The sequence below is a fragment of the Bradyrhizobium erythrophlei genome, assembly GCF_900129425.1.
In the GTDB taxonomy this organism is placed as follows: domain Bacteria; phylum Pseudomonadota; class Alphaproteobacteria; order Rhizobiales; family Xanthobacteraceae; genus Bradyrhizobium; species Bradyrhizobium erythrophlei_C.
The window spans coordinates 2,349,412-2,407,082 of record NZ_LT670817.1; the positions used below are offsets into that span (position 1 = coordinate 2,349,412).

47 protein-coding genes and 2 pseudogenes (1 of these 49 running past the window's edge) are annotated in these 57,671 nt (G+C 61.8%); 22 read left to right on the forward strand and 27 right to left on the reverse strand.

All coding sequences use genetic code 11. From position 1 onward, the window contains the following. Positions 1 to 182: 182 nt before the first annotated feature. The 6 genes from B5527_RS11045 to B5527_RS11070 form a co-directional block, all read right to left on the reverse strand. On the reverse strand, positions 183 to 887 hold the full coding sequence (locus B5527_RS11045; protein ID WP_079601316.1) for an ABC transporter ATP-binding protein: 705 nt from the start codon (positions 885 to 887) through the stop codon (positions 183 to 185). Next, a complete protein-coding gene (locus tag B5527_RS11050) occupies positions 887 to 1,630 on the reverse strand; it encodes an ABC transporter ATP-binding protein (RefSeq protein WP_079601317.1) in 744 nt (247 codons plus the stop codon). The genes B5527_RS11045 and B5527_RS11050 overlap by 1 nt, the downstream gene beginning before the upstream one ends. Positions 1,631 to 1,639: 9 nt before the next feature. Beyond that, a complete protein-coding gene (locus B5527_RS11055) occupies positions 1,640 to 2,629 on the reverse strand; it encodes a branched-chain amino acid ABC transporter permease (protein WP_079601318.1) in 990 nt (329 codons plus the stop codon). Further along, on the reverse strand, positions 2,626 to 3,495 hold the full coding sequence (locus B5527_RS11060) for a branched-chain amino acid ABC transporter permease (protein ID WP_079601319.1): 870 nt from the start codon (positions 3,493 to 3,495) through the stop codon (positions 2,626 to 2,628). Before B5527_RS11060 ends, B5527_RS11055 begins: the two co-directional genes overlap by 4 nt. Before the next feature lie 16 nt (positions 3,496 to 3,511). Continuing rightward, positions 3,512 to 4,750: an ABC transporter substrate-binding protein gene (locus B5527_RS11065; protein WP_079601320.1), complete on the reverse strand. Its 1,239-nt coding sequence runs from the start codon at positions 4,748 to 4,750 to the stop codon at positions 3,512 to 3,514. Positions 4,751 to 5,052: 302 nt separating this feature from the next. Next, a complete protein-coding gene (locus B5527_RS11070; RefSeq protein ID WP_079601321.1) occupies positions 5,053 to 6,120 on the reverse strand; it encodes a glycosyltransferase family 4 protein in 1,068 nt (355 codons plus the stop codon). 314 nt (positions 6,121 to 6,434) lie between these two features. On the opposite strand from B5527_RS11070, the gene B5527_RS11075 reads away from it, so the two are divergent. The 4 genes from B5527_RS11075 (at position 6,435) to B5527_RS11090 (ending at position 12,512) form a co-directional block, all read left to right on the forward strand. Further along, positions 6,435 to 8,198 (forward strand): ABC transporter ATP-binding protein, encoded by a 1,764-nt coding sequence (locus tag B5527_RS11075; protein WP_079601322.1) that lies wholly within the window; start codon positions 6,435 to 6,437, stop codon positions 8,196 to 8,198. Positions 8,199 to 8,275: 77 nt separating this feature from the next. After that, positions 8,276 to 10,477: an amylo-alpha-1,6-glucosidase gene (locus B5527_RS11080; RefSeq protein WP_079601323.1), complete on the forward strand. Its 2,202-nt coding sequence runs from the start codon at positions 8,276 to 8,278 to the stop codon at positions 10,475 to 10,477. Positions 10,478 to 10,648: 171 nt separating this feature from the next. Beyond that, entirely contained in the window at positions 10,649 to 11,146 is a 498-nt protein-coding gene (locus tag B5527_RS11085) for a PRC-barrel domain-containing protein (protein WP_079601324.1), read from the forward strand. A 22-nt stretch (positions 11,147 to 11,168) separates the two neighbouring features. After that, complete coding sequence (locus B5527_RS11090; RefSeq protein WP_425305068.1) at positions 11,169 to 12,512, forward strand: MFS transporter; 1,344 nt, start codon at positions 11,169 to 11,171, stop codon at positions 12,510 to 12,512. Between the two features lie 18 nt (positions 12,513 to 12,530). Here the strand turns inward: B5527_RS11090 and glgA are convergent, their stop codons facing one another. Beyond that, a complete protein-coding gene (glgA, locus tag B5527_RS11095; RefSeq protein WP_079601325.1) occupies positions 12,531 to 13,946 on the reverse strand; it encodes a glycogen synthase GlgA in 1,416 nt (471 codons plus the stop codon). A gap of 189 nt (positions 13,947 to 14,135) precedes the next feature. Between glgA and B5527_RS11100 the strand changes: the two genes are divergently transcribed. The 3 genes from B5527_RS11100 to B5527_RS11110 all read left to right on the forward strand — a co-directional run bounded on the left by B5527_RS11100 (position 14,136) and on the right by B5527_RS11110 (position 17,824). Further along, on the forward strand, positions 14,136 to 15,341 hold the full coding sequence (locus B5527_RS11100; RefSeq protein WP_079601326.1) for a CaiB/BaiF CoA transferase family protein: 1,206 nt from the start codon (positions 14,136 to 14,138) through the stop codon (positions 15,339 to 15,341). A gap of 108 nt (positions 15,342 to 15,449) precedes the next feature. Beyond that, entirely contained in the window at positions 15,450 to 16,514 is a 1,065-nt protein-coding gene (locus tag B5527_RS11105) for an alcohol dehydrogenase (protein ID WP_079601327.1), read from the forward strand. 230 nt (positions 16,515 to 16,744) lie between these two features. Then, entirely contained in the window at positions 16,745 to 17,824 is a 1,080-nt protein-coding gene (locus tag B5527_RS11110) for an isocitrate/isopropylmalate dehydrogenase family protein (protein WP_079601328.1), read from the forward strand. Positions 17,825 to 18,612: 788 nt separating this feature from the next. On the opposite strand, the gene B5527_RS11115 is transcribed toward B5527_RS11110, so the two are convergent. The 4 genes from B5527_RS11115 to B5527_RS43695 form a co-directional block, all read right to left on the reverse strand. Next, a complete protein-coding gene (locus B5527_RS11115) occupies positions 18,613 to 19,737 on the reverse strand; it encodes an IS110 family transposase (RefSeq protein ID WP_079601220.1) in 1,125 nt (374 codons plus the stop codon). 249 nt (positions 19,738 to 19,986) lie between these two features. Next, the gene (locus B5527_RS11120; protein ID WP_079601329.1) at positions 19,987 to 20,823 is read right to left on the reverse strand and encodes an enoyl-CoA hydratase; all 837 of its coding nucleotides are present in this window, start codon (positions 20,821 to 20,823) and stop codon (positions 19,987 to 19,989) included. Positions 20,824 to 21,111: 288 nt separating this feature from the next. After that, positions 21,112 to 21,840, reverse strand: a complete 729-nt coding sequence (locus B5527_RS11125) for a glutathione S-transferase family protein (protein ID WP_197689298.1) — start codon at positions 21,838 to 21,840, stop codon at positions 21,112 to 21,114. Positions 21,841 to 21,870: 30 nt separating this feature from the next. After that, positions 21,871 to 22,020: a hypothetical protein gene (locus B5527_RS43695; protein WP_154072158.1), complete on the reverse strand. Its 150-nt coding sequence runs from the start codon at positions 22,018 to 22,020 to the stop codon at positions 21,871 to 21,873. Between the two features lie 164 nt (positions 22,021 to 22,184). Between B5527_RS43695 and B5527_RS11130 the strand changes: the two genes are divergently transcribed. Then, on the forward strand, positions 22,185 to 23,951 hold the full coding sequence (locus B5527_RS11130) for a glycosyltransferase family 39 protein (protein ID WP_154072159.1): 1,767 nt from the start codon (positions 22,185 to 22,187) through the stop codon (positions 23,949 to 23,951). On the opposite strand, the gene B5527_RS11135 is transcribed toward B5527_RS11130, so the two are convergent. From B5527_RS11135 to B5527_RS11150, 4 genes are all read right to left on the reverse strand, one after another. Further along, positions 23,910 to 24,748 (reverse strand): IS5 family transposase gene (locus B5527_RS11135; RefSeq protein WP_154072160.1). Its coding sequence is split into 2 segments (ribosomal slippage): positions 23,910 to 24,361 and positions 24,361 to 24,748, totalling 840 coding nucleotides; the frame shifts between segments, so codons are not numbered across the junction. The two genes, B5527_RS11130 and B5527_RS11135, sit on opposite strands and share 42 nt — an antisense overlap. Positions 24,749 to 24,915: 167 nt before the next feature. Further along, positions 24,916 to 25,416 carry a DUF2059 domain-containing protein gene (locus B5527_RS11140; protein ID WP_154072161.1) on the reverse strand — a complete coding sequence of 167 codons (501 nt, stop codon included), beginning with the start codon at positions 25,414 to 25,416 and terminating at the stop codon, positions 24,916 to 24,918. A 176-nt stretch (positions 25,417 to 25,592) separates the two neighbouring features. Beyond that, entirely contained in the window at positions 25,593 to 26,792 is a 1,200-nt protein-coding gene (locus B5527_RS11145; RefSeq protein WP_079601330.1) for an OpgC domain-containing protein, read from the reverse strand. 467 nt (positions 26,793 to 27,259) lie between these two features. After that, positions 27,260 to 28,513: an OpgC domain-containing protein gene (locus tag B5527_RS11150; RefSeq protein WP_079601331.1), complete on the reverse strand. Its 1,254-nt coding sequence runs from the start codon at positions 28,511 to 28,513 to the stop codon at positions 27,260 to 27,262. Between the two features lie 146 nt (positions 28,514 to 28,659). Between B5527_RS11150 and B5527_RS43700 the strand changes: the two are divergent. Both B5527_RS43700 and B5527_RS11155 read left to right on the forward strand, forming a co-directional pair. After that, a pseudogene (locus tag B5527_RS43700) lies at positions 28,660 to 28,860 on the forward strand (IS110 family transposase); the annotation flags it as partial. A 425-nt stretch (positions 28,861 to 29,285) separates the two neighbouring features. Then, positions 29,286 to 30,050 (forward strand): class I SAM-dependent methyltransferase, encoded by a 765-nt coding sequence (locus tag B5527_RS11155; RefSeq protein ID WP_154072162.1) that lies wholly within the window; start codon positions 29,286 to 29,288, stop codon positions 30,048 to 30,050. A gap of 253 nt (positions 30,051 to 30,303) precedes the next feature. Here B5527_RS11155 and B5527_RS11160 read toward each other — a convergent pair whose 3' ends face one another. The 3 genes from B5527_RS11160 to B5527_RS11175 all read right to left on the reverse strand — a co-directional run bounded on the left by B5527_RS11160 (position 30,304) and on the right by B5527_RS11175 (position 34,845). Next, positions 30,304 to 32,370, reverse strand: coding sequence for an acyltransferase family protein (locus tag B5527_RS11160; RefSeq protein ID WP_079601333.1), 2,067 nt, complete (start codon positions 32,368 to 32,370; stop codon positions 30,304 to 30,306). Positions 32,371 to 33,428: 1,058 nt separating this feature from the next. Further along, positions 33,429 to 33,848, reverse strand: coding sequence for a RidA family protein (locus B5527_RS11170; protein ID WP_154072163.1), 420 nt, complete (start codon positions 33,846 to 33,848; stop codon positions 33,429 to 33,431). Between the two features lie 346 nt (positions 33,849 to 34,194). Next, positions 34,195 to 34,845 (reverse strand): glutathione S-transferase family protein, encoded by a 651-nt coding sequence (locus B5527_RS11175; protein ID WP_079601336.1) that lies wholly within the window; start codon positions 34,843 to 34,845, stop codon positions 34,195 to 34,197. Between the two features lie 44 nt (positions 34,846 to 34,889). On the opposite strand from B5527_RS11175, the gene B5527_RS43705 reads away from it, so the two are divergent. Beyond that, positions 34,890 to 35,042, forward strand: coding sequence for a hypothetical protein (locus B5527_RS43705; protein ID WP_154072164.1), 153 nt, complete (start codon positions 34,890 to 34,892; stop codon positions 35,040 to 35,042). Here the strand turns inward: B5527_RS43705 and B5527_RS11180 are convergent. After that, complete coding sequence (locus B5527_RS11180) at positions 35,029 to 36,315, reverse strand: MFS transporter (protein ID WP_079601337.1); 1,287 nt, start codon at positions 36,313 to 36,315, stop codon at positions 35,029 to 35,031. The two genes, B5527_RS43705 and B5527_RS11180, sit on opposite strands and share 14 nt — an antisense overlap. A 200-nt stretch (positions 36,316 to 36,515) precedes the next feature. On the opposite strand from B5527_RS11180, the gene B5527_RS11185 reads away from it, so the two are divergent. Both B5527_RS11185 and B5527_RS11190 read left to right on the forward strand, forming a co-directional pair. Continuing rightward, entirely contained in the window at positions 36,516 to 37,469 is a 954-nt protein-coding gene (locus B5527_RS11185) for a LysR family transcriptional regulator (RefSeq protein ID WP_079601338.1), read from the forward strand. A 233-nt stretch (positions 37,470 to 37,702) separates the two neighbouring features. Then, positions 37,703 to 38,137: a hypothetical protein gene (locus B5527_RS11190; protein WP_079601339.1), complete on the forward strand. Its 435-nt coding sequence runs from the start codon at positions 37,703 to 37,705 to the stop codon at positions 38,135 to 38,137. Between the two features lie 136 nt (positions 38,138 to 38,273). On the opposite strand, the gene B5527_RS47075 is transcribed toward B5527_RS11190, so the two are convergent. From B5527_RS47075 to B5527_RS11215, 5 genes are all read right to left on the reverse strand, one after another. Continuing rightward, positions 38,274 to 38,363: a K(+)-transporting ATPase subunit F gene (locus tag B5527_RS47075; RefSeq protein ID WP_079601340.1), complete on the reverse strand. Its 90-nt coding sequence runs from the start codon at positions 38,361 to 38,363 to the stop codon at positions 38,274 to 38,276. Positions 38,364 to 38,717: 354 nt separating this feature from the next. Then, positions 38,718 to 40,184, reverse strand: coding sequence for a GntP family permease (locus B5527_RS11200; protein ID WP_245332582.1), 1,467 nt, complete (start codon positions 40,182 to 40,184; stop codon positions 38,718 to 38,720). 1 nt (position 40,185) lies between these two features. After that, the gene (locus B5527_RS11205; RefSeq protein ID WP_079607218.1) at positions 40,186 to 41,214 is read right to left on the reverse strand and encodes a patatin-like phospholipase family protein; all 1,029 of its coding nucleotides are present in this window, start codon (positions 41,212 to 41,214) and stop codon (positions 40,186 to 40,188) included. A gap of 39 nt (positions 41,215 to 41,253) precedes the next feature. Continuing rightward, positions 41,254 to 41,487 carry a hypothetical protein gene (locus B5527_RS11210; RefSeq protein ID WP_079601341.1) on the reverse strand — a complete coding sequence of 78 codons (234 nt, stop codon included), beginning with the start codon at positions 41,485 to 41,487 and terminating at the stop codon, positions 41,254 to 41,256. 58 nt (positions 41,488 to 41,545) lie between these two features. Further along, positions 41,546 to 42,121: an HdeD family acid-resistance protein gene (locus B5527_RS11215; RefSeq protein ID WP_079601342.1), complete on the reverse strand. Its 576-nt coding sequence runs from the start codon at positions 42,119 to 42,121 to the stop codon at positions 41,546 to 41,548. 402 nt (positions 42,122 to 42,523) lie between these two features. Here B5527_RS11215 and B5527_RS11220 point away from each other — a divergent pair. The 3 genes and pseudogenes from B5527_RS11220 (at position 42,524) to B5527_RS11230 (ending at position 46,548) form a co-directional block, all read left to right on the forward strand. After that, positions 42,524 to 43,893 (forward strand): annotated as a pseudogene (locus B5527_RS11220) (amidohydrolase family protein). Between the two features lie 31 nt (positions 43,894 to 43,924). After that, the gene (locus tag B5527_RS11225) at positions 43,925 to 44,962 is read left to right on the forward strand and encodes a DUF4105 domain-containing protein (protein ID WP_079601343.1); all 1,038 of its coding nucleotides are present in this window, start codon (positions 43,925 to 43,927) and stop codon (positions 44,960 to 44,962) included. A gap of 89 nt (positions 44,963 to 45,051) precedes the next feature. Then, positions 45,052 to 46,548: an amidase gene (locus B5527_RS11230; protein WP_079601344.1), complete on the forward strand. Its 1,497-nt coding sequence runs from the start codon at positions 45,052 to 45,054 to the stop codon at positions 46,546 to 46,548. A 134-nt stretch (positions 46,549 to 46,682) separates the two neighbouring features. Here B5527_RS11230 and B5527_RS11235 read toward each other — a convergent pair whose 3' ends face one another. Further along, positions 46,683 to 47,018: a hypothetical protein gene (locus B5527_RS11235; RefSeq protein ID WP_154072165.1), complete on the reverse strand. Its 336-nt coding sequence runs from the start codon at positions 47,016 to 47,018 to the stop codon at positions 46,683 to 46,685. A 243-nt stretch (positions 47,019 to 47,261) separates the two neighbouring features. Between B5527_RS11235 and B5527_RS43710 the strand changes: the two genes are divergently transcribed. From B5527_RS43710 to B5527_RS11275, 5 genes are all read left to right on the forward strand, one after another. After that, positions 47,262 to 49,277, forward strand: coding sequence for a YadA family autotransporter adhesin (locus B5527_RS43710; protein ID WP_154072166.1), 2,016 nt, complete (start codon positions 47,262 to 47,264; stop codon positions 49,275 to 49,277). 163 nt (positions 49,278 to 49,440) lie between these two features. Beyond that, positions 49,441 to 50,025, forward strand: coding sequence for a hypothetical protein (locus B5527_RS11260; protein WP_079601347.1), 585 nt, complete (start codon positions 49,441 to 49,443; stop codon positions 50,023 to 50,025). A gap of 26 nt (positions 50,026 to 50,051) precedes the next feature. Continuing rightward, the gene (locus B5527_RS11265) at positions 50,052 to 50,831 is read left to right on the forward strand and encodes a glycosyltransferase family 2 protein (protein WP_079601348.1); all 780 of its coding nucleotides are present in this window, start codon (positions 50,052 to 50,054) and stop codon (positions 50,829 to 50,831) included. 365 nt (positions 50,832 to 51,196) lie between these two features. Beyond that, the gene (locus B5527_RS11270) at positions 51,197 to 52,174 is read left to right on the forward strand and encodes a phosphatase PAP2 family protein (RefSeq protein ID WP_079601349.1); all 978 of its coding nucleotides are present in this window, start codon (positions 51,197 to 51,199) and stop codon (positions 52,172 to 52,174) included. A 408-nt stretch (positions 52,175 to 52,582) separates the two neighbouring features. Continuing rightward, positions 52,583 to 54,871, forward strand: a complete 2,289-nt coding sequence (locus tag B5527_RS11275) for a tetratricopeptide repeat protein (RefSeq protein ID WP_079601350.1) — start codon at positions 52,583 to 52,585, stop codon at positions 54,869 to 54,871. A gap of 105 nt (positions 54,872 to 54,976) precedes the next feature. On the opposite strand, the gene B5527_RS11280 is transcribed toward B5527_RS11275, so the two are convergent. Both B5527_RS11280 and B5527_RS11285 read right to left on the reverse strand, forming a co-directional pair. Further along, the gene (locus tag B5527_RS11280) at positions 54,977 to 55,963 is read right to left on the reverse strand and encodes an ABC transporter substrate-binding protein (protein ID WP_172842544.1); all 987 of its coding nucleotides are present in this window, start codon (positions 55,961 to 55,963) and stop codon (positions 54,977 to 54,979) included. 79 nt (positions 55,964 to 56,042) lie between these two features. Next, positions 56,043 to 57,395: a L,D-transpeptidase family protein gene (locus B5527_RS11285; RefSeq protein WP_079601352.1), complete on the reverse strand. Its 1,353-nt coding sequence runs from the start codon at positions 57,393 to 57,395 to the stop codon at positions 56,043 to 56,045. A gap of 272 nt (positions 57,396 to 57,667) precedes the next feature. Here B5527_RS11285 and B5527_RS43715 point away from each other — a divergent pair, with 272 nt between their 5' ends. After that, positions 57,668 to 57,671, forward strand: the 5' end (the start) of a protein-coding gene (locus B5527_RS43715) for a hypothetical protein (protein WP_154072167.1). The gene runs 170 nt beyond the window's last position; the window shows 4 of its 174 coding nt (coding positions 1-4); it begins with the start codon at positions 57,668 to 57,670; the stop codon falls past the right edge of the window.

Sequence of the window (57,671 nt, forward strand, 5' to 3'; positions counted from 1 at the left end):
AATTGCCAATCGGTTTTCACCTCTCCCCTTGTGGGAGAGGTCGGATCGCATCGACAGATGCGATCCGGGTGAGGGGTTAAGGTCTGTCGATGGACCGAAACCCCTCACCCCAACCCTCTCCCACAAGGGGAGAGGGAGCTCACCGCCATCGTTGAGGCATTGGTGATTCATTTCAATGCGTCCTATATCCCGAGATACGCCGCCTGCACCTGCTTGTTGTTAGCGAGCTCCGCGCTTGACCCGTGCATGATCACGTTGCCGCTTTCCAGCACATAGGCGCGCTGCACCAGCGACAGCGCGCGGCTGACGTTCTGCTCGACGAGCAAAATCGCGGTGCCCATCTTGTGGATCTCGCCGATCTTCTCGAAGGTGACGTCGGTCATGACGGGCGCCAGCCCCAGCGAGGGCTCGTCGAGCATCAAGAGGCGCGGTTTGAGCATCAAGCCGCGGCCCACCGCGAGCATTTGCTGTTCGCCGCCGCTCATGGTGCCGGCGAGCTGCTTCTTGCGGTCGGCGAGTCTCGGAAAGATGCTGTAAACCAGATCGAGCGTACGGCTGCGTTCGGCCTTGGCCTTCGGCACGTAGGCGCCGATCTCGAGGTTTTCCTGCACGGTCATTTCAGGAAATACCTGGCGACCCTCCGGCACGTGGGCAATGCCCAGTTCCGGAATCCGGTGCGGCGGAAGCGAGGCAAGATTGGTGCCGGCGAAGGTGATGGTGCCCGAGGTCAGCTTCACGAGGCCTGAGATCACGCGCAAGGTCGTGCTCTTGCCGGCGCCGTTGGCGCCGAGCAGGCCGACGGCTTCGCCTTCGCCGATCTCGATGCTGACATCGGTGATGGCAGGCACCGAGCCGTAACTGGCGCTCGCTCCGTCTAATTTGAGCACTAGCTTTCTCCCGGTGTCGGCGGGTGCATGTAGGAGCCGAGATAGGCGCGGACCACTTCGGGGTTTTCCACGATCTCCTTCGGGGAGCCCTCGGCGATCTTCTGGCCGTGATCGAGCACCACGATGTGACGCGCCACCGCCATGATGGCGCGCATCACGTGTTCGACGATGACGATGGTTAAGCCCCGCGCCGACAGCTTGCCGACCAGAGCAACCGCCTGATCGATCTCGGAGGGATTAAGCCCGGCCATCACCTCGTCGAGCAGCAGAATACGAGGTTGCGTCGCCAGCGCGCGCGCCATCTCCAGCCGGCGCTGATCGATGGTGGTCAGGTCCTTCGCCGCCGTCAGCGCTTTGGCGGTGAGGCCGACGAACTCGATCGCCTCGCGGGCTTTTTCGCGCGCCGCGGCGGTATTCCTGTCGCGCAGGAAGGCACCGGTCATGACATTATCGAGAACGGTCATGGCTCCAAACGGTTTTGCAACCTGGAAGGTGCGCGCCAGACCGTGGGCGCAGATGTCGTGGGGCTTCAACCCGACGATCTCGCGGCCGAAGGCCAGCACCGAACCCTGGTCGGGCCGATGAAATCCGGTGATGAGGTGAAAGCTCGTGGTCTTGCCGGCGCCGTTCGGTCCGATCAGCGCCACGGTTTCGTTTTCCTTGACCGTGAAGCTGACGTCCTGCACGGCGCGCAAGCCCCCGAACCGCTTGCTGAGGCCACGTATTTCGAGCGCGTCTGCCATGGCGGGTCTCTACGCCCGCGCCGGTTTGCGGCTGACATGGCGCCGCCATACTTCGGTCATCACGCCCATCAGCCCGGTCGGCCGCCACAGAATGACCGCCATCAGGATCAGGCTGTAGACGGTGAGCTGCACGCCGCCGATCGAGCCGCCGAGCCAGCTTTGCAGCAGCGTCGACGTCGTTTCCAATAAAATGGTCCCGATCACGGGGCCCCATAACGTCCCGATGCCGCCGACGATCGACACCAGCGCCGCCTCGATCGAGATGTTGAAGGAAAACGCCGTCGCCGGATCGATGAAGTAGATGTACTGGGTATAAAACGTACCGGCGAGCGCGGTGAGAAACGCGCTGATCAGATAGATGTCGCGCTTGATTTTCGGGGCGTTGACGCCGATCGCCTCAGCGGCGTCTTCATCCTCGCCGATGGCGACGAGGTAATACCCCATCCAGGATCGCTCGATCAAATAGGTGATCGCAAGCCCAAGCGCGAGCAGGCCGAGTGCGACATAGTAGTATGCCGCCTTGGCATCGAACTGCATCATCAGCGGCGCGTTGCCGAGGTTCGGAATCGTGGTGCCCTCGGCGCCCCAGGCCAGATCGCGAAATTTCAGGAAGATCAGCATCAGGGCCTGCGCGGTGGCGATCGTGGCGATGGTGAAATAGGGGCCGCGCAGCCGGAAACAGAGCCAGCCGATCGGCAGGCTTGCCCCCATCGCCACCACGCCGCCGGCGATCATCCCGATCCAAGGCGAGATGCCGAAATCGATCTGCAGGATGGTCGAGGTGTAGGCGCCGAGCCCGAAATAGGCGGCATGCCCCAGCGACAATTGCTTGGCGTATCCGCCCATCAGGTTCCAGGCCACGCCGATGAAGGAGAACAGCAGGATCCGGATGAAGATATTGATGGCGAATGAACTCTTCACGACCAGCGGCAAGGCGATGAGAACCGCGATGCCGACGGCAAGCCAAAACAGGCGTATCGGTATCCTGCGCGCCGTCATCGCACGCGCCCCCCGCCAAGACCGTTCGGCTTGAACGCCAGCGTCAGCAGCAGCATGGCGAACACGACGATCAATCCGGAGTCGGCGCCGACATATTGAATCCCCAGCGATTCCGCGATCCCCATCATCAGGCTGGCGACAAGCGCCCCGATCACGTTGCCGAGCGTCCCCAGCACCACGGCGACGAACGCCATCAGCACGAAGACCTGCCCGACAAACGGATAGGCCGAATAGAACGGCATCAGCAGCGATCCGGCAGCGCCCGCCAGCGCCAGCGCGATTCCGAGGGCTACGCAAAACACCCGATTGGGGTTGATGCCCATCAGCGTCGCGACGTCGCGGTTCTGCGCGGCGGCGCGCATCGCCTTGCCGAGGTCGGTGGTGTGCAGGAAGACCCAGAGCGCTCCGCTCAGCGCCATCGCCACCACAAAGGCGATCAGTTTCGCCACGGGTATGTATAACCCGGCGACATGAAACGCTTCGTCGGAATACGAGGTGTGAACGGTACGGTAGTTCGCGGTAAACAGCATCAGCGCCAGGTTCAGCAGCAACAGCGACAGGGAAAAAGTCAGAAAAATCTGCGGCATGTCATTAGGTCCCAGAACCCTGCGGATCAGGAAATGCTGGACCAGGACGCCGATGACGAACAGGGTCGGCATCGAGACGACAAGCGACACGATGGGATCGATACCGAACTGGGAGGCGAGGAAGTAGCTGATATACATCCCGATCATCACGAATTCGCCCTGGGCGAAATTGACGATCTTGACCACGCCGAAGATCAGCGTCACGCCGATGCTGACGAGTGCATAGATGCCGCCGATGAGCAGGCCGTTGATGACGGCCTGGGCCACTGTCTCCCACATCTGGCTTGACCGGCTGTCAGGTTTTCAACAGCGGCGCGCGGGCGTCTTCCTTGGGAAACACGCTGGCCAGATCGCCGTTCTGCCACTGCACGCCGACCGGGCGGCCGTACACGTTCTTGCCGTCAGGTCCGAATTTTACTTTTCCGCCCGGCGCCATCGCCGCGTAACCTGAGGAGACATCGAGCGTCGACAACGCTGCGCGAACCTTTTGCGGATCGGCTGAGCCTGCGCGTTCCAGCGCGTCAGCCAGCATGAACGTCTGTGCGACCAGGCCGCCGGCATATTCGAACAGGAACGCGCCGGTGCGTTTCTTGAATTCGACGTTCACCTTCTGGGCGTCGGCGCTCACGTCATGATTCCAGTGCGCCACACCTTGCAGCCCTTCGGCAAGCGTGCCGACATTCTTGTAGAAGTCAGGCATCACGAAGCCGCCGGAACCGCCATTGATCGAGACATTGAGACCGAATTGCTTGACGGTCCGCACGATCAGAATGAGGTCGTTCAAGTAAGAGACCGAGAACAGCGCGTTCGCGCCCGACGATTTGACCTTGTTGATCAGCGGGCTCGCGTCGGTAAACCCGGCCGAATAAGGCTCGAACATGACGATTTCGACACCCTCGGCCGGAGCCAGTTCCTTCAGGCCGTTCGAGGTCGAGGTGCCGAACGCGGTGTTCTCGAAGATCACGGCGACCTTGGGCTTGTCGCTGACGAGCTTTGCCATTTGCAACTGCGCCTGCGCGAACTGCGACGCACGGGCAAACGGCGTAAACGTGTAGGTCCGCCCCTTGTTGAGCTGGTCCGAACTCGAGCCGGTAATCACCGGGACCTTGGCGCGTTCGGCCACTTCGCTGGCGATCAGGGTGAGGGCGCTGGCGTAACAGCCGTGGATCGCCGACAGTTTGTTTTCGGTAATCAGCCGGTCGGTCTCGGTGCGCGTCACCGTGGTGTCGCTTTGAACGTCCGAAATGATGAGATTGAGCTTGGCGCCGCCGAGCGATTTGATGCCGCCGGCCTCGTTGACCATCTCGACCGCGAGCTTGGCGGCAGCGACGCAGCCGACGCCGATCTGCGCCATGCTCCCCGTGGTGGGGTAAAGCGCGCCGATATTGACGGTATCGGCCGCCCAGCCGCGCATCGGCACCGCACCGAACGCTCCGGCGGCGAGGATGCCGCCGGTCTTGATGAGAAATTCGCGGCGGCCTTGCCGCCTCGACAGGGCCTGAAGAGTCTGAGAAGCCTTGCGATCTTTTTTCATGCCGTCCCCCCGTGCGACAGACTTCTGTCCGTTCGCGTGTTATTTGCCCGAATTCAACATCATAAGACCATGTAATTTGCAAACTTCAAAGCAGAGATCGGTTCAGGTCCGCGCACCCGCGAAGGGCGCGGAGGGTGCGCCGCAACATGAGGCCCAATAATTCACGGCTGGCATCGCCGCTGCTCACACCCACGGAAACCTTGATGCGGCAACCGCGGGCAATCCGGCACCAGTCGGCGTGCGTACAACGCCAGCAGCCGCGCCGAATGGCGCGGCCGCTACAAGCCCTCTGATTGCAATTACTATTCGGCGCTGCTCACCAGCTTGATACGCGGCTCCGCGGCCTCCGTCAGGCTGCGATAGGCGGCGAGATAGTCGAGTGCCATGCGCCGGGCGGTAAAGCGCGCCTCGAACTGCTTTCGGATAGCGTCGCGGTTCAGGTTGGAAAGTCGGCCGACGGCTGCGACGGCGCTGGTTTCGTCTTCGACGACGAAGCCGGTGAGACCTTCATCGATGATCTCGGGGACGGAGCCGCGGTTGTACGCAATGACGGGCGTGCCGCACGCCATTGCCTCGATCATGACGAGGCCAAACGGCTCAGGCCAGTCGATGGGAACGAGCAGCCCGATCGCGCCGCTGAGGAATTCCGGTTTTTCGTGATCACCAATTTCGCCGATAAACTCAATGAGAGGGTGATCCATCAGCGGGCGGATGGTTGCATCGTAATAATCCTGGTCGGTCCGATCGATCTTTGCGGCGATCTTGAGCGGAATGCCGCACCGGATCGCAATCTTGATCGCCCTGTCCACCCCTTTTTCCGGCGCGATCCGGCCGAGTACGGCCAGATAACCGGGCGTCACCGGTCGTGGCGTCAGCAGCTTCTCCGGCAGACCGTGATAGATGGTGCGCACCCAGTTGGCTTGCGGTACCGGACGCTGCTGGGCGTTCGAGATCGAAATCACGGGGATGGAAGGGAAGGTGTCAAATACCGGCTGATGCTCGGGCAGATCGAGCCGGCCATGCAAGGTAGTCACATACGGTGTCGGCTGCCGGTCGAACAGGGAGAACGGATAATAGTCGAGATGGAAGTGCAGGAAGTCGAATTCCTCGTCGTCGCATTTCTGCCGGACGCGTTCCAGCATCACCATATGCAGTGCGTTCGGATCCCGGACCGATCCGTCGAGACGCAGCGCCTTCGGCCAGGTCGCGTCCAATTTCGCTGAGGTCTGCGAATCTCCGCTGGCGAACAGCGTGACATCATTTCCCAGCGCTACCAATTCCTCGGTCAGCCAGTGTACCACCCGCTCGGTTCCGCCATAAAGTTTGGGGGGAACAGCCTCCGTCAGCGGAGCAACCTGCGCGATGCGCATCTATTCTTCTCCTGTTTGTGGTCGTGGATAACAAAAGCCCCTTCGCCGAGTTGGCACCGGCATGCCGAATTGGGAACGTTTTCGCATCTGCGAAGTTCCCTAGAGCAGCGCACTTCTTCCGCCGCAGCGTACTTCCTCCACAGCAGGGTCTTGTTGATGCCATTACGCCCGATCAGGTTGCTGCCGTTGCCTATGCTGCAGGATTGTTGCGCAGAGATGGCAGCGTCGCGGGAACCGGAGAGAAGGGTTCGTCGTTCTCCCGCTTGCGACGTATCCAGATAAGAAATCCCTTCCTCCAACGGGTCGGCTGCCACATGGACAATCTTTCAGGATACGCAAATCGTCCGCTTTCGTTTGTGCTGCGTTACCTCCGTCAGCGCCTGGCGGCGCATATCGTCATTCTGTCCGCCGTCGTTGCGGCGGTTGCCTGTTCGGTAGGCACGCAATACGGCGTGAAGTATCTGGTCGATGGTCTGTCGGCTGGAGCGGCCCACGCGGGCGGTGTATGGCTGGCATTCGTTTTCCTCATGTCGCTGATAACAGCCGACAACTTTCTGTGGCGGGTCGCGAGCTGGACCGCGAGCTTCACATTTGTGGCCGTGACCGGCGACCTCCGCCGCGACATCTTCCGTCATTTGACCGGGCACGGGCCGAGCTACTTCTCCGACCGGCTGCCGGGTATGCTGACCAGCCGCATTACCGCTACATCCAATGCCGTCTTTACGGTCGAGAATATGTTCGTCTGGAACGTGTTGCCGCCGTGCATCGCCACCGTCGCGGCGATCGCCCTGATTGGAACCGTCAGTCTGCCGATGTCGGCGGGCCTGGTCGTCGTCGCCGGCGCCATGGTGGTCGCGATGTTCCGTCTGGCTGCTGCCGGCAAGCCCCTGCACGACGATTTCGCCGACAAGGCCGCGGCCGTCGACGGCGAAATGGTCGATGTCATCAACAATATGCCGCTGGTGCGCGCCTTTTGTGGGCTGAACTTCGAGCACGAGCGGTTCGACGCAACCGTCAACCGGGAACTGACCGCGCGGGGACGCAGTTTGCGTTATCTGGAAAAGCTGCGGCTTACCCACGCGGGCGTCACCGTGGCGCTGACGATCGCGCTGTTGGCCTGGGCGATCGTGCTTTGGCAGCGCGGTTCCGCCACCACCGGCGACGTCGTGCTGGTCTGCACTTTGGGCCTCTCCATTTTAAACGCCACGCGCGACCTCGCGGTGGCGCTGGTCGACGTGACCCAGCACGTCGCCCGGTTGACAGAAGCGATTGCCACCCTGCTGTTGCCGCATGAATTGTGCGACCACCCGGAAGCCGAACCGCTGGTAAAGAGCGGCGCCGCCATCGCCTTCAACAACGTATCGTTCCACTATCCCGGTGGTCTGAAGGTCTTCGATCGTTTCAGCCTTCGTCTGCAGCCGGGCCAGAGGGTCGGACTGGTGGGACAGTCCGGCGGGGGAAAATCCAGTCTGTTCGTGCTGCTGCAGCGCTTCTACGACGTACAGAATGGCAGCATCACGATCGACGGTCAGGACATCTCCAGGGTCACGCAGCAAAGCCTGCGCGAGGCGATTTCGGTGGTGCCGCAGGACATCTCGCTGTTCCATCGATCGATCATGGAAAACATCCGCTACGGACGGCCAACCGCGACCGATGATGAGGTGCTCCGCGCGGCAATTGCGGCGCGGTGCGATTTTGTCGAGACGTTGCCGGAAGGTCTGGCGACCCAAGTTGGCGATCGCGGCGTCAAGCTGTCGGGTGGCCAACGCCAGCGCATTGCCATTGCACGGGCGTTCCTGAAGGACGCGCCAATCCTGCTGCTGGATGAGGCCACCGCCGCGCTCGACAGCGAATCCGAGGAAGCCATTCGCGAAGCACTCGCCCGGCTGATGCGCGGCCGCACCGTGATTGCGATTGCCCACCGTCTGGCGACGCTGCGCAACTTCGACCGGGTGGTGATGCTGAAAGCCGGCAAGATCATCGAGGATGGTCCGCCGGATCGCCTGATGCAGGGCCAGGGTCCCTATCGCGAATTGGTGACCCGGGAAATGAGCCGCCTCGCGACCCACGCTGCATAATCCCTAGTATATAGTTACGGAGCACCGTGTTGATTCACGGAGCGCTTTTTGCAAGCCGGGGAACCAGCCGAGGTCAAATGTCAGCCGAAGTCGTAACCCAAATCACGACGACCCGGGCCATCGAAGTCGTCTCGGAATCGCCCTTCTACATCCCGATGACCGGGCCGGCGGCAAGGCCGCGGCGCTCGCTCAAACATGACGACACCTTCATCGCGTTCGACAGCCATGGCGACATCGGCGCTTCCGCCGGCGGACCGGACGGCCTGTTCAACGCCGATACCCGTTACCTCGCGCGGCTCGAACTTGTGCTCGACGAAGTCCAGCCGCTGCTGCTCGGTTCGAATCTGCGCGACGACAATTCCGCATTGACGGTCGACCTCACCAATCCCGACGTCTATCGCGGCGGCCGAATTGTACTGCAAAAGGACATGCTCCACATCGTCCGCACCATCTTTCTGTGGCGCGGAACCTGTTACCAGCGGATTGGTGTGCAGAACCATGGAGAACGTCCGGCGAGCTTCGATTTGACGCTGCTGTTCGACAACGACTTCGCCGATTTGTTCGAAGTGCGCGGCGAAAGACGGCCGCGGCGAGGTATCGCCTCCAGCAAATTGCTTGGTCCGGGCGCTGTCTTTCTAGAATATAACGGCCTCGACGGCAAATCGCGCTGTACGGCGCTGCATTTCGATCCGCGGCCGACGCGGCTCGCCGTGAACGCCGCGACCTATCATCTCGACCTCGCGCCGCACCAGGTCAGTTCGCTGTTTGTTGCCGCATCCTGCAACAAGCCAGCCGGGTTCAAGCCCGCTCCGTTCTTTCGCGGATTGCTGGCGCATCGCCGCGAGATGCGCCGGTCGACCGCGGGCGCCGCCAGCATCGAAACCTCCAACAATATCCTCAACGAGGTGCTGTGCCAGTCGATGGCCGACCTCAACATGCTGATGACGGATACGCCGCAGGGACGATATCCCTATGCGGGGATTCCCTGGTACTCGACGACGTTCGGCCGCGACGGGATTATTACCGCGCTGCAAATGCTGTGGATCGACCCGCGGGTCGCACGCGGCGTGCTGATGCGGCTTGCATTCTATCAGGCCAAAACCGTCGATCCGCTCGCCGACGCCGAACCGGGAAAAATCCTGCATGAAATGCGCGGCGGCGAAATGGCGTCGCTGCGTGAAGTGCCGTTCGCGCTATATTACGGCAGCGTCGACGCCACGCCGCTGTTCGTGCTGCTGGCCGGTCTCTACGTCGAACGCACAGGCGACGACGAGACGCTGGCCGAGTTGTGGCCTTCGATCGAAGCCGCGATAGGCTGGATCGACGGGGCAGGCGATCCCGACCGCGACGGTTTCGTCGAGTATCGCCGTGCGTCGGAGCAGGGCCTTGCCAATCAAGGTTGGAAGGATTCCTACGACGCGATCTTTCACGCCGACGGACGGCTGGCCGAGGGTTACATCGCGCTTGCCGAAGTGCAGGGCTACGTATTTGCCGCCAAGCGGCTGGCGGCGCGTTGCGCGTCGCGGCTCGGGAAAAACGAGAGGGCGCAACAACTCGAGGCCGAAGCCACGCTTCTCGCCGCGCGCTTTGAAGCGGCGTTCTGGTGCGACGAACTGGAGACCTATGCGCTGGCGCTCGATGGCGAAAAGCAGCCGTGCAAGGTACGAAGCTCCAATGCCGGGCAGTTGCTGTTCACCGGCATCGTGCGCGAAGACCGCGCCCGCATGGTTGCCGCCGATCTGATGCGGCCGCTTTTTTTCACCGGCTGGGGCATCCGCACCGTGGCGCTGGGCGAGGCGCGCTACAATCCGATGTCGTATCACAACGGCTCGATCTGGCCGCACGACAACGCGCTGATCGCGCTCGGACTTGCGCGCTATGGGCTCAAGGATTCGGTCGCGCAGGTATTCAGGGCCTTGTTCGACGCGGCGACGTATATGGATTTGCGCCGGCTTCCCGAACTGTTTTGCGGCTTTCGGCGCGAAAAGGGACGCGGACCGACGCTCTATCCCGTCGCCTGTGCGCCTCAGGCGTGGGCCAGCGCGACCCCCTTTACGCTGCTGGAAGCAGCGCTCGGACTGGAGTTTGATGTTCAGCGCGGCGAGATTCGTCTGCGCAATCCGCGTCTGCCGGCGTTCCTCAACGAGGTGGTCGTGCGTGATCTGCAACTGGGTCCTTCAAGCGTCGATCTTCGGCTCCGTCGTCATGGCGACGATGTGGCGCTGGAAGTCTTGCGCACCCGCGGCCATATCCAGGTGTCCATCGTGCTGTCGCGCTGAGTGCGATAGCGCTTTTGTCGGCGTCGGTAAGGCCGCGGACGCGCACCAATTCGAACCTGAGCGGCCCATCCCGGTTGGTATGAGAGGCCGTCAGGTTCACAGCCGCTGGTTTCGGGGCCTCCTCGGACGCTCGCACGCCCGTTCATGCCCCTTCGTTGAAGGATAGGACAGATGCGCGCAAAACCTCTGTTTGCCTTCGTTGCGATCGCTTTTGGAGCTTTCGCGGCGGTTACTTCCCGGGCAGCGGATCAAACTCCGCAAGCGGGCGGTAGCTCGCCGCAGCCAAATACGGCTCCCACGGTCGCGCCGAAGGAGGCCGCGCCGCCACCCTCCGTCACCATCATTGGGGCAGGGGACGCACATGGCGTGCTGGGGCGCGACGTTCGCAGCCCGACCAACGAGGACATGGGGCATATCGTCGATGTGATCGTCGATCGCACCGGAACGGTGCGCGCGGCGGTGATCGATTTCGGTGGTTTTCTCGGCGTCGGCAGCCGAAAGATCGTCGTCGACTGGAACGCGTTGCATTTCGGCCGCATCGCCGACAAGAGCGACGCCATCACGCTCGAATTGACCAAGGACCAGGTGAAGGCGGCGCCCGAATATAAGGAGGATGCGCCGATTGTGGTGCTCGGCGCCTCTGGCAGCCTGCAGCCATTCAGCCCGTAGAATTTGGAGAAGCAAGCTGTTGGTGCGCTCGTCCAGACCGTCGCCCGATACGATTGACGACCACCGCGGCGGGGCGCGCGGCCGTGGCGGCGATCCGGCGGCGTCCTCGGGGCCCGAGGCGCGCAAGCCGCTGACGCCGCCAACGCCGTCACGCGAAAGCCAGCGTGGCCTCGACTGGTTCATCTTTTTTCTCGCGGATGTGCAGACCGGATTCGGACCCTTCATCGCGGTCTATCTGACGACGGAGAAGTGGACCCAGGGCCAGATCGGTCTTGTGCTGTCGATTGGCGGTCTCGTCGGGCTGATCGGGCAAATGCCTGGCGGGGCCATCGTCGACGCCGCCCGCTCCGAACGGCTGGTGGCCGGCCTTGCGGTGGCGACCATCGGCTTCAGCGCGCTGGGCTATGCGGCGTGGCCGATCTTTCCCGTGGTGATCGCGGCCGCGATCCTGCACGCCGCCGCGAGCTGCGTGCTCGGCCCGGCAATCGCCGCCATCAGCCTCGGCCTGGTCGGGCCGCTTGCGATCGGCGAGCGGTTCGGCCGCAACGCCCGCTATGCGTCGCTCGGTAACGGCGTCGCCGCGGCCGTGATGGGCACCTGCGGCTATTTGCTCTCGAGCCGCTCGGTGTTTCTCGTCACCTTCGTTCTGGCCATTCCGACCTTGCTTTCGCTCGCGAGCATCCGCGAGCGCGAAGTCGATGCTGCGCAAGCCCATGGCGCGGTCGCACGCGAGGTGCCCGATGCCAACGCAACGAGCATTCTGAATCTGCTGCGCCAGCGCGCCTTGCTGATTTTCGCCGGCAGCGTGTTTCTGCTGCAGCTCGCCAACGCGGCGATGCTTCCGTTGATGGCCGGCGTTGTAACGACCCGGTCGAGCCAGTGGGCGCCGGTATTGATCGCCGCTTGCATCGTCGTGCCGCAAGCGATTGTGGCGCTGACGTCGCCGTCGGTCGGACGCAAGGCGCAGCAATGGGGGCGCCGGCCGCTGCTGCTTCTGGCTTTTGCCACGCTGGCTGTTCGCGGCATATTGTTCGCGACCGTGCATGATCCGTATTTGCTGGTCGCGGTGCAGGTGTTCGACGGCGTTACTGCCGCGGTTTTCAGCGTCATGGTGCCCTTGATCGTGGCGGACGTCGCGTTCGGAAGCGGTCACTTCAATCTGGCGCAGGGCATCGTCGGCACGGCGGTCGGCATCGGCGCCTCACTGAGCACGGTGCTCGCCGGATATGTCAGCGATAAGTTCGGCAGCAGCGTCGCTTTCAGCGGGCTTGCCGGCGTCGCGGCGGTGGGTTTCATCATGATCTGGCTTGTGATGCCGGAAACCCGGCGCAGCAGGACTGAGAGCACAACGAGGGCAGCCGAATGACAATCCGCGAAGCAACGGTCAGGGCGACACCGTCTTGCGGTACAGCGCGCCGTAGCAGGCCGCGGAAATGTCCCAGCTGAACGATCGCGCCATCGCGCTGCGGCGCATGGAGTTGAGGCGATCTTTCGCCATGAACGTCGTGAACGCGCGGCGGATACCGCCGAGAAACGATTCCGTCGAGGGTTGCGAGAACAGAAAGCCGGTTTCGCCGTCCTTGATGGTTTCCGCCAGTCCTCCGGTCTGGTGGCCGATCGGCAGCGATCCGAACCTCTGCGCGTACATCTGGCTGAGCCCGCAGGGTTCGAAACGCGACGGCATCAGGGTAAAATCGCTGCCGGCGAAAATCCGCCGGGCCTGTCCGTCGTTGAAACCGATCACGACGCCGATCGCATCCGGCCGGCGGCGATGTGCGTCGACCAGCGCCTGTTCGATTGCAGGCTCGCCGCTGCCGGTCACGATGATCTGCCCTCCGGCCTCGATGATCTCGTCCGCGGCGGACAGCACCAGATCGACGCCTTTCTGGTGAACGAGGCGGGCCACGAGGCCGAAAATCGGACCACGGGACAGCGCCAGGCCGAACTGCTGGCGGACGTAGTCGGCATTGGCGCGCTTGCCTTCCCAGTCCCCGGCGCCAAACGGCTGCGCCAGCTGGGCGCAGACCCGGGGATCCCAGCTTTCGTCGATCCCGTTCAATATTCCCGTCAGCTGCGCGGCATCGGACCGACGGCGCAACAGACCCTCGAGCCCGCAGCCGAGCCCCGAGGTCGTGATCTCCCTGGCATAGGTCTCGCTGACCGTGGTCAGATGCGAAGCGTAGACGATGCCGCCCTTGAGGAAGGACAGCTTGTCGTAGAATTCGAGGCCGTCGATATGGAAGGAGTCCTCGGGCGCGCCGATCCGGCGCAGCGATTCCTTCGGGAACAGGCCCTGATAGGCCAGGTTGTGGATGGTCAGGATGGTGGGAATCCTGACCGCGTTCCAGGCGAGGTAGGCCGGGACCAGCGCGGCCTGCCAGTCGTTGGCGTGGACCAGGTCCGCTGCCCAATTCTTGTCCAGAGTGCCTGCGGCAAGCTGGGCAGCGGCGGAGGCAAATCGGCCGAAGCGCACGTCGTTGTCCGGCCAATCCCGGCCCGACGCATCGCCATACGGGTTGCCGGGACGGTCGTACAATTGCGGGCAGAGCAGAACGTAGACCGGCAGCCCGTCCCTGGTCGACGCCAGCCCAAGCGAGCAGGCCAGCATTTCCGCCAGTGCCGGGCATTCGCCAACGATTTCGATATGCGTGAATTGTTCGACAACGTCCCGATAACCGGGGAGGATGATCCTGACGTCGCTCCAGAGCCGCAATGCCCGGGGCAGGGCCGCTGAAACGGCGGCGAGCCCGCCCACGCGGACAAAGTCGTCCATCTCAGTCGTAACAAACAAGACTTTCAAAAAAACGTCCTCGGAACAGTAACGGGTTTAATTATGCAAGAATGAGTCCAGTTTCTGTGTTGCATCAAATGGAAATCCGGCTGGCTGGTTTCAAACCGGCACGCGCCAGAAAGCTTCCCTGACCGAGCCGCGCAATTTAGGGTCCCACCGCGGCCGGCGGTACGGAAGGCCGCGGGGAGTTTTCGAAAAATGACGATAGCGGGAATCGATGAGGGTAATTTGACGAAGAGTTTTCAGGGCCTTCGCGTGCTGGATTTTTCGACCACGATCGCCGGTCCGCATTGCACCCGGATGCTGGCCGACATGGGGGCGGAGGTCATCAAGATCGAGGCGGTCGAAGGCGAGACGATGCGAACCCGTCCGCCGCTTCGCAACAGCTGCAGCACCGTGTTCGGCCAGCTCAATGTCGGCAAGAAGAGTCTCGTGCTCGACCTGAAATCGCCAGACGCGATCGACATCATCCACCGGCTTGTCGCCGGCAGCGATATCCTGGTCGAGAATTTTCGCCCGGGGGTGATGCGAAGACTGAAGCTCGACTATGGCTCGCTGCGAGAGCTCAACCCGAAACTGATCTATTGCTCGATTTCCGGATACGGCCAGACAGGTCCGTCCGCCGAGCTGCCGGCCTACGCGCCGGTCATCCATGCCGCTTCCGGTTACGATATGGCCCACCTGTCGTACCAGCCCGGGCGAACCCGGCCTGACTATTGCGGTATCTATCACGCCGATGTGGTCACGGGTGTCTATGCGTTCGGGGCGATTTCGGCGGCGTTGTATCAGCGTCACGGCACTCAAAAGGGTCAGCACATCGACGTCTCGATGCTGGAATCCATGCTCAGCCTGACCTTGAACGAATTGCAGTGGTCGCAATTCGAGGTGAGCCTGCCCAAGCGGCCGATGTTCGGGCCGCTCGAGACCGCGGATGGATATGTGATGGTCGCGGTGGCCAGCGAGAAGACGTTCCAGAGCCTGGTCAAGGCAGCCGGTCATCCGGAGTTTATCGCCGACCCGCGCTTTGCCAGATATGCCGACCGCCGCGACAATTGGGAAGATCTGATGAACGGGGTCGAGACCTGGTCGCGCCGGCTCACGACCGAACAATGCCTGGTCGAACTGAATGGTCATGGCGTTCCCTGTTCGGCCTACCGCACGGTGGCCGAAGCCCTGCGCGATCCGCAAATCGCCCATCGCGGGGCTTTGTCCGAAGTCAACGATGGTGGAGGCAGCTTCAAGGTCCTGAACCTGCCGTTCCGCATGTCCGGAACCAATGTGTCCGCGGGAAAGCGGATCGCCACCCTCGGCGAGCACACGCTTGAATTCCTCAGGGAGACCGGCCGCTCGGAAGATGAAATCGCGGCCTTCTCGGGGAAATCGCTGGCCGCGGATCGGGGCTGACCCCGCCGGACGGCCATGCGGGAGCCGTGAACCCGCAGGCCTCGACGCTGCATGGGAAGGCGTGGCAAGGTTGATCCAACAGCAAGAACGATCGACGGGAGAGAAGCGATGAAGAGTTTCAAGGTCACCGATTTCAACGCGCCCTTGCAGGAGGTGGACGAGCCGACTCCGCAACCGTCGGGGACGCAGGTGCTGATCAAGGTCAAGGCCGCCGGCGTCTGCCACAGCGACCTCCACATCTGGGAAGGCGGCTACGATCTCGGCCACGGACGAAAACCGCTGTCGCTCAGGGATCGTGGCGTGTCGCTGCCGCGGACGATGGGGCATGAGACTGTCGGCGAAGTCATTGCGCTCGGGCCGGATGCCAAGGCCGATGCCGGCGATCTCAAGGTCGGCGACATTGCGCTGGTCTATCCCTGGCTCGGCTGCGGCAAATGCGAGACCTGTCTCGCCGGCGAGGAGAACATGTGCTCGAAGCCCGCGTCCCTCGGCGTCTATTGCGACGGCGGCTATGCCGACCACATGACGGTGCCGCATCCGCGCTATCTCCTGAATCTCAGGGGGCTCGATCCCGTCACCGCGGCGCCCTATGCGTGCTCCGGCGTCACCACCTACAGCGCGCTGAAGAAGGTCGAGTCCAGCTTCGATACGCCGATCGTGATCTTCGGCGCCGGCGGCCTCGGCCTGATGGCGCTGTCGCTGTTGAAGGCGATGGGCGGCAAGGGCGCCATCGTGGTCGACATCGACGCGCGCAAGCGCGAGGCCGCGGAAAAAGCCGGCGCGCTGGCGACCGTCGACGGCAGCGCGTCCGATGCGCTGGAGCAACTCGCCAAAAAGGCTGGCGGACCGATCCGCGCGGTGATCGATCTCGTCGGCAATCCCAAGACCACGCAGCTCGGCTTCGACTGCCTGACCAAGGGCGGCAAGCTCGTGATCGTCGGCCTGTTCGGCGGCGGCGCGCCGTGGGCGCTGCCGCTGATTCCGATCAAGGCGATCACCATCCAGGGCAGCTATGTCGGAAACTTGCGGGAGACGCAGGAATTGCTCGATCTCGTGCGCACCAAAAGGATCGCGCCCATACCGGTGACGCCGATGCCGCTCGCCAAGGCCAACGAGGCGCTGGTCGACCTGCAGAAGGGCCGGCTGGTCGGCCGCGCCGTGCTCACGCCGTAAGGCTCCGTCATTGCGAGCGCAAAGGGTCGGCGCGAAGCGCCGCCCGATGACAGGCTCCGCGAAGCAATTTACACTTGTCATTCCGGGATGGTCCGAAGGACCAGACCCGGAATCTCGAGATTCCGGGTTCGATGCTGCGCATCGCCCCGGAATGACGGCTTTGGATGCTTCACTCGCAATGACGAAGTAGTTCATCGCTTCTCTTTTCGCCTGTCATAAGGAATCCCCCCATGTCCGCCAACAACGCACTCCACATCGCCGTGCTCTCGGGCGACGGTATCGGCCCCGAGGTGATGGCGCCGGCGCTCGAAGTGCTGCGCAAAATCGAACAAACCACGGACCTGAAATTTCGCTTCACCGAGGCGCCGGCCGGCGCCAACGAGTATCTTGCGACCGGCAAGTCGATGCCTGAGAGCACTGTGCGGCTGTGCGACGAAGCCGACGCGATCCTGCTCGGCGCCTGCGGGCTGCCGTCGGTGCGCTACCCCGATAACACCGAGATCATGCCGCAGGTGGAGTTGCGCTTTCATTTCGACCTCTATGCCGGCGTGCGGCCGGCGCGGCTGATCCCGGGCGTGCCGAGCCCGATCGTCGGCGCCGATGCGCGCGGCATCGACCTCGTCGTAATCCGCGAATCCACCGAAGGCCTGTTCGCCTCGATGGGGAAGGGCGTCGTCACCGACACCGAAGCGCGCGAGACGCTGGTGATCACGCGCAAGACGTCGGAGCGGCTGTTCGAATTTTCCTTCCGTCTCGCCGAACGCCGCAAGGCGCGGGGAAAGCCGGGTCAGCTTACCTGCGTCGACAAGGCCAATGTGTTCAAGGCGTTTGCGTTCTTCCGCGAGATGTTCGACGAGGCCGCGAAGCGCCACCCGGACGTCAAGACCGACCGGCTCTATGTCGACGCCTGCTCGGCGCTGCTGGTGAAGCGGCCCTGGGATTTCGACGTGATGGTGATGGAGAACATGTTCGGCGATATTCTCTCCGACATGACCGCCGGTTTGATCGGCGGCATGGGCATGGCGCCGTCGGCCGACATCGGCGACCGTCACGCCGTGTTTCAGCCATGCCACGGCACCGCGCCCGATATCATGGGGCAGGGCAAGGCCAATCCGACCGGGATGATTCTCTCCGCCGCGATGATGCTGGACTGGCTCGCCGACAAGCACGGAATCGAGCAGGCCGCCGAAGCGGCTGAAAGCATCGAGCGCGCGGTCGACAAGGTCTATGCCGACGGAATCAAGCCGATGGAATTCGGCGGCCGCAACGGTACGGCGGATATCGCCAAGGCGGTGCTGGCGGCGTTGTAGGTTGCGTAGGGTGGGCAAAGCGAAGCGTGCCATTTATGCCGTCATTGCGAGCGAAGCGAAGCAATCCATGGGGCTACAATAAGAAAGAGTGGATTGCTTCGTCGCTTCGCTCCTCGCAATGACGGCCGGACACAACTCCGCAATCTCGCCGCATGTGTTGCGCGAGGTTTGGCCGGTTCGTTCCGCCCTCTCCAATCAGAGGGCGCAGGGAATGCCGGGCGCCCGATGCGCCCGAGAACCGCGCGTGCAGAGATAGTGGTAGAGAGCACACGCGTAGTCAGGTCACACCGGAATCACCCGGCATTCCCCGCGCAATGGTTTACGGCTTATACCGTGCTCTCCCCGGTGATCGGCTTTCTTGCCACCGTCGCCGGCGGAGTTGCCTCCCCCGACTTGACACCAGCGTCGGGGTGTCAGGACCACACGTCTTCGCCGTCCGCCTCAAGCACCCTCGTCAGGAGCACCATCCGCGTCCACCGCATCCCGTCCCGCGCTGGTGACGTTGCGCAACGCCCCTCTGAGTGGGACTGGATGGCGGTGAATATAAAAGTGATTTGGGTCTTCGGAAAATCAGAATATGTTTGCGAACAGGACTGGACACGCAAGTGACAAGGCCGGTCACCGAGATTTCGTCCGGGGCTGTCCGTTGTCTACGCGCGGGCGTCGATCGTTTGATCGGCCACAAAGCGAAATCGGGAATTCCCCTGCCGTGGCTTCGCCCCCGCCGTTGCACGATATTTGTCCGGATTGCGCCCGGCGCTGGCTCCTTGTCAGGTCTGTCGCTGCGCTCACATCGCCGGCGTCGTCGGCGCGCCGATGGCGCGACTGACTGCCCAAATGAAGCCCGACAGCTCACGCGCAATCGCGGTCACCACGAGGGTCGGCCGTTTGCCACGCCGTGCCAATGCGCGGTAGCGCGCGGTCAGGCGCGCCTGCGCCTTCCAAGCGATCTCCTGGACGGCGGGCGGTGCGGCTTCCACCTTGCCAAGCTTCTTCTTGCCGACGCGTGGGGGATGGCGGTAGCTCCAGGAGCACTCCACCAGAATGCGCCGCGCCCGGTGGTTGCCGGCCTTGGTGATGCCGCCGCGCCAGACCCTGTCACCAGTCGACTCTTCGCCCGGCACCAAGCCAAGATAGGCCATCAATTGGCGCGGGGTTGCAAAGCGCGACAGGTCGCCGATCTCGGCGAGAAAAATCGTAGCCGAAATGAGATCGAGACCGCGCACGGCCATCAGTGCCCTCACCACCTCTGCAAGCGACCAGTCCGTCACTGCTGCGGCGATCGCCCGCTCGAGCCGGATCACGCGCTCGTCGGCTTGCCGGACCGCCAACAGCATCTCCTCGAATGCGATGCGTTGTTCGCGGTGGGCGAGCTTCTGGCTCACCAGCCAGTTCATATGGGCCCTAGTCCAGGTTCTCTTGCCCGTATAATGCCGGCCGAGCCGCAGCAGCAACGACAAAACCTGCTGGCGTTTGGATTTGAGGTCGGCGACAGCAGCCTCGCGCGCCCGCACCAGGTCCCGCATCGCCTCGTGCCGCGCATCCGGAACCCAGACCGCGGTCAGTTCGCCCGCGCGCAACAGCTTGGCCAGATTGAGCGCGTCACGCCGATTGGTCTTCACCCGATCGCCCGGCTTCTTCGGGATCAGCGATGGCGCCACTACCACACACTCGTGGCCGAGGGTTTTGATCAACCGGTGCAGATCATACCCGGTCGGCCCGGCCTCATAGCAGAACGTCAGTCGCCGATGCTGCGCCGCAAGCTTCTTCACCAGCTTGCACGTCGCCGCCTCCGTGTTCTCAATCTCGCCGAGATACCGCACCTCGCCGTTCCGCCCGCCCTCCGCAATTGCCACTGCATTGCGCAACTTCGAGGTATCAAGACCAACGAAAACTTCGCTACAATCCGCCATGACTCGTCCTCCTTGCCTGAGGCTCTACCCGGCCTATCCGGGTAACCCTCGCTACAGCATTGAGGGCGAGTCGCCTCGGTCAGGGAAGGACATACGGTCTTCGCTCATCCGGGCTACACTGGCTGAAAATCATAAATTGGTCGCAACGTCGTTCCGGGGCATCGCCGAGCGATGAACCCGGAAATCTCGAGATCATCTCTGGATTCCGGGTTCGATGCTTGCGCATCGCCGGAATGACGACGACGGGGACTACCGCCCCCTGAACTCCGGCTTGCGCTTTTCCATGAACGCGCGGCGGCCCTCGCGAAAATCTTCGCTGTCCATGCAGGCGATGCCGGCCTGCTTGATCGCGTCCATGTCGCGCTCGCCGGGGTCTTTCAGCACCTGCGCGATGGTGATCTTGGCGGCCTGGATCGCCAAGGGCGCGTTGCCGGAAATGGTGCGGGCGATCTCCATGGTCGCGCCCCACAGCTCGGTGTCGGGCACCATGCGGTCGATCAGGCCGATCCGCACTGCTTCGGCGGAGTCGATCCGCATGCCCGTGTACATCAGGAGCCGCGCCCAGGACGGGCCGACCAGCGAGACCAGATTGCGCAATCCGTCATAGCCATAGGCGATGCCGAGCTTGGCGGCGGGAATCCCGAACTGGCTGTGCTCGGCGGCGATGCGGATATCCGCCGCCATCGCCACCTGCATGCCGCCGCCGAGGCAGAAGCCGTGGATGCAGGCGATGATCGGTTTCGGGTAGTTCGCCAGCAAAGCGCGCTGCGCGGCGCTGCGCTTGGAATATTCCTCCGAGGCCGCGGCGTTGTGGCGGGTTTTCTCGAATTGGCTGATATCGGCGCCCGAGACGAACGCCTTGTCGCCGGCGCCGACCAGGATCACCACCCGCACCTCGGGATCGTCGCGCAGTTCCACCAGCGCGTGGCCGAGCCCCTCCCACATGTCGAGCGACATCGCATTGCGCTTGTCGGGATTGTTGAAGGTGATGACCCCGACGCCGTCAGCGACGCTTTGGAGGATCTTGCCGTCGGCGTGGGATTTGTCTGATTTCTTGTTTTCGTTGTTTTTGGGGACATCCAGCATCGGCGTGGCTTTCGGTGGTTGGAGTTTGATCTACATCGACCGGATTGAAGCATTGGTTCGGTGCCGCGGCAATGGCGGTGAACTCCCTCTCCCCTTGTGGGAGAGGGTTGGGGTGAGGGGTTCAGGTCTATCGATAGACCTTAACCCCTCACCCGGATCGCATCTATCGATGCGACGTAGCCGAAGCTTTTTGCTTCGGCGTTCTTTTCCAAGAACGGCCGCCGAAGGCGGCCTATGCCTCTCCCACAAGCGGGAGAGGTGCACCGAGTCTGCCGCAACAAGCCAACCTCACGATTCCAGAAACGGACCGAAATTCGCCCGCGCGAAGGCCGGCCGGGCCTGTATCGTCGTCCACCAGTCGGCAACGCGGGGATGTTTCTGGGCGCTCATTTCGTCCGGCGCGATTTCCTCGTCGATCCGCTTGACGAAAGGCACCGCCGAGATATCCGCGATCGAATAGGCCTTGCCCACCAGCCAGCCCGACGGCTTCAGGGCTTCCTCCATCCGGTCCAGCAACAGCGTCACCAGTTTGGCCCGCGCCGCAGCGCGTTCTTCCTCGGTATAGGGTTTTCGCGCCACCCGCAGCCAGGATTCCTGGCGTTCCTTGCTCGGGACCTTCTTGAGCATCTCGGCCAGTTCCTCATCCGACCATTGCTGTGCCGTCTTCTGCAAATGATGCCGCCAGTTGAAGATGATGAGATTGTGGATCAGACCGTCGATGTGCCGGATCCAGTTGCGCATCAGCGCGCGCTCGTAAGGCGCCTCCGGGCGCAGCGGCGGATCGGGAAAGCTTTCGTCGAGATATTCGCAGATGGTGCCGCTCTCGTGCAGCGGCCTGCCGTCATGGATCAGCGTCGGGATCACGCCGTTCGGGTTGATCTTGAGATATTCCGGCGAATGATGTTCCAGCTTCGCCATGTCGACGTGATGGCCCTGATAGCTGAGGCCCTTTTCCTCCAGGCACAACCGCACCCGCCGCGAGGCGCTCGAGCGCCAGCCGTGGTGAAGGATCATCATGATTTGCTCCCGTACCGGAAACCCAACGCTTCAGACGTCAGGCGTGTGGTGCCACTTTTCGGTACGTTCGGGAATACCCTTGATGATCCCGAACTTGACCGGCGCGGCTTGCTCGATGGCTGCTATGCCCCCGATGGCGCCCAAATTCCCGCGGCGCAGCGAAATGTCGCGACGTGCCATGAGCCGACATTCCCGCGGGGGAGATTGACTCCCTTCTCGCAGGACAACTAACGTAGCCGAAAGTGCCCTTTCATTTGCCCGCGATTGCGTATTTCGACGAGCATGGCGGATATTTACGGGTTCGCACAAATTCTGCGCCCAATGAGACCCGGACCCGAGAACATATGACCGAGTTGATGCCAGCCGGGGGATACATTTCCGGCGTTGCGAAGAGAGCTCTGTCCCCCCGAGACGCGATACGATGGATCGCGCGCTTCGAGCCCCATGATATCGCCACCGTCATGCTCCTGGCGACGCTCGTGTTCGTCGCGCTGCTGACCTACAAGGGCTATGCGATCTCCAACGATGAAGGAGTGCAGCATCAATACGGCGAATTGATCATCGCCTACTATACGAGCGGCTTCCGGGACCAGAGCCTCTTCAGCTTCCAGAACCTTTATCTCTATGGAGGCATGTTCGATATCATTGCCGTCGGCCTCAGTCATCTGGTCCCGGTCGATCCCTACGATCTGCGTCATATCGTCTGCGCCCTGATGGGTATCGGCGGGATCGGTGCGGCCGCGGCGACAGGGCGGCTGATCGCGGGTCCGCGCGCGGGCCTGATCGCCGCGACCAGCCTGACCTTGTGCGGCGCCTGGTATGGCTCAATGTTCAACCATACCAAGGACATTCCCTTTGCCGCCGCGATGATCGGAGCGACGCTGTTTTTGATCCGCATCGCACGTCTGCTGCCGTCGCCACGCGCCGGCGACATCGCAGCCTTTGGCCTGCTGGCCGGCGCTGCGTGCGGCGAACGGGTGATCGGTTTGCTGCTGGCGATATATGTCGGCTTTGCCATCGTCCTGTACCTGCCCTGGCGAGACCGCGACGGCACGCGGCTGCGCTTTGCGGTCAAATCGCTGGTATCGATGCTGCCGGCGCTGACGCTGGCCTATGTCATCATGATCCTGGCCTGGCCCTGGGCGGCGCTGGCACCGCTCAATCCGATTCGCGGCCTGCTCGCATTCTCCGAATTCAACTACTCCATCCGGACGGTCCTCGTCGGCCAGATCTACGAGATGGCGGATGTGCCGCGGCTTTATGTGCCGATCTACATTGCGATCCGAGTGCCGCTCCTGATGCTGTTCGGTGCTGCGCTGGCGATGATATCCGCCGGATTGCCGGGTCGCGCATCGAATTCCGGACAGCACAGGGCGATCACCCTGGTCTCGCTGATGGTCATTTTTCCGCTGGCCTGCCAGGTGATCTGGCGCGGCCCGGCATTCACCGGAATGCGCCATTTTCTGTTTTTGATCCCGGCGCTGGCGGTGCTGGCAGGTATCGGTCTCGACAAGGCTCTTGCGGCGCTCACGACGCGCGGTCGCATGGCTGCTTCCGGCGGGCTCGCGATCGTAACCGCAGGCTTCCTCTGGGACGCCGTGACCCTGATCAGGCTGCACCCCTACGAATACCTGTTTTACAACTCCTTGGTCGGAGGTCTCGAAGGGGCATCACGACGCTACGACCTCGACTACTGGTTCAGCAGCATGCCCGAGGCTATCGGTCAGCTGGAAGCCTATCTGCGCCGCACCGCGCCGGGCGATGCGAATTGGTCAACGGAGGTCTATTCCGTCGCGGTGTGCGGCGAACGCCTGCCGTTCGAGAAGGCGGTCACGCTGCCGCAACTGCATTGGGATTTCATGCCGGAATGGAAACAGTCCCAGTTTTTCATCGCGCCAACGCAACTGAATTGCGACAGGGATCTCGACGGCGAGATCGTCGGCGCGGTCGAACGGCTCGGCGTTACCATCGCCTACGTCAAGGACCGCCGGGCGTTGACCCGGCCCGTGGCAAGTGCGACCAGCGACCGCGCTTCGGCCGAGTACAGTCTCAGTGTCTGTCCGGAGACTTCAGGCCGGATTGCAGAGTTTTCTGAGCATGAAGCGGATTGAGGCGAGTCGCAAGAACGCCAACGCCTTTCGGTTGAGGCACTCCCAATCCTTGGCCAGGCGGCGGCAGCGGTTGAGCCACGCAATGGTGCGCTCGACGATCCAGCGTTTGGGCAACACCACGAAGCTGCTGACCTGATCGGAACGTTTGACGATTTCGATCTCGATATGCGGTCGAAGTTTCGCAAGCGCATTGGCAAATTTCGGTCCTTTATATCCGCTATCGACGAACAGCTTCTTCAAAAACGGAAACATCCCGAACAATGTCGTCATGACGAGAGCGCCGCCATCGCGATCCTGGATGTCGGCCGGATGAACGACGGCGTGGAGCAGGAGACCTACTGTGTCGACAAGAATGTGCCGCTTCTTGCCCTTGATCTTCTTGCCCGCATCGTAGCCGTGCGGATCAATGAACGCCCCCCTTTTTCCGCGCTTTTCACGCTCTGGCTATCGATGATGGCGGCAGTCGGACTGGCTTTCCGCTGGGCTTGTTCTCGACACTGCTGATAGAGCGCATCGTGGATTCGTTCCAATGTGCCGTCATAGGTCCACAGGTCGAAGTAGTCGTGGACCGAGCTTTTCGGCGGCAGGTCCTTCGGGATCGCGCGCCACTGACAGCCGGTCGAGAGAATGTACATGAGGCCGTTCACCACCTCCCGCATGATCACCGTGCGCTTGCCACCGCCAGTCTTGCCCGGCGGGATCAGCGGTTCGACCAGTCTCCATTCGTCGTCGGTCAGATCGCTCGGATAGCGCAACATGCTGCGGTCGTATCGGGCGCGATTCTTGCTCGTCCACATCGGTGACCCCTCCTCGAATCAGGCCACCACTCTTGAATCACAGATGATTCATATGATTCAAGAACTCTCCGGACAGACACTCAGGTCAGGTCCGGTCGCAAAATGAAGCCGGGACACTTGTCGGGAGAACGCGCCTGACCTGACACGCGGTCCCGGTCGCCGTGTCGTCACAACTTGTGCCCTTTCTGGCGAAGCGCCTGGGTCAAGCTCGTTTTCAAATCCTCAGCCGCCTTGCGACCGGTGTCCTCGCCAATCTGCGCACTCTGCTGCAAGATCGCCTGCGATTTTCCGAGGAATTTCTGACCCACGGGCTGACGATAGAACGCCGCTATCTGATGAAGCTCGTCCACCGAAAAGCTGTTGGCATAGACCGTGGCGATGCCATCGACCATCGCGTTGTAATAGGGGGTGTACGCATCCGCGATCGTGGGCATCATCGCGTTGTAGTCACGTTCGATTTCCGGCCTGTCCTGTACCAAAGCGGGCTTGAGACCCAGCAGAATGACCGGCAGAAGCGCCTTGTACTGATCGGAAAGCTTCAGCGTAGTAACCAGGTCGCGCGCCGCCGCCATGGCTTCGGGCGAGGGCGTCTGCGCCCGTGCCGTGCCGATCGAAAACACAAGTATGCTGCCGACAACGATCAGACGTTTGATCGGGAGTAAGGACATAGGCTGGCTCCTCCGACGAATGATGACACAATCCTCAAGAATTGAGATCCACGAACGCGCGGCTCTCCTCTTCGCGGGTCCCTGAAGACGGGAATCCACTGATTGCTGCAACCGCCATGCCTCAACCACCATGGCTCACTTGTCTTGGTATCGCGCAGCCTGCTCCAGCCACGGGATCACGCGGTGCCCGGTTTGGTGGCCGCCTCGGGCAGATCGGGGACGCTCGCATCGACGAACAGGCTGGGGACCTTTTCGGCCCGGTCCAGAATCCACGCGAGCCCGATCATGATCAGGATGCCGCCGACGCTGACGAGCAGCTGCATCCAAAGCGCGCGCGCGCCGCCCTGGGCGTGCTGAACCAGGATCCAATGCGCGCCAAAGGACAGGAATACGCCGAAGCAAAAAAGCGGCAGCGAATGCTGACCGCACAGCACCATCGGGCGCAGCCATTTGGAGGTAAGTATCTCCGATTTGCGCGGAAAATATCGGGAGACCACCAGCGCCAGCGCGAGGAAGTGGGTGAAACGCAGCATATCGAGGTCGGTCTTGTCGATCGGATAGATCGCCTTGATCATCCATTTCGGCACCATGGCATCGAGGAACGGGACGTGCCAGGTCATCACGATCAGGAACGCGAAGGCCATCCACGCCACGGCCAGGATCAGCGCCGTGCGCGACTGGATAATGACCTGCAGTTGGTTGATGCCTCCGACGCCGCACCATGCCGCGAACACGAACATCAATTGCCAGGCGAACGGATTGAAGTACCAGTGCGTGCCGGGCGGATATGAGGCGAGATTCCAGTCGAAACAGCGCGCCCCGATGTACAGCAGGATCGAGCCAAGTAAGGTCCAGTTGGGGCGGCGCAACAGGCACCACAGGATCAGCGGTGAAGCGGCTATCAGCGATATGTAGAGCGGCAGCACGTCGAGGTCGACCGGCTTGTAGCGCAGCGTCAGCGCCTGCCCGATCAGAACGTCCGGGTGCTGGAGAAAATTGTGAACATTGAACTCGTCTTCGTACATCGGATTGTCGAATTTCCTGACCGTGCGCGCGATCTGCGCCGTGAAGAGCAGGAACAGCATGATGTGGGCAACGTACATCTGCCAGACGCGTGTCCACAGCCGCTTGAGGGCAGCGAGAAAATTCCCGGCGCGTATGATCGGACCATAGATGTAGCCGGCCAGATAACCGGAAATGAACACGAAGAACTCGGCGGCATCGCTGAAGCCGTAATTGCGCAGGGTCAGCCAGGCAACGAAGTCGTCCGGAATGTGATCGAGGAAGATCATCCACAGCCCGATGCCGCGGAACAGATCGAGCCGGAGGTCACGCTCGACGGCATGCGAGAGAGAAGCGACGTCTTGATTTGCCATACTGCTGGTCCGTTTCATTCGGTTGGCTGTCGAGTCGGTTTTTATGCTGGCCCGGACTGATGTTACACGTGACACCTCCCGGTCAGGGCAGTGGTGAACACGCTTCGCAAGTCGGAGGCTGGGCGATACGTTGAAATGGTCGTGGTAGAAATATTGCAGTTTCGCGAGGGAGCGAACTGGTCAGCGGAAAATAGAAGAGCTCCCCCTGCAGAAATTAACTGGATAAGGCGGCGCCGCAATCATCAGTTTCGGCGCGCGGGCTATAAGACGGATCGAAAAAGTCAGGTCGATTCCTGTATTTTGCAGTGCATCAATTCCCGTTAGCGAAAATGGGCGCAACGGGTCGCACAGTTTCAACTATACTGGTTTGCCGGATAACTGAAATCAGCTTTTGCAACCGTCCACGGTTTTGGCGGGATCGGGGCGAAGTTCTCGGCGAAGGCTTGGGACGGCTCCCGGGTCAGACTTCATGGGCCTCCTCCGGCCATTTGGGCGTGCCCGCCGGCGCGTTTGGTTCGCGGGCCGGCCTTGTCGACGTAGTGCTTGTACCATGACAACAACCATGCGGCGGCGGACATGATCAGGATGCCGCAGATACCGACCAGGAAATGCAGGCCAAGGCCGGCGGAAGCCTCCGTCAGCACGAAATACCCCGCGAACGCCAGGGCTACGCCGAGGCAGAAAATCTCCAGTGAACGTTGCCCGCACAGGATCATGGGCCACAGCCAGCGCGATTCCAGGCCCGGCCATCCCGCCGGGACGAAACGCAAGGCAACAACCGCCAGCGCCAGGAAGTGCGCGAACCTGAGCACGTCGAGATCGGTCTTGTCGATCGGATACATCCATTGCTCGAGCCAGTGCGGCATCAGGTAACCAAGCTGCGGGAAGTACCAGGTCAGCGTCACGCAGAACGCTGCGAGCAGATAGGCGAACGAAATCCATAGCGTGACTGGCGAAGACAAAAATCGCGACATCCTCCGGGCGCCGCCCAACGCGCACCAGGCGCCGAACACGAACAGCAATTGCCACGCAAAGGGATTGAAGGACCAGAAACCGTTCGGATAGGCCGTCAGGTGCAGATCGTACCGCCAGGCTGCCGCGTAAAGCGCGACCGAAGCTGCGAGCGTGAGATCGGCGCGCCATTTGATCAGCTTCAGAATGAGCGGCAGAAACAGCATCAGCACGATGTAGAGCGGCAAGACGTCCATGTTCAGTGGGCGATATCTCAGCAGCAGAGCCTGAACCATGGCGCTTCCGGGCTGGTCGAGGAAATTCAGTATCTCCATTTCCTTGGCGTAAAACGGCTTCTCCAGGCCGATGGCGACGTAGGAAACTTCCGCAACCAGGATCGCGAACAGCAGCACGTGCGCGGCATAGATCTGCCAGACCCTTCGCAGGACGCGCGCGGTCGCAATCTCGAAGCCGGACTCGAACATCGCACGGCCGTAGACGAACGCCGCGGTATAGCCTGAGATAAAAATGAAGATTTCGGCGGCGTCGCTGAATCCATAACTGCGGATCGTGAACCAGGTCAGGACATCCGGCGATACGTGATCGATGAAGATCAGCCACAGTGCCAGGCCGCGAAAAAGATCCAGCCGCAGTTCGCGCACACCGCTGGCAGGAAGCGAAAGGAGAATCGGCGCCGGCAAGGCATGCACCATTTCGTCCGCTGCGCCCACATGGGATGGCCCGGCAACTCGATCGGAAATCGACGTCATCTCACCTGTCTCGAGGGTTCGGTGCGGTGGCGCTTGCAAGAGACTGTCATTGGATCGCGCCTTGCGTACACCCTTCGGGGCTAATCCGCCTTACGGACGGTGATTGGTTGGGACGCGTCAGCATGCTGATTCCGCTAGTATAGGCAGAAAAGCGGTCGCGTGGCCAAGTGGGAAGCGCGGCTTGTCAACATACGGCCTTGCCTGATCGGCATGGAAGCCTGCGTCGGCGCACCGAAGCCGTGCAGCGCCCGACGATGAAGTTCGTGGCGACCAGGACCGCGGAGCAACTGGATCTACAGGCGTTGCATCGGGTGCGCGAGCGGCTGGTGTCGCAACGCACCGGCATCGCCATACGATCACCCTGTCGGCGCGTCGCATGGACGAGGAGGGCACCTCGACACCAGTCGCCGCTGGCTGTTTGCAGGCTTTGCTCCGACCCAGCAGCGTGCGGATCTTGTCATGCACCCCAGACATTATTGCGCCGCACAGCGCCCTTTAATTAATGGCGTTGCTGTCATCTATTCCGGTTCCGATGGTGGAACCATTGCCATGAGGTTACCCCTTGGAGTCTTCTGTTGCCGATCGTTCGTCCGCGGGATCGAAGAGGTGGACGCGCCGCCTTCGTTGTCCTCGCTGTGCATCCTCATTGCGGGATCTGGGCCGTCATCCGTCTTGCTCCGACACCAGTTGCGAGTATAGCGAGACCGGCTTTCCACTTGTCGACACCCAACCGGTCCTGATCGATTTTGCAACCAGCATTTTTGACCGCGAGATGTACCGCGCCGACCGTGGCTCGGCGCTTCCAAGGGATGTTACGGGCCGTTCGCTTGGCTCACGGCTTCATCAGTTTACCCTTGGAAACAACCGGATCGCAGCCTCGAATTGTGCAAAGTTCATCGAGCTACTGATGGAAGGCTCCGAGCGGCCCATCGTCCTTGTGATTGGTGGCGGCACCATCGGCCTCGGTGCCAATGAACTTTACCGTAATAGCTCCATCGAACTGGTCGGCACCGATGTCTACGCCTCACAGCACACCGCCCTGGTGGCCGATGCCCACAAGCTTCCTTTTGAAGACGGGGTGTTCGACGGCGTTTGGGTCCAGGCCGTACTCGAACATGTGCTGGAGCCCGCAACAATCGTTGACGAAATTCATCGGGTGCTTCGGCGCGGGGGGCTGGTTTATGCCGAGACGCCGTTCATGCAGCAGGTGCATGAGCGCGCCTACGATTTCTCGCGCTTTACGCAGAGCGGTCATCGTTGGCTGTTCAAGCGATTTTCCGAAGTCAGCGCCGGACCGATCGGAGGCGCGGGCGTGGCGCTGGTGTGGTCGATCCGGTATTTCTGCCGTGCTCTCGGCGCGGGGAACAAACTGTCAATGCTGATTTCCCTGCCGTTCTTCTGGATCCGGTTTTTCGACGCATTCTCCCGCGGCCGCGCCGTTGCGGACGCCGCCAGCGGATTTTTCTTTCTTGGGCGCAGATCCGATCAGATGATCGATCCCCACTCCATGACGGAATACTACGACCGGCAAAAATGACGTTGCGGTCGATCGTCGATGAGGTGGACGGCATTTGCAGGACGAGGACGACGGACCTGGCTGCCGGCGCCCGGCAGAAGCGGTGACGACAAGCAGACCGTCCGGCGAGGAGTCTGAGTTGGGTCAGAATCGGTGAAAACGATTAGGCCCCTGCCGTGTACCGCCCGCCAAAATCGATCGAACACTGATGCCAGATTGATCCGAGTTCTGTAAGTCGAGATCACTAGTCAAGGATGCACTGCCCAATGTCCGTTCAGCGGCCTGCCGAAAAGATCGAGTCCTGAAACTGAATGAGTTCACGACGGAACACCGGATACAGCACGTCATTACCATACCCGCTCAAATGATCCCCATCGTAGAATAGCGGCTTGCCATTCTCGAACGCATTACAGGAAGACGCACTGCAAAGTGTCGGTCCCACGTCCCAGATCATCACGCGCTTAATCGTGCGGGAAAAAGAGCGTTCCAGGTCGAGAACGATCGCTCGCCTGGCGTCGAATTCGCTTCGACTGGTAACGAAGCCCCTCCTGCAGATCGGGTTATTCCGGTTGAACCAGTCTGCACAGCGAAATGGCGGGGACCAGAACACTGGTGTCGGCGCTTCCATGACAACGATGCTGCCACGATTGCTTAATCGTTCAATCAAGGTCCGCGCCTCGTCGGCGGCCTCATCGCCGACCTGAGGCATCGGCGCACTAAATCCTCCCCATTGGTCCCGCAGACGATCAATCCTAAGGCTGGGCAAAAAAACTATTGTCCTCGAGTTGGCCCTTGCCAGCAGATTCTTGCGCGTCGCCTCGCCGAACAGAGCGCATTTGCGTTCGAGGCGCCGCATCGGCACGCGAAAGTTCATGAAGGCACAGCCCGGGCTACTATAGATGGCGACCGGCATATCTTGATCATTTGAGAACTGAGCGAGCATTCTTGCATAAGCGCCGGCATGAGAATCGCCCGCGACCAGCATCTGACGCCCGCTTGCCGCTTTACAGGCAAACGGCGTATCAGACCTGATTTCGTCGTCATTCAGGAACAACACACAACCGACATTTGCCGGGGGAGCATTGCTCCAGCTATCATCGTGTGAGGTGACGCTGAGCGAGATGTGATTTTGAAGCTTAAAAGCCTCTCGTGAGAGGGCAGCAGCCGAAATCGTTGCAAAGCAAAACAACCCCACGACAGCAGCACGGGGGAGTGCCGAAACACGCTTCGAATACCGGACCGGCAGTTCGACCATAAAGTAGGACGCGGTCGCCACAAGGAAAGTCAGAAGGAGCGCTGTCAATTGCTCCGACAGCGATTCCAGGCCGGTCGTCCAGCGCATAAGAACATAGACCGGCCAATGCCAGAGATAGAGCGAGTAGGAGAGCAGGCCTATAAAGGAAAGCCAGCGCATCGACAGTATCGAAGAAACTGTCGTTCGGTGGTTGCAGCTGACCACCATGAGCAGACCGGCGGTCGCCACAGCCGGCGGAATCGCCCAGGGAAACGGAAAATGGGTCTCGTCGCAGAAAACAAACGAAAACGTGAGAAGTACAAGAAAGCAAGCGCCCAGCACGTTGAGAAACACAATGCCAGCCCGATCGAAACGCGGACGCCAAGAGATCGAGGTAAGAGCCAGCAGCAAGCCAATTCCGAGTTCCCAAAATCTGCTGGGAATTTGAAAAAAGCTGAAAACCGGGTGTCGGCTCGTCAGTACGGCAGAAGTCCCAAGCGATAGCAAAGACAGGATAAGCGCACTGCATACGACCGCGCGTCTGTATGCGGGAAAGAGAAGTGCTGCTCCGATGATGAACGGGAAGATAAGGTAGAATTGCTCTTCGAGGCCCAGAGACCATGTATGCGCAAACGGATTAAAGTCCGTCCGCGGACCAAAATAGTGATCATCGGCAGACTGGGCTAGTCGGACATTGCTCAGACCAAAAAATGCAAAAAAAGCGGTATTGCGGTTGGATTGGCTAAGCCAAGCATCGGGAACAAACGCGATCGTAGCCATCGAGGCTATCAACAGCATGACAATCAGCGCGGGCATTATTCTTAGAAATCGGCGTGCATAGAAATACAAGGCGACTTCCTTGAATGAAGCAAAATGACGCCCGATGATCGAATTGGCGACGACGTAACCCGAGATCACGAAGAAGACGTCGACGCCAACAAACCCTCCAAGCAGAAATTCGGATTTTAAATGGTAGGCCATCACGCTCAGGACTGCGAACGCCCTAAGCCCGTCAATGGCTGAAATATAAGAGCCGCGCGGGTCGACGTTGCTGATTCCAACAAATTGGCTGTCACCCGAATTGTCACTGTGCCGATCAAAGGCCATTACACACCCCTGTTTACCAGCGGGATGAGATCATACAGATGACCGCCATGGGTACTAACGAACCGAACGATCCAACCGAAATGTGGGCGTTATCGTCGAAGCCTTCAAATAGGCGCGAGACGAGAACAAGGTCCGGCCTTTGCGTAGTAAACCACCGAATGTCGCAGTCCGCCGGGAAATCTTCATCGCAGCAACCCCTTTTTGAGACCGCTCGCAACCGTTGGTAGTTTAATCAGCCGCCGGACCGTAACAAGCGATAGCCAACCCGCCGCAATCATAGGCGGCGTTTTATTTGTTGCGAGCGCTGCGCTGGATCGTCGGCAGCAGGGCGCTCCAGGGGCCGCGCGGCTTCGCCAAGCCAGCCAGCCGCTAATCTTCATAAAATGAGACATTGCGGATCAGGCGTCTTTGATGTCCGATATACCCCTCAACAGCGGCGCGAAGTAGGATGTCGCCGGATATCCGAGTTGGATCTAGGCTGTGTGTGGCAAGGAGGCCAAGGCATGCGGATAATGACCGTAGCGTTCGCTCTCGCAACGGCCCTGGTGCTGTGTAACCTGGGGACATTTAGTGTCGCAGCCCGTGCGCGGGATACCAAAGTTGTTCGTGAACCACGGACGAGGCTTATCGTCAGGGTGCCCGTGGAAAGGCCTTACTGGGATTCTTATCTTGTTCCACGATATCGTTATCGCCCTGAGGACGACCGGGTCGATCCATGCGGCGGGCCCGTCGTGCCGGTAATAAACGTCGGGCCTCAAGAGGAAACGATTCCGTTGTGGCTGGCCAACGCTTGGGGTCTTGGCCGTGTGCATGGTCGGGATTGGCCGTGTAAGGGTCAAAACCGGTAATGCACCGATTGAGCAGAAGATTTCAGCTTATCCCCCACAAGCCGACATCTGCGCCTTTGTGAGTACATCCCTGGAAACCAAAAGGGCCGCCAGACTCGTGCAGCGCAATGTGACCTGCTTGACGTACCGGACCACAGCCTTGCCCCTGTATGAGCGCGTCACATTGGAAAGCTCGCCCTCGGAGGTCGCGGCCGCCGACCAGCGGTTGGCTCAGTCGTCGATTGCGGCAACCGCCTCGATCTCGATCAGCCACCCCGGCCGCATCAGGCGGCTCACGACAACAAACGTACTGGCCGGCGGCTTGGCAACGTTGAGATAGCGGTCGCGTATCGGGCGCATTTTCGGCACGTCGACCTGATCGACCTCGGCGGCGAGGAAGTAATTCAGCTTGACGATATCGGCCATCACGCCGCCGGCGGCTTCGACTGCAATCTTGAGATTGGCAAAGACCTGCTCAACCTGTGCCTCGAATTCGCCCTCGCCAATGATCTTGCCGGACGCGTCGCTCGGGACCTGGCCGGAAATATAGACGATCGTTCCGCGACGGACCTTGGCGATGTGCGAATACACGGCCGCGGCCGGCGCTATCAGGGTCGTCGGGTTAATGAATTCCTTCGACGGCTTCGACATGATCATCTCCGTGTTGCGACCGCGACGCCGGGCTGAATATCTCCTTGCTCACGGCCAACTCCCCTTCACTTATTGCCAAGACGGCTTGCCGATCTCCTCGGCAATGTCCGCGGGGTAAGTCCTATATCACGCAATTCGCGCTCACCCGAGGCGCCGCTCCTCGATGACCCTTTTCATGTCGTGAGTTGGCATCCTCGCTTCCTCTCGAACCAATCGGGCCGTAGATGGGAGGCAAGACCGCCGCCTCATCATCATTCGATCACCTCGTCAAACCCGCCCAAGCACGACGATAGGACTATCAGGCCAACGTGCCGCCGATCATTGATCGAGAGCGACCTGGATTGCGCTAACCAGGCTTCACCCGGGCCGGGGGGCCGGGGGGCGGAGTGGTACGCTTGAAGCTTGGCCGTGCCGCGTGCCGGTCGTAGTAACCGGCGAGATGGTGCGCGGCGGCGAGAGCCTCCGCGCCCTCGGGGAATTGCTGGACACGATAGAGGATCGGCAGCAGGTTGATGTCAGCGAAAGTGAATTGATCGTCGACAAGATAGCCGCTCTTGGCGACCGCCTTATCGAGAACCCCGATCTGCTCGCGCAGAGCCGGCATAACGGCTTCGATCGCCTCTCGGTCAGGCTCTCCATCGCCGGTCTTGGGGGCAATATACGTGTAGAGATATGTCCGGATCAGGGTGCGATCCATCACCGTGTTGACGAGCGAGACCCATTGCTCGGTGAGCGCGGCGCGGCGAGGATCGGATGGGAAGACATACGGAGCCGGAAAGCTGCGATCGAGATAAGTTGCGATGGCCTTCGATTCGAAGAGCTCGACATCGCCGTGGCGCAGCACCGGCATTTTGCCCAGGGGATGGATAGCGAGAATCTCCGGCGCGTGCAGCGGCCTCTCCGTGAGCACGTACTCGATCCCCTTCTCCTCGCAGACCATGCACGCGACGCGCGTGTAGGTCGACCGCATAGAACCGATGATTTCCGGTGTCGCCATGACTTGTCTCCCTGCGGTGCCAGCCCGCGACCTTCGTCAGACGGTTGAAGCTGGACGACCGGCCGACATTGTGCCTGTCGCAGCGCCTGCTTGCTCTCGAAACGCTGTTGCAGGAGCACGAGGTGGGTGCGCCGGGCGTCGCCTCGAAGATCACCACGACCGGGGACAACGCCGCGCGCTTCTTCAAGCCGACCTGATGGCGGCTTGCCTGGGTAGTTCGGGCGCCCACCGCGCCGCCTCCCGCTCGGGGTGCATCAGCGCCATACCGATAATGCCGCCGATCAGCATGATGATCCCACAAATGACGTAGCCGGTGTAGAAGCCGTCAAGCGGCGTGGCCGCTGTCTCGATGACGCTGCCCATGATGTAGGGCGCCAGCAGCCCGGCCGATGTGCCGACCGCGTTGCCGATGGAAAGCAGAGCGCCGCGCTGAGCGACCGGGGTGACCTCGCTGACCACGGCGTGGCTGAACACGTAGATGACCGACGGCAGCGAGATTCCGATGGTCGTCATGGCGATCTTGAGGGGGATGGTTGGCATCTGCGGCATGATGAGCAACGCGATGCCGCCAAGTCCGACGCAGGCGCCGCCGAACACGCCGCGCGCCATCCGGCTCGACACCCCGCGAGCAAGTAGGTGCTGTGAGTACCAGCCGGCGGCGATCACCACGACCACACTGATGCCCGGTGGCAGGGCGCTCAACAGGCCAACAGATCCCTGCGCAAAGCCCAGCCCTTTGATCAGAAATGCCGCCTGCCAGGAGATGGCCAGTGACAGACCCCAATAAGCTCCGAAAAACGCGCACCAGCTCGACAGCACGGTCGGGCTGCACAAGAGCCGCGCATAGGATACGCGATCCGGCGTCGCCGTCGCGGTTGGCGCTGCCGACCCTACGATCGGACCTTCCCGGCCAAGCAGCAACCACGCCCCCGTCCAGGCGAGCCCAACGATGCCCAGCGCCGCGAAAGCCCAGTGCCAGGAGTAGTTGATGATGACCCAATTAAGCATGGGTAACGCCACCATCAGGCCGACCCCCGCGCCCTGCGACACGATGGCGGTGGGAAGCGTTCGCAGCTCGTTGGGAAACCACTTGTAGGTCGCGTGCAGCGCGACCGGATAGGCCGGCCCCTCGCCGGCGCCGAGGGCGATCCGGCAGGCGAGCACCGTCGCGAATCCCACCGTGCCGACCATCGGAAACTGGGTCAATGCCCAGGCGAGGCTCATGACCAGCAACACCCAGCGCGTCTGCACCCGATTGACGATAAAGCCGGTGACGACCGCCGAGAGCGAAAACAGCAAGAAGAAGCTCGAGCCGACAAGCCCGAATTGGCTCGGGCTGAGATTCAACTCCTTCATCATCGGGACTGCGGCAAGCCCGATCACCGCCTTGTCGACGAAGTTGATGAGCATGAACAAAAACAGCAAGGCGACGATCAACCAGGAGCCCTTCGGCGTTGGACGGTCGCTCATTGTGCTCCCTCGATGCTTGTTCCTTTTATTTTAAGCCGCCCCCGGCGCGATAGAACTGCGAGCCGACGAGCCATCAGGCGCGTCGTTTGTAAAGGCTTCGGATTGATTTGCAATTGGAACCTGATAGGCTCATCGATGCTGTTTTTATTATAAATCATCGCGTACCGAGCTGCCGATCCCGGCTGCAAATAGGCTCTTCCATGGAGCGCTCCGTACCCGGCCCCGCCGCTAAAAGACCGCCAAAGCGCGCCGGCGCACTGCCCGAGGTGAATTCGCGCCAACTCGCCGCGGTGCTGGCGATCGCGGAATATCGCAGCTTCATCGCCGCCGCCGCGTATCTCGGGATATCGCAACCGGCGCTCACGCTGACCATCAAACGGCTCGAACAGACGCTCGGGCTGCCGCTGTTCCTGCGCACCACGCGCCAGGTCACGATCACCGCGGCCGGTCGCGAATTCGTCGCGATGGCTGAGCGCGTGTTCAACGACCTGAAACTCAGCATGCGAAGCCTGCGCGAACTGACCGAGCAGCAGCGCGGTCAGGTCATCGTGACCAGCTTGATTCCGGTTCGAATGAGTGACGTGATCGCCGAGTACGGGCGGCGCTTTCCCGGCGTCGAGATCCAGCTGCGCGAAGGCTTCCAGGATGACGTCAGGGACGACGTGCGAAGCGGCCTTGCGGATTTCGGGGTCGGCGATATCGGCGATCTGCCCGACTCGCATCTGACGGAAAGCCTTGGCGTTGAGGAACTATGGGTCGTCCTGCGCGATGACCATCCGCTGGCGCGCCTGCGGCAGATCGAGTTCGGCGCGCTCAAGGACGTTGCGCTGGTGTCGTACCGGGTCGGTTCGACGACGCGGCGCCTCATCGACGCCGCAGCGACCGCCGCCGGTTTCACGTTACGCCATGTCGTGACGGTCGGTTTGCCGCTCACCCTGATGAACCTGGTGGGCCGCGGCGTCGGTGTCGCGGTCGGCCCTGCTCGTCCCTGGCCCCCGGGGGGCCATCCGAACCTTGTGTCGCGTCCGCTGGTGCGCCCGCGGCTTTCCAGCGAGATCGGCATCATGCGCCTGCGCGACCGCGAGCTGTCGCCAGCTGCCGCCGGTCTACTGGCGCTCGCTCGCGAGCGGCTGCGGATCCATCGGTCTCGATAGTTCATAGTCCGTCTCGCTGCGTCACCCCCTCCGCTCGGGCCCCCGCGAGAACTCCCCGGAACAGGGCGGCGCAGGGCCCGCATCGGGTCAATCGCGTCTCGGCTTTGCCCTCGAACTCGGACATTACTCAATGCAGCCGGCAATTCGCATTCGTGCCAAACCCGAGCATTTGGACTGTCCAACGATCGCCATGAACGCGGACGAGTTTGGGCGGACAAACCAATCGGACCACCATGTCCTCCAGCTCCAACACCAGTATCGCCAGGAAAGCTCGCACGAAAGCCGAGGCGGATTTTGCCACCTGGCTCATGATGGCGAAGCTCGGTGGTTTCGATGACCTTCCGCCAAACGCACAGAGCTTTCTAACTGACTATCGAACCCGACTCGAGACGATGAGCGAGGCCGAGTCCACCGCCCTGGCCGTTCGCGAGGTCTACAGCGCTTATTACAGCGAGATGGGAGGCACGGGCGTAGCGCCGGAACCAAAGGCTCGCACAGTAACGACGGAGGGCAAAGTCGTGCGGCTTCAGGGACGGCCTAAACCTCAGCCCGGACTATCGGCTGCGCGCCATTCGACGAAGCCAATGATCCGAAAATCCCTTCCGGCACTGCTGATTTTCGCGGGCATGGTGGCTCTGATTGTCGCATATAGATTTCTGATACAGTAGCGTCGCCCGCGGATGTGTGCGGGGACGGAGTGCTGCTCACAGCAACCGTCCAGCTTACGCCGGAAAAAGGCAAGAAGCGTGCCCGCCGACCCGCGCGCTGGCGCCAGCTGCGACCATGTTGGCGTGCCTGACGGCGCTAAAACCGCTCAGGCCGCAGCAGGGCGAAGATCAAGTAACATAGCAAGCCGGCAGCGACGAGGGCGGCAAGTGAATAATCGAAAACCATTTTCGTTCTCCTCAGAGGCGTTCACAGGTGTGCGCATAACCAACCGCCACCAAAAAGAAGCCGAGCCCGAGGACCAGCATGACGACATCCAACATGAGGTGCTCCTTGTCGCGCTTGTTTCCGGGCGCGATGGTTGCGCGTTCCGGGAAGGAAGATTGCGATGGATCAGGAACAATAGACGTCTGGTCGTAGCTAATTGTAAGCTGCCGCGTTGCACATAAGATTTCGAGATGGGTGTTACGGCAACGTTATAGGAAGGTAATAAGTGTCGCGGGAGGTTTTGACGCAAGCCATTGCGAGGAGGGATTGTTTGGATCGCGCGGCCCGTGTTACGCGCCCGCGCACGCGGATAGCTCAGAACGAACCCACCAGGGAGCCGAGCGCGATGACGGCGGCGAGCGCTACAAGGGCGCCGATGATACCGACCACCACGATATCGCGATAGCTGTCCCGGTGCGTCGATCCGCAGACCGCAAGCAAAGTGACCACCGCGCCATTGTGCGGCAGGCTATCGAGTGTGCCCGAACCGATCACTGCCACGCGATGGAGCAGCTCCGGATTGAGCCCTATCTCCGCCGCGCGCGACATGTATGTCGCCCCGAGCGCGTCGAGCGCGATGGTCAGCCCACCCGATGCTGAGCCGGTAAGGGCTGCGAGAACGTTGGTGGCGACTGCCAGCGATACCAACGGACCGCCCCCAATGCCGAGTACTGCGTCGCGTACCACGCCGAAAGCAGGCATCGCCGCCACCACGGCGCCGAAGCCGACCAGGCTCGCCACGCTCATCGCCGGCAGCACCGAAGCATTGGCGCCGGCATCCATGGTGGCGCGCAGAGCCGGCAGTCGGCGAAAATTGACCGCGATCACGGCGACGATCGCGCAGGCAAGCGCGGTGATCACAGCCCACACGCCACCGACAGCTGCGAGTGACGTCTCGCCCCAGCGAGCTTCCGCGAGAAAGCGCGTGTCGAGTGCCGGCAGGATGAACAACGACATCGCCAGATTGACGGCAATCACCACGATGAGGGGCAGCGCGGCGAGCATGGCCGGAGGCGGCGCGTCGGTCGTCTCGCCGTGCGTGATCTCTGCCGGATCGAACTCACGCGCGGTGGTGGTGCGTTCACGCAACTTTTCGTCGGTCGCGAGACGTTCGGCCGGCATCGGCGCGCCGTCGCCGAAGCTTTCGCCGTTCCTCTTTGCGGTCGCCTCTTCGCGATTGAGCCACCACAGGCCGAAGGCGAGCATGATCAGCGATGCAAGAATACCGAGGCCGGGCGCCGCAAAGGGCGTAGTGCCAAAGAACGGCATCGGGATCGCGTTCTGGATCGACGGCGTCCCGGGCAGCGCCGACATGGTGAAGGTCGAGGTGCCGAGGACAATTGCGGCCGGCATCAGACGCCGCGGGATGCCAGCCGCACGAAACAGCTCCTGTGCCATCGGCGCCAATACGAAGAAGGCGACGAACAAACTGACGCCGCCATAGGTGACGATCGCGCCGGCCAGCACCACCGCCAGCACCGCCCGCTGCGGGCCGAGCCGCCGTGTCATAAAGCTCGCGATCGCGGCGACCGAGCCGCTGTCCTCCATCAGTTTGCCGAACAGCGCACCAAGCAGAAACAGCGGAAAGAATTGCGCCAGAAAGCCTGCCGCGCTGAGCATGAAGGTCTGGGTCCAGTGGGCGAGCAGCGGCTCGCGGGAGAACATCGCCGCGATCAAAGCGGCGAGCGGCGCCAGCAGCAGTACGCTCCAGCCCCTGAAGGCGAACCAGATCAGCAGGCCGAGCCCGATCAGGATTCCGAGTAGCCCTGACACAGTCGTCACCTCAGCATTCCGCGAGCAGGGCGTCGAGATCGGCCGTGGAGCGCTTTCCGATGTCCTCGCCGTGGGCCGTGAGGAATGCGTCGGCGCTCTTGCGCCCCTCTTCCTTCAGCAGCGAAACGAACTCCCACTCGGCGTTGAGCTTCGACGACGCACCGAAGTCCGCGAGCGCGTCGCTCATAATCCGGTGCGTGCGCATTCCAGCCCAGCGCGCGCCTTCGCCGTGTCCGGGATCCGCCACTTCGTGCAGCAGCGCGATCATGCGCAATTCTTTCATCAGCGGCGAATTGAAGGAAACCTCGTTCAGCCGGTTGAGGATCTCGTTTGCCGTGCGCGGCCGGTCCGGCCGTTCGCGTGGATTGATCTGCACCAGGATGGTGTCGTGCGCGTCGCTTTCGCGCACCAGCGGCGTCAGGGTCGGATTACCTGCGTAGCCACCATCCCAATAGGGATCGCCGTCGATCTCAATCGCCTGGAACATGGTCGGCAGACAAGCCGAGGCAAGCAGGACGTCGGCCGTGATCTCCGCATTGCGGAAGATGCGGCCGCGGCCGGTACGCACGTTGGTCGCGGTGATGAACAGCTTGATTGGTGCATTGGCGAGTCGGCCGAAATCGAGGCTTTCGGCGAGAATGGAACGCAACGGGTTGAGGCCGAGTGGATTAAGATCATAGGGCGAAAGCACGCGGGCCATCAGGTCCATGACGACATAGGCGGGCGACGTATCGAGTGTCCAGCGGCCCATCATTCGATCGAGCGGCGAGCGCTGCATCGGACTGAATGCCGCGGCACGCGACACGCGCCGCCAATAGGCCTCGAGCGCCGCCCGCGCGCCTTCGGCTCCGCCTTGTATCCATCCGTCCGCCACCAAGGCTGCATTCATCGCACCCGCCGACGTGCCGGAGATCGCGTCAATCCGCAGCCAGGGCTCCTCGATCAACCGATCGAGGACGCCCCAGGTGAACGCGCCGTGGGAGCCGCCGCCCTGCAAAGCGAGGTCCACCAGAACCGGTTCGCGTGCTGTTTGGCCCATCGTCATCTTCTTTGGCCGCCGATGAAACGACACCTTAATTCAGGGCGAGCCCACAATGCTGCGTCTTGATCCTTCGTATGATCGACGCAGCAGCGCGAACAGGCTGCCGCCCGTCGCCGCGCCCAGGAGGTAGACGACGCCAACCAACACTGCGAGCGGCACGCGGGCATTGAAGCCGAGATAGGACATCGTGACGATCTCGAAGTTCTGCAGCGCAAAGATGATCGTCGCCGCCGCGATCAGAATGATGACGGCGAGGTAAATCCAGCGCATGGGCGTCTCCTTAACGGCGACCAAGAGACCGTGTGGCGCGCAGTCCGCCGACTACACCTCAACGAACTTGGCGCAGACCGAAGCCGAGTCCGATCCAGGCTACGCCGGCCATGATGAGATCGATGCCAAGGAACACGCCGAGGATATAGAGGCTCGAGACCGGCCAGTGCGCCAAAATCAGCAGGCCGAGCAGCAGCGTGATCGCGCCGGACAGCAGCACCCAGATCCAGGGCGTTTCCCGTTTCATGCTGAAGGCCAGGATGATCCGCATGATGCCGCAGGCCAGCAGCGATGCGCCGAGAATGAGGGTGAGCAGCGCGGCGGCGAGCAGTGGATTCTCGAACGTGACGAAGCCCGCGATGATGTAGAGCACACCGAGCAGGACCCAGAGCAGGAATTTGCCCCAGCTCTTGATCTGGAAGGCGCTGAATACTTCGGCGACGCCGGCGATGATCATCATCACGCCGACGACGAGGACGCTCGCGACAGTGGCCATTACAACGCTGCCAAGCGCGATAAACCCGGCGAGCAGATAGACGACGCCGAGTGCGACGATCCAGCCCGACTTGGCGCGCAGCGGTGCCAATTCAGAACTGGCTTGAGAATTTATAAGAGTGTCTGAAGCATGGGTCATGACGGCCTCCGATGAGAAAACCAATCTGACGTTCGTCTGCAAGAGACGAGAGCACGAAGCATATCGAACAAGTGATACCAGTTGCAATCGCTATCTCTTGCCATTTTCGACTTTTAGGTTTTCGATATGGCCTCGCGCCTTGCCGACAATTTTAGCGCATCCCTTCTTCTCTTCACGGCTTTATCAGCGAAAGAATGTAACCGCACGTGGCCCCGGCGGGCTTGGGTGAGGCAACGGAACGAGTGCCCGCATCCACCGCTCGAAAATGGCTGCGGATAGTAGGTAGTGTGACGGGTCTCGTGCTTTCCAAGCGGAGCATGTACGATGGACTCAAGAAATTTTCCGAGTACCTCATTCGTCCGGGCGGTGGTCTGGAACTTGCCGCGCGCGTTGTGCGCGCCGCTGCTGTCGGCAGCGCTTCTGTTCGGACTTTGCCAGCCGGGCCGCGCGCAATATGAGGCGCTGGAACTGGGACCCGAGGAGGCCGCTCCCATTTTGCCCGTCGGCGGGGTGACGGTTTTTCAGAACGTCCGCATCTTCGATGGCAAGAATGCCGCGCTGTCGCCGCCTTCCAGCGTGCTTGTGAGGGGCAACATCATCGAGCAGATATCGGCGAACCCTGCTGTCACGCAGACTGGTGCCGACGTCCGCGTGATCAACGCCAACGGCCGCGTGCTGATGCCAGGCCTGACGCGCATTGGCATATGTTCATGGCGGCAGTGTCGCCTGCGATCCTCATGACGGCGGATCCCGGCTACCTCAACCTGTTGGCTGCGCGACAAGCCGAGGCAACGCTGATGCGGGGTTTCACCACCATACGCGACATGGGTGGTCCTGTGTTCGGATTGAAGCGCGCCATCGACGAGGGCGTCACGGTTGGTCCTCGCATCTATCCTTCGGGCGCAATGATCTCTCAAACCTCGGGCCATGGAGACTTTCGGTCTCGCTATGAGGTCCCGCGGGCACTGGGCGGGCCGTTGAGCCAGTCCGAGCTCGCGGGCGTCGCAGCCATCGCCGACAGCCCCGATGAGGTACGGCTGCGCGCGCGCGAGCAACTGAGACAGGGAGCCAGTCAGATCAAGCTGATGGGAGGCGGTGGCGTCAGTTCTCCCCACAATCCGATCGAGTCGATTCAGTTCACCGAAGCGGAGCTTCATGCCGCTGTCGAGGCGGCCGAAAACTGGGGCACCTATGTGGCCGTGCATGCGTATACGCCGGCTGCGATCCGCCAAGCGGTCGCCGCGGGCGTCAGATGCATTGAACACGGCCAACTGATCGACGAGCCCACCGCCAAGTTGCTGGCGGACAAGGACATCTGGTGGAGCTTGCAGCCGCTGACCTACGATGCTGACGTTTTCGCACGGATGAGCCCGGTGTCGCAAAAGAAAGCGCTGGTCGTGTTCGCGGGAACCGAGAATGCCTACAAGCTCGCAAGGAAGTACAAGGTCAAGACGGCCTGGGGAGCCGATATTCTGGGCGATGCGGCGGCTGCCAGCCGTCAGGGGCAGTATCTCGCCATGATGGTCCGCTGGTATACGCCTGCGGAAGCGCTCAAGATGGCAACCGCCGACAATGGTGAGTTGATGGCGCTGTCCGGGTCCATCAATCCCTATCCCGGCAAGCTCGGCGTCGTAGAAGCCGGCGCACTTGCAGATCTGCTGCTGGTCGATGGCAATCCCCTCGACGACATCAACCTCGTCGCGAATCCCGACAAGAATTTTGTCGTCATCATGAAGGATGGCAGAATCTACAAGAACACACTGAGCAGGTGAGGTCGCAACAAGAAGCGAGTCGGAGCAGCCGTTGAGTTTACTTCGCGGGTTCCTGTCCAGGTCTTTCGGGTGGCTGATCGCAACGATCTGGTTTCTGTGCTGGGCCGCGCTAATCACGTGGACCACCCTTGCCATCTACTATTCGAATCTGCCGTCAGCAGGGCTGCGTCTGGGGTTGGCGGGCGTCTTTGCGGCGTTCGCGGTCTGGGCTCTCTTGCTTTCACGTCAACGGCACATGTCCGTGATCGTGATTGCGCTATCTCTCGGTGTGGCCGCTTGGTGGATCACCATCCGCCCCTCGCACGATCGTCCCTGGCGGCCGGAAGTCGCGGTGATGCCACGGGCATTCATCGACGGCGACCGCGTGCACCTCACCGGTGTTCGCAACTTCAATTACCGAACCCGGGATGATTTTACGGTGCGCTACGAGGAGCGCGAGGTGCTGCTGTCGCACTTGACGGCCCTCGATTTCTACGTGTCATACTTTATGGCGGGTCCGGTCGGACACACGTTCCTGAGTTTCATCTTCGACAACGCGCCGCCGCTGAGCATTTCCATCGAAACGCGGCCGGAGGTCGGCGAGAGCTTTGCGCCGATAGCCTCCCTCTTCAAGCAATTCGAGTTGATCTATGTGGTGGGTGACGAGCGTGACCTCGTAGGCGTACGCGCCAACTATCGGCACGAGGCGGTATACCTCTATCGTCTCAACACCTCACCCGACGATGCCCGCCGGCTGCTCCTGGTTTACCTGGCGCGGATCAACGAACTCGCCGATCGGCCGGAGTTCTATCACCTGCTGACCAACAGCTGCACCATCAACATCGTGCGATACGCCAACGCCGTCGGCCGGGGCGGCCGCCTCGATGTCCGGCATCTGCTCAACGGTCTGATCGATGGCTACCTCTATTATTCGGGCCGGATCGACACCACGCTGCCGTTTGAGGAACTGCGGCGTCGTTCGCTGATTGACGAGGCCGCGCAGGCGGCCGATAGCGCGCCTGATTTCTCGCAGCGCATTCGAGCATCCCTGCCGACGATGCCCATCATCCCGGTCGCGGCTCCGAAATAACTCGAAAAGTAATCCGTTGGATATCCAGCGCGGGCTACGTTAATCCGCGCATGGCGTGATACCGTCGCCCCGGGTCTAGGGGGCGCGCCATGAAATTGAGCGAATATCTGCAGCACGACGCGGTCGGGCTGGCTGAATGCGTTGCGCGCGGGGAGATCAGCGCGGGGGAATTGCTTGACCTCGCGCTGCGGCAGAGCGCGGCGGCCCAGCCAAAGACGAATGCAATCTGCCGCCTGATGGAGGACGAAGCCCGCTCCCAATTGAAGAAGCCGCTGGCCGGTCCTTTCGCCGGCGTTCCCTTCCTGATCAAGGATTGCGCGCAGGACTATGCCGGCCTGCCGACGACCTATGGCAGCCGATCGATGGTCGGCGTCGCGCCCGAGCACGCCCATGTGGTGCGACGCTATCTCGATGCGGGACTCCTGATTTTCGGCAAGACCAATTTGCCGGAATTTGCGCTCAAGGCCGTGTCGGACTCGCAACTGTTCGGCCGCGCCAGCAATCCCTGGAATTTCGATCACACGCCCGGCGGCTCCAGCGGCGGCGCTGCAGCCGCGGTCGCTTCGGGCGTCGTGCCGATGGCGGCAGGCAATGACGGCGGCGGCTCCCTCCGCATTCCCGCCGCCTGTTGCGGCCTGTTCGGGTTACGTCCCTCGCGCGCCCGCATTTCCTCAGGCCCGGCCTATGGCGAATATTGGTACGGCGCTTCGAGCGAAGGAGTGATCTCCCGCAGCGTGCGCGACACCGCGGCGGCGCTTGACGTCTCGGCGGGCAGAGAGCCCGGCGATCCCTTTGCGGTGCCCGGGCCGGCCGAGCCCTACGCGAAACTGATGCGGCGCGATCCCGGCCGGCTGCGCATCGGCTTTACCGCGGCCTCGCCGATCGGAACGGAGGTTCACCCCGAAGCCGTGGCGGCGGTGCGCGACGCGGCAAAGCTGCTCGGGAGTCTCGGCCACGAGGTCGAAGAAGCTGCGCCCGAAATCGATGGCGCTTCGCTGGCGAAGGCTTACCTGCATGTCTATTTCGGACAGGTGCCTGCCGTGGTGGCGCAGGCACGCGCCGCCGGCGCGCGCTCTTCGGACTTCGAGCTCCTGACGCGGGTGCTGGCGACGCTCGGCGGCGCAACCTCGGCCGCGACGCTGACGGCGCAATTGTTGAAGTGGAATGAATTTGCGAGGGCGCTTGGGCGTTTTCATACGCGTTACGACCTGCTGCTGACGCCGACGCTCGCGCACCCGCCGATCCGCCATGGCGAGGGCGACCCGTCAGCCGCGGAGCAGGCGGTGCTGAAGCTGCTCGATCGGGCGGGCCTGCTTGGGCTGTTGACGCGCGCCGGTTTGCTCGACGGCACCGTCGACAAGATTGCACGCGACAGCCTGCAATATGTGCCATTCACGCAGCTCGCCAATCTGACGGGCACGCCGGCGATGAGCGTGCCCTTGCACTGGACCGCGGATGGGCTGCCGCTCGGGGTGCAATTCGTTGCGCGTTTCGGCGAAGAGGATCGGCTGCTGCAACTCGCGGCGCAACTCGAATCCGCGCGGCCGTGGTTCACCCGGCTGCCCGCCTGGGTGACGCAGGGCTAGCTCTTCACCGGCATGGCTATCTTCGCGGAATTCCTTCCGGCCGCGGCACGGCCGCATGAACGTTCGCCACGGCAGCAATGCGCGTACGGATATCGGTCAGATCGGATAAGATGCAGGCGCAATATGGTGAGCGCCTATTGCGCCCCGCGGACGGTCTTTCCCAAGGTGATTTCGGGCCTGCGCAAACCCATCGCAATCCAGGCGGCGATCAGCTTCAACATGAACTTGCCGGAGTGACGACTATAGTTCGGCAAGTCATCGGCAAGCTCGACGCCGGCGCGCCGCTCTTTTGTCATGAGCCGCATTTCAAGTGGCGGCGCGCCTGTCGGAAACCGGTTCCGGTACATCGACAGCCAGTGCCCTTTGGTGACGTCGAGGAACATTGCCAAATTGCAGCACGCGGCAACGACCCGTCGGGTCGGGGAATCCTGCTTGAGCCGATGCTCTTCGAGATACTGCTGCCCCATCACGCATTGCACTCAATGCGCGGGCTCGCATTTGGCCGGTATTTTGCGCAGACGTAATCAGGGTTTGTTGCTGAAAGGCCACATCACCAGCAAAACACTCGAGGGCCGCAGCCCCGCACCGCGCCAGCACTTGTTCGCGCCCTGGATTCAGTTAAGGGTCCCAACGTAGGGTTGTACCGAGCGAAGATGATTTAGCACAAGCTATATTTTACACGAAAGTTATTTCACACGAATTCGGAGCCGGCGATGACACTGGCAAGTTCAGCGGCGGGGCAACCGGCGATGGCGCAGGCTTCCGACGTGTTTTATCCGCGCGACCGCCGGGCGCGGCTGCTGGCATCGAGCGCCTTATCGGGCGGGACGCTGCGGGGACTAGCGTTGGCGGCCGGCGTATCGATCGCTGCCACGGCCCTCTGGGCAGTTCCGGCGAGGGCGCAGGCGCAGTCCTTGAACGGCGGGACGGCCACCGGCACCAATGCCTACGCTTCCGGCACCGGCGCGACTGCCACCGGAAACTTCGCGACCGCAACCGGCCAGAACAGCACCGCGAACGGTTTCAGCGCAACCGCGACGGGCGCGCTCAGCATCGCGAACGGCGCGCAGGCGACCGCGACCGGCTTGGCCAGCTTGGCGAACGGCAACTTCGCCACCGCGACGGGCCAGAGCAGCATCGCGAACGGCGACCTCGCGACTGCGACGGGTATGAACAGCACCGCGAATGGCGTCGGCGCGACCGCGACGGGCCAAGCCAGCACCGCGAACGGCATCCAAGCGACCGCGACGGGCCAAGGCAGCACCGCGAACGGCACCCAGGCGACCGCGACGGGCCAAGGCAGCACCGCGAACGGCACCCAGGCGACCGCGACCGGCCAGCAAAGCTACGCGAACGGCGTCAACGCGACCGCGACCGGCCAGAACGCCAACGCAACCGGAGACAGCGCGACCGCGACGGGCTCGGACAGCTTCGCGAACGGCACCAAGGCGACCGCGACTGGCCAACAAAGCTTTGCGAACGGCGAGAGCGCGACCGCGACGGGCTGGAGCAGCTTGGCGAACGGCACCCTGGCGACCGCGACGGGCAACGGTAGCTTCGCCAACGGCTTCGCTGCGACCGCGACTGGGCTGAACAGCACGGCGAACGGCGCCCAGGCGACCGCGACGGGCGAGTTCAGCACCGCGAACGGCCAATTCGCCACCGCGACGGGCCAGGGCAGCATCGCGAACGGCAACCTCGCGACGGCGACTGGAGCGGCGAGCTTCGCAAATGGCATTCAAGCGACCGCGACCGGTGCAAGCAGCAGCGCGAACGGGCTCGCAGCGATCGCGACGGGCGCCAACAGTTTCGCCAACGGCACGAACGCAGCCGCGATCGGCACAGGCAGCGTTGCGAACGGGAACTTCGCGACCGCAACCGGTGTCAACAGCGTTGCGGATGGGTCCACCTCTAGCGCCTTCGGTCAGGGCAGCAACGCCACTGGCGCCGCCACCACCGCGATTGGCCAAGCCAGCATTGCGAGCGCCACCGGTGCCACGGCTGTCGGCGCCAGTGCGCAGGCCACCGCGACCGGCGCGGTCGCGGTCGGCCAAAACGCCGCCGCCACCGGCGTCAACGCCATCGCGATCGGCAACGGCGCGGTTGCGACCGGTTCGGTCGCGGTCGGTGCGCTGGCTTCCGCCGCGAACGGCGGTGCGGCGTTCGGCGATGGCGCGGTCGCAACGGGATCGAATTCCGCGGCTTTCGGCCCGAACTCTTCGGCGACATTCGCCAATTCGGCTGCGTTCGGCAATGGCGCCGCCGCAACCGCCGTGAACCAGGTCGCCATCGGTACCGCGTCGAACACTTACCGGATGTCCGGCATCACCTCGGCGGCAAGCCTCGCCGCGCAGTCCGGCCCGACCTCGTTCGTCACCAGCGACGCCAATGGCAATCTGGCAACAAGCGGCTTCAACCCGCAAAACCTCACCTCGCTGCAGTCGCAAGTTTCCTCGCTGCAGTCGCAGGTCATCGACAACCGGCTCGAGGCGCGTACGGGTACCGCGGTGGCGCTCGCGGCCGGTGCGATGCCGGCACTGCAGGCGGGGCGCCGGTTTGGCATATCGGCAAGCTACGGCAACTTCCAGGGCAGCAACGCCTTCGGCGTGGGAGCGACGGCACTTTTGTATGACACCAAGAACTACGCGGTCGTCGTCAATGCCGGCGCGGGCATTGGACTGGAAAGGAATCTGGTCGGCGTGCGCAGCGCGGTTGCGTTGCAGTGGTGATGGCTAAGATGTGTTGCGCGCATGTTGCGCGGGCGAAATGTGTGGTCCTCAATGGCGGCGTCGCCGCCGGATTTGCGCAAGGTGCCGTCGGCGGAGGCCGGAGTAACCGTCGCATGGTAATGGCAACGTGGTGACTGACAAGTGGCGCGGCTGGCGAGTTCTGATGTTCGCAGCCGGGCTGTTGGCAATGACATCCGCCGGCCATGCGCAGACATCAACGCAAGCGCCGAAGCCCGCGCAGATCGATCGCAACGGCGTGCTGATCCTGATCCGGTCGACGCTGCTTGCGCTGGATCAGGCCAACAAGACCGGCAATTACACCGTGCTGCGCGACATCGGCGCGCCCGGCTTCCAGAGCAACACAGCGGCGCGGCTCGGCGAGATTTTCGCCAAACTGCGCAACGACAACCTCGATCTATCCGGCGTCGCCGTGATCGAGCCGCAGCTTAATTTGTTGCCGCAGATCGAAGCCAACGGCCTGATGCATTTGGCGGGCTTCTTTCCCTCGGTGCCGACCCAGGTCAATTTCGATCTGTCGTTCGCGCCGGTGAACGGTCAGTGGCGGTTGTTCGGCATCTCGGTGTCGATCGGACAAAGCGCGCCCGCCGCGCCGACGCCACCCCAGCCGCCTGTTGCGCAAAAGCAGCCTGCACCAAATGGCGCCAAGCAGGCTGCGGCAAAGTCCGCGCCCGCGATCAAGCTCACGCCATCGGACAACAAGCCGGCCGACAACCTGCAGCCTAAATAGACCGACCGCCGAGCCAGCGAGCGAGAATGTTACCCGATGAAGCATTGAAATCGATGAAGGTGATGTTCGCGACGCCGTGCTACATTTCGTCCGTCAGCATGCACTACGTCACCAGCATCTTCGAGCTCACCCATCATTGCAACCGGTTCGGACTGCAATGCATCCTGCATATGCATTCGGAAAGCCTGATCACCCGCTCGCGCAACAAGATGGTGCTCGAGTTCCTGTCCGACGAGACACTGACCCATCTGTTCTGGATCGATTCCGACATCACCTTCACGCCGCAATCGGTCTGCCGCCTCTTGCTGATCGACCGCGACGTCACCGCCGGCGTCTATCCGATGAAAGATTTTAATTGGCCCGCCGAAGGCCTGCCCGCCGGCACCACGAAACAACAGTTCGAGGATCGCTACACCCAATATCCGTTCAACCCGATCGGCCACGGCGCCGAGCGGGTCAGCACCTATGCGGATGCCGACGGCTTCGTCGAGGTCGCTGAGGCGCCGACCGGCTTCATGTGCATCAAGCGGGATGTGTTCAGGCAGATGATGGAGAAATACCCCAAGCTGAATTACGTTCCGGACGGCCCGCCGAACCCGCAGGCGCATCTGCACTGGTTGTTCTTCGACTGCATGGTCGATCCTGATTCCGGCCGCTACCTGTCGGAGGATTACGCGTTCTGCCGCCGTTGGCGCGACATCGGCGGCAAGATCTGGGTCGATCTGCAATGCAAACTGCAGCATCTCGGGCAGCACAATTTCCGCGGCGACCTCGCCGAAAGCCTGCGGCTACAGAACCGCTGGTGATGGAAATGGCGACCTACAGGCACCGGATTTCCGTAGGTTCTACCGCCCCGTGCGACAGCCTATCGCGGGACCAGTTTGCTGGACACTCAAGAATTGACGTGAACTTCCGGGGCCGGGGAAAGGCGTCCAAGAGCGGAAGTGGGTGCTCGCGACGATTGTGAATTCCTGTACTTTGGAACTGTCAACGTAGCCAGCGGTCTACAAGAACCCAAACTGTGAGGTTGAGACACACGTTTAAATTGTTATTCATAACTTTACCGTATCTACTTTGGCATATGCAAAATACCCAGGAAGAAACGACTAAGACTGATTCATTTCAAATGTCGGAACCTGCCGAAATTCTCCCTTCTATTTGAAGTTTGCAGATGCCCAAAGATGCGTGGACGACACGTGCTCCATTCGAAGATCACGAGGCGGCCGCAGTCTGGCGATTGTTCACATTTAACTGGCACCTCCTGGCTAGCTGCATCGGTGTCTTAGTCGCCGGTCTTTTAGCAACTGAATTCTATATCCGGCCCTCTGGCTACCTGATCGCTTTCGCGATGGCGGGATTCTATTGGCAGTTTGGACTCCTGAACGTCAAATCGATAGCGCGCCGGAATCCCAGGCTTTCATACTGTCTTGTTGCCATTGCGCAAATGATCATCGCCATGTCGGTAATGACTTCTCTGACTTACGTTGCAATATCGATCAATTTGCCACTGTGGGATGGAACCTTGCTGGCGTGGGATCGTGCGCTCGGCCTCGATTTTCGTTACTATCTTGATTTCGTGAATGGTCACCCGCAAATCATCTCAGTTCTGGCTGCTGGTTACCGATCAATCACCTGGCAAATTCTTGGAATCATGTTCGTTCTTCCTCTCGCCGGAAATTACCGACGAACCGGCGAGGCAATCTGCGCTTTCGCACTGGCCTTGTTCGCGACGACATTCATCTCAGCCATGGTTCCGGCCACTGGGGTTTATGGCGAGTTAGGCTTGACCGCTTCGGATTTTCCCTACTTCGAACCGCAAGGATATTACGACACTTTGCGCGACGCGACACTTGTCCGGGCCGGCAGCTTGCACGGATTGGATTTACTTAAGCTCGTAGGGGTATTGACGTTCCCGAGCTTCCACGCCGTATCAGCAATCCTCTACACTTGGGCTTTCTGGCCTATGCGATGGCTGAGACTATTTTTCGTTCCGTGCAATAACGTTATGCTTGTCGCTACGCCTCTGGGTGGTGGCCACTATTTCGTCGATGTCATCGCCGGTGTGGTGATCGCAACCATGGCGATTCTCGCGGCGCTAGGCATAAGTCGCTTTGTCGCGCCGAGGTGGGCCAGCCCAACCGAGGCGTAGAAATTCGCATTTGACGACGGCGAGTTCCGCTTTGGGTCGGTCAATTGCGTCGTTCGGATCGCCCGCCGGTCACTTCCGGTCTACCCCGAATGATTCCGATCTCGGGTTTACCCGAGATCGGACGGCGAGCGGCCCGATGATAAACTCAGCAGAAACCCGGCAGGTGTTATTCGGAATTGAGCGCGACGGCCTTCGCATTGTTTTTCGTGAAATCTGACGGTATGCCGAATGTGCCCGTTTGCAGGAAGTCGCTCGATCAGCACTGGCCAGAATCCGGGCGAGTCAGATAAAGCAGCATCGTTCGGCTTTGCGAGCATTCGCGGTGGCCATCCGCGACCAAGCCATCGCAGCGACGGAGGCTGGGGCCCGGTTCCGAAGCCGTCCCGGCTCAACTGAAGGCATATCGGAATGACGACCGTCTCACTGACGATATCAGAGGTCTTCGATATCGCCTTGAAATCGTACCATGCAGGAAAGCTCGCCGAGGCCGAGCAAATGTGTCTCAAAATATTGTCGGCCGATCCTGACTCCACCGTCACCCTGAATCTCCTGGCTGTCATCCATACGTCGCGGGGGAGGAACGACGCGGCGATTGCCTGCTACGACCGCGCGCTGTCGCTGCGGCCGGACTTCATCCAGGCGCTCAGCAATCGCGGCTCGGTGCTGAAACAGATGAAGCGGTACAACGAGGCCCTGGAAAGCTATGACCGTGCGCTCGCCATTCAGCCGGACCATGTCGAAATTCTCAACAATCATGCAGGCGTCCTGCAGGCGATCGGCCGCTACGACGAGGCGCTGGCCGGCTATGACGGTGTGCTCGCCTTGCAGCCGGACTATCCCGAGGCGCTCAACAATCGTGGCGTAACCCTGCAGGCGATGGGGCGGCATTCCGACGCGCTGGCAAGTTACGACGCCGCGCTCACGCTGCGCCCTGACTTCGTCGAGGCGCTGGTTAATCGCGGCATCGCCCAATATGAGCTAAAGCGGTTCGGGGATGCGCTCGCAAACTACGATCGCGCCATCTCGCTGCGGCCGGAAAATGCCGATGCGCTCAGTAATCGCGGAAACGCACTGGAAAAACTGGGACGTCATGAAGAAGCGCTAGCCAGCTATAACGGTGCGCTCAATCTGCAGCCGAACCACGTCGAAGCGCTCTACAACCGCGGCGTTATTCTGCACAAACTCCGGCGGCTGGATGAAGCGCTGGCGAGTTACGATGGTGCGTTGGTCTTGCGTCCGAATTATCCCGAGGCGCTCGTCGGCCGCGGCGCCGCGCTGCACGATCAAAAGCGGCTCGATGAAGCATTGATGAGCTACGACCGCGCCATCGCCCTATATCCGGATTATGTTCAGGCTCTCGTCAATCGTGGCGCCACGCTGCATGAGTTGGGGCGATTCGACGAGGCTCTGAGGAGCTTCGAGCGTGCGCTTGCCCTGGAGCCGGATAATGTCGAGGCACTTACCAATCGCGGCGTCGTCTTGCATGACCTCGCGCGATATGACGAGGCGCTGGTGGATCACGAACACGCAATTGTCGTGCGGCCAGGCGATGCCGCCGTGCTCAATAACCGCGGCGTCACCTTGCATAAACTCCGACGGCCCGAGGAAGCACTGGCGAGCTACGATTCTGCGCTTGCCTCGCGGCCGGATTGGGCCGAGGCGCTGACTAATCGGGGCGTTACGCTGCATGACCTGAAGCGGTTCGATGAGGCGCGGGCGAGTTACGACCGAGCGATTGCGCTCCGTCCGGACTATGCCGACGCGCATTTTTTCAAGGGCCTGTCGAGCCTCGTCACTGGCGACTTCGAGCGTGGATGGGCCGAATACGAGTGGCGCCGCAAGGCTCCATCCGCGAGAATCACAGCGCGCGACTTTCCCCAGCCGCTCTGGCTTGGGGAGGACGGTATCGCCGGCAAGAGGATCCTGTTCCACAGTGAGCAGGGATTTGGCGATACCATTCAGTTCTGCCGTTACATACCGCTGGTCGCGACACGCGGCGTACGCGTCATTGTGGAAGTTGAAGAACCGCTCTGCGGGCTTATCGCTGGTCTTGCCGGCACGGCGCAGATTATCGCCAAGGGCGATCCTCTGCCGGACTTCGATTTCCAATGCCCGCTTCCCAGCCTGCCGCTGGCTTTCAAGACCCGGCTGGAGACGATTCCCTCAAGTGCTCCGTATCTGCGCGTGCCAACGCAAACCCTGGAATATTGGGGCGCGCTGCTTGGGACCAAACGCTCCCCCAGGATCGGGCTTGCCTGGGCGGGCAATGCGAAACATGTCAGGGATGGAGAGCGGTCGATGAGGCTGTGCGACCTCCTGCCGCTTTTGGACATCGACGCCACCTTTGTGAGCCTGCAAAAGGAGGTTCGCGCCGGTGACGCGGAGATGCTGACGAGTTGCGACATGCTCCAGTTCAGTCAAGAAATCGAAGATTTTTCCGATACGGCGGCGCTGATATCGCAGCTCGATCTCGTGATATCCGTTGACACCAGTGTCGCACATCTTGCGGGCGCATTGGGCAAGCCGGTCTGGATTTTATTGACGCATGCTCCCGATTGGCGCTGGCTGCTCGACCGGGATGACAGCCCCTGGTACCCGAGCGCGCGGTTGTTTCGGCAGCGCGAGACCCGCGAGTGGGGCAGTTTGACGATGCGAGTCCGCGAAGCGCTGCTCGAATTCACTGGAAACGAACGATAGAGACCGGACGCGGCAAAGAGCGGAAGTTTCGCCGGCACCTCAAACCCGGGCATTGCTCGATGCAGTCGGCATGTCCCAAAAGTGCCATTTCGGAAGCAGCGATGCTCATTCGATGATGTCGTCGGCGCGGATCATGATCGTTGGCGGCAACGTGAAGTTCGAGGCCCTGGCCGTCCTGAGATTGACGACGAACTCGAACGTGGTCGGCTGCTCGACCGGGATGTCGGCCGGCTTCGCGCCTTTGAGGATGAGGTCGACAATCTCCGCGCCGCGCCGCCATTGCGCGCCATGGTCGGTGCCGTAGGACATCAGGCCGCCTGCCTCCGCGAACTCCCGGTATCCGTAGACAGCGGGCAAACGCAGGCGGGAGGCGACCGCGGCAATCTCGCTCCGCTGACTGAAGGTGAGGGGGTCCTCGAAGATCACAAGGCCGCCGGCGCCTGCGGCCTTGCTGGCCTCGAGCTGCGGCGCGATCTGCTCGGGCGAGCGCACCTCGAAGGCCCGGAGCTTGACCTTCGCGACCTGCGCTGCGGCCTCGAGTTCCTTGTAGGCAAGGGCCGCGTACGGCGTGCCCGGATTCAAGACCGCGGCAAACAGCGAGGCGGCAGGAACGATCTCGCACAACAGCTGAAGCCGGTTGCCCTGCAAGCCGGCGGCCAGGTCCGACAATCCCGTGACGTTGCCGCCGGGCCGGGCGAGACTTGCGACGACCCCGGCGCCGACGGGATCGCCGACAGCCATGAACACAACGGGGATGCCGTCTCCGGCGGCCTTGCCCGCCTTGGCGGCCAACGTGCCAAATCCGGTGACAAGCACATCGGGCTTCATCCCGATGAGGTCGGATGCAAGGCCGGGCAAGAGTTCCGGCCGGCCGTCCGCGGAGCGATAGATAAAGTGCAGGTTGTGTCCGTCGACGTAACCAAGCTGATCGAGACGGTGCAAAAAATTTGGCACGAAGTTGCGATCCTCGCCCGGAAGCAAAGCGAGGTAGGCGATCGTGAATGATTTCGCTTTTTGTGCGCTCGCCCGGCGCGCGATGCCGAGGAGCGCGGCACCGGCCAGTATTTTCATCGACGATCGGCGGTCCGTCATGCGAAACCTCTCGCCCCAGTCCATTCAGCTTAAGTGCCGAACGGACCAACGACAACTAGGTTTCGTCGTTCCCCGATGCCTATTGCGCCAGGTGCGCCGTCAACGGATGATTGGCGGCCCGGCTGAAGAACGCGGCTTCTTCGGCGGTGGCCTCCAGAAGCTGCTCGTCCTGGTCGTAGATGTCGTTGCGGAACTGAATGTTCTGGTCCTTCGTCATCCAGGCCGTGAGATAGATCCAGGCTACCGGCACTTTTTTGGGTAGAGCGATGTCCTCGCGCTGGCCGGTGGCGATGGCCGCGTCGATAGCGGCCCGATTCCATTTCGGCATCTCCTCCTGCAGCAGCCAGGCGGCAAGGTCGCGCACGTTGTCGACCCGCGAACAGCCGTGCGAATCGAAGCGGTAGTCGTCGCTGAACAGGTTGCGCTGGTTGGTGTCGTGCATGTAGACCGAATAGGGATTGGGCATGTCGATTTTTACCGCACCCAGCGCATTCCAGCTGCCGGACTGCTGGCGCACGGTGAAATTCGGCGTGCGGGCGCCGGACCAGTCCACCGATCGCGGGTCGATCGGCGCGTCGTGCGCATCGAGCAGGTCCATGTGCATGCGGGCGAGATAGCCGGGGTCCTTGCGCATATGCGCCGAGATCTCGGTCTTCGCGATCGATGACGGCACCGTCCAGGTCGGGTTGAGATTGACGCTGGTGATTTCGGCGGTCAGCGTCGGCGACGGTTTCTCGGTCTTGCCGACGATCACGCGATAACGCCGCACCACATGATCGTTCTCGACGGCCTCGGCGAAGGCGGCGGGCAGGTTCACGACCACGTAGCGTTGTCCGAATGCGAAATTCATGTTGTCGAGGCGCTCGAGCGAGGCCTCGAGCTGCTTGATCCGCTTCTGCACGGGAACGTTGAGCGCGGCCAGGGTGCGGGGCGTCATGATGCCGGTCGGTGCGAGGCCATGGCGGGCCTGGAAACGCATCACGCCTTCGGCGACGACGGCGTCATACGGTCCGGACGCCTTGTCGGAGGCCAGATCGCCGCTGATCAGAAGACGCGTGCGCAGCACATCGTCGTAGGGTCCCTGCACGCCAACCGCGAATTTGGCGTCGGCCGGAATCGTCGGCCATCCGCCGCGTACCGCGAGATCGGAGTAACTCAGCGCCGCCTCCTTGATCCGCTGCGCGGTGCCTTCGTCGAAGGTCGGTTCGTGCGACAGCGCCAGCGCTGCCGCCGAGCGCGATTCGGGGGTCGATGCAGCGGCCGGCTTGATCGGGGCCGCGTGCGCCACGGGATTGGCGGCGCCGGCCGGTGCTGCCGTGACCGGCTTGGCCGGGAGCGGGGCCGGGCCGGAGCCAGCCATATTGGTACTCTCGGCCAACGCCGGTGCGGTTGCGAGCATCGTGGCAATGGCAATGATCGTCATTCTTCGCATGGGTAATGCCCCTGGGGACGCGGCCAACAAGGCGCTGACGTGGATCAATAACTTAGGCTGCTGCAGCCAAACCAACGGGACCGGACCCGATCCGCAAATCTCGTTTTCGTAAATTTACTCGATGAGCGTTGCGTTCTGATTAAGTTGTTATCGCGGCTGTTGCACTGCCGCAGCCGGGATCGGTTTTCGCCGCCTTTGATATGTCGCAACCGCGGGTCATGTGGTTCGCGAGGGCAGGCGCCACTCAAAAATAACTGCCCTTGGGAGGACCCATGC

What these genes read in the sequence shown, in the direction of transcription:
- B5527_RS11050 (WP_079601317.1), bottom strand. Translation starts at nt 1,630, where the DNA reads ATGGCAGACGCGCTCGAAATACGTGGCCTCAGCAAGCGGTTCGGGGGC.
- B5527_RS11055 (WP_079601318.1), bottom strand. Translation starts at nt 2,629, where the DNA reads ATGACGGCGCGCAGGATACCGATACGCCTGTTTTGGCTTGCCGTCGGC.
- B5527_RS11060 (WP_079601319.1), bottom strand. Translation starts at nt 3,495, where the DNA reads ATGTGGGAGACAGTGGCCCAGGCCGTCATCAACGGCCTGCTCATCGGC.
- B5527_RS11065 (WP_079601320.1), bottom strand. Translation starts at nt 4,750, where the DNA reads ATGAAAAAAGATCGCAAGGCTTCTCAGACTCTTCAGGCCCTGTCGAGG.
- B5527_RS11070 (WP_079601321.1), bottom strand. Translation starts at nt 6,120, where the DNA reads ATGCGCATCGCGCAGGTTGCTCCGCTGACGGAGGCTGTTCCCCCCAAA.
- B5527_RS11075 (WP_079601322.1), top strand. Translation starts at nt 6,435, where the DNA reads ATGGACAATCTTTCAGGATACGCAAATCGTCCGCTTTCGTTTGTGCTG.
- B5527_RS11080 (WP_079601323.1), top strand. Translation starts at nt 8,276, where the DNA reads ATGTCAGCCGAAGTCGTAACCCAAATCACGACGACCCGGGCCATCGAA.
- B5527_RS11085 (WP_079601324.1), top strand. Translation starts at nt 10,649, where the DNA reads ATGCGCGCAAAACCTCTGTTTGCCTTCGTTGCGATCGCTTTTGGAGCT.
- B5527_RS11100 (WP_079601326.1), top strand. Translation starts at nt 14,136, where the DNA reads ATGACGATAGCGGGAATCGATGAGGGTAATTTGACGAAGAGTTTTCAG.
- B5527_RS11105 (WP_079601327.1), top strand. Translation starts at nt 15,450, where the DNA reads ATGAAGAGTTTCAAGGTCACCGATTTCAACGCGCCCTTGCAGGAGGTG.
- B5527_RS11110 (WP_079601328.1), top strand. Translation starts at nt 16,745, where the DNA reads ATGTCCGCCAACAACGCACTCCACATCGCCGTGCTCTCGGGCGACGGT.
- B5527_RS11115 (WP_079601220.1), bottom strand. Translation starts at nt 19,737, where the DNA reads ATGGCGGATTGTAGCGAAGTTTTCGTTGGTCTTGATACCTCGAAGTTG.
- B5527_RS11120 (WP_079601329.1), bottom strand. Translation starts at nt 20,823, where the DNA reads ATGCTGGATGTCCCCAAAAACAACGAAAACAAGAAATCAGACAAATCC.
- B5527_RS11125 (WP_197689298.1), bottom strand. Translation starts at nt 21,840, where the DNA reads ATGATGATCCTTCACCACGGCTGGCGCTCGAGCGCCTCGCGGCGGGTG.
- B5527_RS43695 (WP_154072158.1), bottom strand. Translation starts at nt 22,020, where the DNA reads ATGGCACGTCGCGACATTTCGCTGCGCCGCGGGAATTTGGGCGCCATC.
- B5527_RS11130 (WP_154072159.1), top strand. Translation starts at nt 22,185, where the DNA reads ATGACCGAGTTGATGCCAGCCGGGGGATACATTTCCGGCGTTGCGAAG.
- B5527_RS11140 (WP_154072161.1), bottom strand. Translation starts at nt 25,416, where the DNA reads ATGTCCTTACTCCCGATCAAACGTCTGATCGTTGTCGGCAGCATACTT.
- B5527_RS11145 (WP_079601330.1), bottom strand. Translation starts at nt 26,792, where the DNA reads ATGGCAAATCAAGACGTCGCTTCTCTCTCGCATGCCGTCGAGCGTGAC.
- B5527_RS11150 (WP_079601331.1), bottom strand. Translation starts at nt 28,513, where the DNA reads ATGACGTCGATTTCCGATCGAGTTGCCGGGCCATCCCATGTGGGCGCA.
- B5527_RS11155 (WP_154072162.1), top strand. Translation starts at nt 29,286, where the DNA reads ATGTACCGCGCCGACCGTGGCTCGGCGCTTCCAAGGGATGTTACGGGC.
- B5527_RS11160 (WP_079601333.1), bottom strand. Translation starts at nt 32,370, where the DNA reads ATGGCCTTTGATCGGCACAGTGACAATTCGGGTGACAGCCAATTTGTT.
- B5527_RS11170 (WP_154072163.1), bottom strand. Translation starts at nt 33,848, where the DNA reads ATGTCGAAGCCGTCGAAGGAATTCATTAACCCGACGACCCTGATAGCG.
- B5527_RS11175 (WP_079601336.1), bottom strand. Translation starts at nt 34,845, where the DNA reads ATGGCGACACCGGAAATCATCGGTTCTATGCGGTCGACCTACACGCGC.
- B5527_RS11180 (WP_079601337.1), bottom strand. Translation starts at nt 36,315, where the DNA reads ATGAGCGACCGTCCAACGCCGAAGGGCTCCTGGTTGATCGTCGCCTTG.
- B5527_RS11185 (WP_079601338.1), top strand. Translation starts at nt 36,516, where the DNA reads ATGGAGCGCTCCGTACCCGGCCCCGCCGCTAAAAGACCGCCAAAGCGC.
- B5527_RS11190 (WP_079601339.1), top strand. Translation starts at nt 37,703, where the DNA reads ATGTCCTCCAGCTCCAACACCAGTATCGCCAGGAAAGCTCGCACGAAA.
- B5527_RS47075 (WP_079601340.1), bottom strand. Translation starts at nt 38,363, where the DNA reads ATGGTTTTCGATTATTCACTTGCCGCCCTCGTCGCTGCCGGCTTGCTA.
- B5527_RS11205 (WP_079607218.1), bottom strand. Translation starts at nt 41,214, where the DNA reads ATGGGCCAAACAGCACGCGAACCGGTTCTGGTGGACCTCGCTTTGCAG.
- B5527_RS11210 (WP_079601341.1), bottom strand. Translation starts at nt 41,487, where the DNA reads ATGCGCTGGATTTACCTCGCCGTCATCATTCTGATCGCGGCGGCGACG.
- B5527_RS11215 (WP_079601342.1), bottom strand. Translation starts at nt 42,121, where the DNA reads ATGACCCATGCTTCAGACACTCTTATAAATTCTCAAGCCAGTTCTGAA.
- B5527_RS11230 (WP_079601344.1), top strand. Translation starts at nt 45,052, where the DNA reads ATGAAATTGAGCGAATATCTGCAGCACGACGCGGTCGGGCTGGCTGAA.
- B5527_RS43710 (WP_154072166.1), top strand. Translation starts at nt 47,262, where the DNA reads ATGACACTGGCAAGTTCAGCGGCGGGGCAACCGGCGATGGCGCAGGCT.
- B5527_RS11260 (WP_079601347.1), top strand. Translation starts at nt 49,441, where the DNA reads ATGTTCGCAGCCGGGCTGTTGGCAATGACATCCGCCGGCCATGCGCAG.
- B5527_RS11265 (WP_079601348.1), top strand. Translation starts at nt 50,052, where the DNA reads ATGTTACCCGATGAAGCATTGAAATCGATGAAGGTGATGTTCGCGACG.
- B5527_RS11270 (WP_079601349.1), top strand. Translation starts at nt 51,197, where the DNA reads ATGCCCAAAGATGCGTGGACGACACGTGCTCCATTCGAAGATCACGAG.
- B5527_RS11275 (WP_079601350.1), top strand. Translation starts at nt 52,583, where the DNA reads ATGACGACCGTCTCACTGACGATATCAGAGGTCTTCGATATCGCCTTG.
- B5527_RS11280 (WP_172842544.1), bottom strand. Translation starts at nt 55,963, where the DNA reads ATGACGGACCGCCGATCGTCGATGAAAATACTGGCCGGTGCCGCGCTC.
- B5527_RS11285 (WP_079601352.1), bottom strand. Translation starts at nt 57,395, where the DNA reads ATGCGAAGAATGACGATCATTGCCATTGCCACGATGCTCGCAACCGCA.